Annotated in this window: 53 protein-coding genes (1 of these 53 only partly in view); 18 read left to right on the top strand and 35 right to left on the bottom strand. The window is 61.7% G+C overall.

What is annotated here, in order from left to right; genetic code table 11:
• On the bottom strand, nucleotides 1-913 hold the 5' portion of the coding sequence (locus ACTRWK_RS16650; RefSeq protein ID WP_462844073.1) for a PQQ-like beta-propeller repeat protein. Its footprint begins 467 nt before the window's first position; the window shows 913 of its 1380 coding nt (coding positions 1-913); it begins with the start codon at nucleotides 911-913; its stop codon lies off the left edge, out of view.
• A 54-nt stretch (nucleotides 914-967) separates the two neighbouring features.
• Nucleotides 968-1681 (bottom strand): tetratricopeptide repeat protein, encoded by a 714-nt coding sequence (locus ACTRWK_RS16645; protein WP_037943935.1) that lies wholly within the window; start codon nucleotides 1679-1681, stop codon nucleotides 968-970.
• A gap of 230 nt (nucleotides 1682-1911) precedes the next feature.
• Here ACTRWK_RS16645 and ACTRWK_RS16640 point away from each other — a divergent pair, with 230 nt between their 5' ends.
• Complete coding sequence (locus ACTRWK_RS16640; RefSeq protein ID WP_289082094.1) at nucleotides 1912-3162, top strand: efflux RND transporter periplasmic adaptor subunit; 1251 nt, start codon at nucleotides 1912-1914, stop codon at nucleotides 3160-3162.
• Nucleotides 3159-7001 carry an efflux RND transporter permease subunit gene (locus tag ACTRWK_RS16635; RefSeq protein ID WP_037943932.1) on the top strand — a complete coding sequence of 1281 codons (3843 nt, stop codon included), beginning with the start codon at nucleotides 3159-3161 and terminating at the stop codon, nucleotides 6999-7001. The genes ACTRWK_RS16640 and ACTRWK_RS16635 overlap by 4 nt, the downstream gene beginning before the upstream one ends.
• 3 nt (nucleotides 7002-7004) lie before the next feature.
• Here the strand turns inward: ACTRWK_RS16635 and ACTRWK_RS16630 are convergent, their stop codons facing one another.
• Complete coding sequence (locus tag ACTRWK_RS16630) at nucleotides 7005-8231, bottom strand: multidrug effflux MFS transporter (protein ID WP_005852622.1); 1227 nt, start codon at nucleotides 8229-8231, stop codon at nucleotides 7005-7007.
• Between the two features lie 235 nt (nucleotides 8232-8466).
• Here ACTRWK_RS16630 and ACTRWK_RS16625 point away from each other — a divergent pair, with 235 nt between their 5' ends.
• A complete protein-coding gene (locus tag ACTRWK_RS16625) occupies nucleotides 8467-8925 on the top strand; it encodes a DUF302 domain-containing protein (protein WP_289082095.1) in 459 nt (152 codons plus the stop codon).
• A gap of 32 nt (nucleotides 8926-8957) precedes the next feature.
• Here ACTRWK_RS16625 and ACTRWK_RS16620 read toward each other — a convergent pair whose 3' ends face one another.
• Together ACTRWK_RS16620 and ACTRWK_RS16615 are read right to left on the bottom strand one after the other, a co-directional pair.
• Nucleotides 8958-10757, bottom strand: coding sequence for an ABCB family ABC transporter ATP-binding protein/permease (locus ACTRWK_RS16620; protein ID WP_289082108.1), 1800 nt, complete (start codon nucleotides 10755-10757; stop codon nucleotides 8958-8960).
• A gap of 144 nt (nucleotides 10758-10901) precedes the next feature.
• Nucleotides 10902-12161, bottom strand: a complete 1260-nt coding sequence (locus tag ACTRWK_RS16615; protein WP_462844072.1) for a LysM peptidoglycan-binding domain-containing protein — start codon at nucleotides 12159-12161, stop codon at nucleotides 10902-10904.
• Nucleotides 12162-12272: 111 nt separating this feature from the next.
• On the opposite strand from ACTRWK_RS16615, the gene ACTRWK_RS16610 reads away from it, so the two are divergent.
• Nucleotides 12273-12827: an LOG family protein gene (locus ACTRWK_RS16610; protein ID WP_005852616.1), complete on the top strand. Its 555-nt coding sequence runs from the start codon at nucleotides 12273-12275 to the stop codon at nucleotides 12825-12827.
• A gap of 262 nt (nucleotides 12828-13089) precedes the next feature.
• Here the strand turns inward: ACTRWK_RS16610 and ACTRWK_RS16605 are convergent, their stop codons facing one another.
• The 8 genes from ACTRWK_RS16605 to ACTRWK_RS16570 all read right to left on the bottom strand — a co-directional run bounded on the left by ACTRWK_RS16605 (nucleotide 13090) and on the right by ACTRWK_RS16570 (nucleotide 20372).
• A complete protein-coding gene (locus tag ACTRWK_RS16605; protein WP_037943926.1) occupies nucleotides 13090-13545 on the bottom strand; it encodes a host attachment family protein in 456 nt (151 codons plus the stop codon).
• A complete protein-coding gene (locus ACTRWK_RS16600) occupies nucleotides 13542-13781 on the bottom strand; it encodes a hypothetical protein (protein WP_009826641.1) in 240 nt (79 codons plus the stop codon). The genes ACTRWK_RS16605 and ACTRWK_RS16600 overlap by 4 nt, the downstream gene beginning before the upstream one ends.
• Before the next feature lie 123 nt (nucleotides 13782-13904).
• A complete protein-coding gene (locus tag ACTRWK_RS16595) occupies nucleotides 13905-14504 on the bottom strand; it encodes a superoxide dismutase (protein ID WP_005852611.1) in 600 nt (199 codons plus the stop codon).
• Nucleotides 14505-14699: 195 nt separating this feature from the next.
• Nucleotides 14700-15281, bottom strand: coding sequence for a sarcosine oxidase subunit gamma (locus ACTRWK_RS16590; protein WP_462844071.1), 582 nt, complete (start codon nucleotides 15279-15281; stop codon nucleotides 14700-14702).
• Nucleotides 15274-18291, bottom strand: coding sequence for a sarcosine oxidase subunit alpha family protein (locus ACTRWK_RS16585; protein WP_462844070.1), 3018 nt, complete (start codon nucleotides 18289-18291; stop codon nucleotides 15274-15276). Before ACTRWK_RS16585 ends, ACTRWK_RS16590 begins: the two co-directional genes overlap by 8 nt.
• Nucleotides 18292-18370: 79 nt before the next feature.
• On the bottom strand, nucleotides 18371-18700 hold the full coding sequence (locus ACTRWK_RS16580; RefSeq protein ID WP_009826638.1) for a sarcosine oxidase subunit delta: 330 nt from the start codon (nucleotides 18698-18700) through the stop codon (nucleotides 18371-18373).
• A 93-nt stretch (nucleotides 18701-18793) separates the two neighbouring features.
• Nucleotides 18794-19030: a hypothetical protein gene (locus tag ACTRWK_RS16575; RefSeq protein ID WP_005852605.1), complete on the bottom strand. Its 237-nt coding sequence runs from the start codon at nucleotides 19028-19030 to the stop codon at nucleotides 18794-18796.
• A 97-nt stretch (nucleotides 19031-19127) separates the two neighbouring features.
• A complete protein-coding gene (locus ACTRWK_RS16570) occupies nucleotides 19128-20372 on the bottom strand; it encodes a sarcosine oxidase subunit beta family protein (RefSeq protein WP_037944986.1) in 1245 nt (414 codons plus the stop codon).
• Nucleotides 20373-20606: 234 nt separating this feature from the next.
• Here ACTRWK_RS16570 and ccmI point away from each other — a divergent pair, with 234 nt between their 5' ends.
• The 3 genes from ccmI to ACTRWK_RS16555 are packed head-to-tail and all read left to right on the top strand — an operon-like array spanning nucleotide 20607 to nucleotide 22592.
• Nucleotides 20607-21833 carry a c-type cytochrome biogenesis protein CcmI gene (gene ccmI / locus ACTRWK_RS16565; protein WP_340270606.1) on the top strand — a complete coding sequence of 409 codons (1227 nt, stop codon included), beginning with the start codon at nucleotides 20607-20609 and terminating at the stop codon, nucleotides 21831-21833.
• Nucleotides 21830-22315 carry a Holliday junction resolvase RuvX gene (gene ruvX, locus ACTRWK_RS16560; protein WP_289082100.1) on the top strand — a complete coding sequence of 162 codons (486 nt, stop codon included), beginning with the start codon at nucleotides 21830-21832 and terminating at the stop codon, nucleotides 22313-22315. The genes ccmI and ruvX overlap by 4 nt, the downstream gene beginning before the upstream one ends.
• A 34-nt stretch (nucleotides 22316-22349) precedes the next feature.
• Nucleotides 22350-22592, top strand: a complete 243-nt coding sequence (locus ACTRWK_RS16555; RefSeq protein WP_005852599.1) for a DUF1289 domain-containing protein — start codon at nucleotides 22350-22352, stop codon at nucleotides 22590-22592.
• A 32-nt stretch (nucleotides 22593-22624) separates the two neighbouring features.
• On the opposite strand, the gene ACTRWK_RS16550 is transcribed toward ACTRWK_RS16555, so the two are convergent.
• On the bottom strand, nucleotides 22625-22828 hold the full coding sequence (locus ACTRWK_RS16550; RefSeq protein ID WP_235183771.1) for a hypothetical protein: 204 nt from the start codon (nucleotides 22826-22828) through the stop codon (nucleotides 22625-22627).
• A 301-nt stretch (nucleotides 22829-23129) separates the two neighbouring features.
• Here ACTRWK_RS16550 and dusA point away from each other — a divergent pair, with 301 nt between their 5' ends.
• Together dusA and ACTRWK_RS16540 are read left to right on the top strand one after the other, a co-directional pair.
• Nucleotides 23130-24143, top strand: coding sequence for a tRNA dihydrouridine(20/20a) synthase DusA (gene dusA, locus ACTRWK_RS16545; protein ID WP_009826633.1), 1014 nt, complete (start codon nucleotides 23130-23132; stop codon nucleotides 24141-24143).
• Between the two features lie 37 nt (nucleotides 24144-24180).
• The gene (locus ACTRWK_RS16540; protein ID WP_037962922.1) at nucleotides 24181-25002 is read left to right on the top strand and encodes a sulfite exporter TauE/SafE family protein; all 822 of its coding nucleotides are present in this window, start codon (nucleotides 24181-24183) and stop codon (nucleotides 25000-25002) included.
• A gap of 16 nt (nucleotides 25003-25018) precedes the next feature.
• Here the strand turns inward: ACTRWK_RS16540 and ACTRWK_RS16535 are convergent, their stop codons facing one another.
• The 10 genes from ACTRWK_RS16535 to glpD all read right to left on the bottom strand — a co-directional run bounded on the left by ACTRWK_RS16535 (nucleotide 25019) and on the right by glpD (nucleotide 36455).
• A complete protein-coding gene (locus tag ACTRWK_RS16535) occupies nucleotides 25019-26152 on the bottom strand; it encodes an iron-containing alcohol dehydrogenase (RefSeq protein WP_289082109.1) in 1134 nt (377 codons plus the stop codon).
• Between the two features lie 4 nt (nucleotides 26153-26156).
• Complete coding sequence (locus tag ACTRWK_RS16530) at nucleotides 26157-27140, bottom strand: class 1 fructose-bisphosphatase (RefSeq protein WP_289082101.1); 984 nt, start codon at nucleotides 27138-27140, stop codon at nucleotides 26157-26159.
• Between the two features lie 10 nt (nucleotides 27141-27150).
• Nucleotides 27151-28638 (bottom strand): glycerol kinase GlpK, encoded by a 1488-nt coding sequence (gene glpK, locus ACTRWK_RS16525; RefSeq protein ID WP_462844069.1) that lies wholly within the window; start codon nucleotides 28636-28638, stop codon nucleotides 27151-27153.
• A 153-nt stretch (nucleotides 28639-28791) separates the two neighbouring features.
• Entirely contained in the window at nucleotides 28792-30513 is a 1722-nt protein-coding gene (locus ACTRWK_RS16520; RefSeq protein WP_037943910.1) for an ABC transporter substrate-binding protein, read from the bottom strand.
• Nucleotides 30514-30584: 71 nt separating this feature from the next.
• Nucleotides 30585-30857 carry a DUF2160 domain-containing protein gene (locus ACTRWK_RS16515; protein WP_005852584.1) on the bottom strand — a complete coding sequence of 91 codons (273 nt, stop codon included), beginning with the start codon at nucleotides 30855-30857 and terminating at the stop codon, nucleotides 30585-30587.
• A 24-nt stretch (nucleotides 30858-30881) separates the two neighbouring features.
• Complete coding sequence (locus tag ACTRWK_RS16510; protein WP_009826627.1) at nucleotides 30882-31721, bottom strand: carbohydrate ABC transporter permease; 840 nt, start codon at nucleotides 31719-31721, stop codon at nucleotides 30882-30884.
• Complete coding sequence (locus ACTRWK_RS16505; protein WP_037943909.1) at nucleotides 31721-32593, bottom strand: carbohydrate ABC transporter permease; 873 nt, start codon at nucleotides 32591-32593, stop codon at nucleotides 31721-31723. The genes ACTRWK_RS16510 and ACTRWK_RS16505 overlap by 1 nt, the downstream gene beginning before the upstream one ends.
• Nucleotides 32594-32644: 51 nt before the next feature.
• Nucleotides 32645-33724: an ABC transporter ATP-binding protein gene (locus ACTRWK_RS16500; RefSeq protein WP_064216008.1), complete on the bottom strand. Its 1080-nt coding sequence runs from the start codon at nucleotides 33722-33724 to the stop codon at nucleotides 32645-32647.
• A 15-nt stretch (nucleotides 33725-33739) separates the two neighbouring features.
• On the bottom strand, nucleotides 33740-34828 hold the full coding sequence (locus ACTRWK_RS16495) for an ABC transporter ATP-binding protein (protein ID WP_005852576.1): 1089 nt from the start codon (nucleotides 34826-34828) through the stop codon (nucleotides 33740-33742).
• Between the two features lie 13 nt (nucleotides 34829-34841).
• Nucleotides 34842-36455, bottom strand: a complete 1614-nt coding sequence (gene glpD, locus ACTRWK_RS16490) for a glycerol-3-phosphate dehydrogenase (RefSeq protein ID WP_037943907.1) — start codon at nucleotides 36453-36455, stop codon at nucleotides 34842-34844.
• A 286-nt stretch (nucleotides 36456-36741) separates the two neighbouring features.
• On the opposite strand from glpD, the gene ACTRWK_RS16485 reads away from it, so the two are divergent.
• From ACTRWK_RS16485 to ACTRWK_RS16475, 3 genes are read left to right on the top strand one after another with little or no spacing between them, the layout of a single operon-like run.
• Nucleotides 36742-37497, top strand: a complete 756-nt coding sequence (locus ACTRWK_RS16485; RefSeq protein ID WP_037943905.1) for a DeoR/GlpR family DNA-binding transcription regulator — start codon at nucleotides 36742-36744, stop codon at nucleotides 37495-37497.
• 21 nt (nucleotides 37498-37518) lie between these two features.
• Entirely contained in the window at nucleotides 37519-38391 is an 873-nt protein-coding gene (locus ACTRWK_RS16480; protein WP_037943904.1) for a carbohydrate ABC transporter permease, read from the top strand.
• Nucleotides 38391-39197 (top strand): carbohydrate ABC transporter permease, encoded by an 807-nt coding sequence (locus ACTRWK_RS16475; protein ID WP_051843949.1) that lies wholly within the window; start codon nucleotides 38391-38393, stop codon nucleotides 39195-39197. The genes ACTRWK_RS16480 and ACTRWK_RS16475 overlap by 1 nt, the downstream gene beginning before the upstream one ends.
• A 21-nt stretch (nucleotides 39198-39218) precedes the next feature.
• Here the strand turns inward: ACTRWK_RS16475 and ACTRWK_RS16470 are convergent, their stop codons facing one another.
• Genes ACTRWK_RS16470 through ACTRWK_RS16455 form a run of 4 tightly spaced genes read right to left on the bottom strand, consistent with a single transcriptional unit; the run spans nucleotide 39219 to nucleotide 42744 of the window.
• Nucleotides 39219-40061 (bottom strand): metal ABC transporter permease, encoded by an 843-nt coding sequence (locus ACTRWK_RS16470; RefSeq protein ID WP_037943903.1) that lies wholly within the window; start codon nucleotides 40059-40061, stop codon nucleotides 39219-39221.
• Nucleotides 40058-40933, bottom strand: a complete 876-nt coding sequence (locus tag ACTRWK_RS16465; protein WP_005852566.1) for a metal ABC transporter permease — start codon at nucleotides 40931-40933, stop codon at nucleotides 40058-40060. Before ACTRWK_RS16465 ends, ACTRWK_RS16470 begins: the two co-directional genes overlap by 4 nt.
• A complete protein-coding gene (locus tag ACTRWK_RS16460; RefSeq protein ID WP_289082110.1) occupies nucleotides 40930-41826 on the bottom strand; it encodes a manganese/iron ABC transporter ATP-binding protein in 897 nt (298 codons plus the stop codon). Before ACTRWK_RS16460 ends, ACTRWK_RS16465 begins: the two co-directional genes overlap by 4 nt.
• Before the next feature lie 12 nt (nucleotides 41827-41838).
• Nucleotides 41839-42744, bottom strand: coding sequence for a metal ABC transporter substrate-binding protein (locus ACTRWK_RS16455; RefSeq protein ID WP_414717693.1), 906 nt, complete (start codon nucleotides 42742-42744; stop codon nucleotides 41839-41841).
• Nucleotides 42745-42890: 146 nt separating this feature from the next.
• On the opposite strand from ACTRWK_RS16455, the gene ACTRWK_RS16450 reads away from it, so the two are divergent.
• Nucleotides 42891-43301: a Fur family transcriptional regulator gene (locus ACTRWK_RS16450; protein ID WP_289082103.1), complete on the top strand. Its 411-nt coding sequence runs from the start codon at nucleotides 42891-42893 to the stop codon at nucleotides 43299-43301.
• On the opposite strand, the gene ACTRWK_RS16445 is transcribed toward ACTRWK_RS16450, so the two are convergent.
• The 6 genes from ACTRWK_RS16445 to rpiA all read right to left on the bottom strand — a co-directional run bounded on the left by ACTRWK_RS16445 (nucleotide 43298) and on the right by rpiA (nucleotide 50355).
• Nucleotides 43298-43984, bottom strand: coding sequence for a TetR/AcrR family transcriptional regulator (locus ACTRWK_RS16445; protein WP_235183770.1), 687 nt, complete (start codon nucleotides 43982-43984; stop codon nucleotides 43298-43300). The two genes, ACTRWK_RS16450 and ACTRWK_RS16445, sit on opposite strands and share 4 nt — an antisense overlap.
• A 141-nt stretch (nucleotides 43985-44125) precedes the next feature.
• Nucleotides 44126-45610, bottom strand: coding sequence for a DegQ family serine endoprotease (locus ACTRWK_RS16440; protein ID WP_037943900.1), 1485 nt, complete (start codon nucleotides 45608-45610; stop codon nucleotides 44126-44128).
• A 240-nt stretch (nucleotides 45611-45850) separates the two neighbouring features.
• Nucleotides 45851-46762: a protease modulator HflC gene (gene hflC, locus ACTRWK_RS16435; RefSeq protein ID WP_009826613.1), complete on the bottom strand. Its 912-nt coding sequence runs from the start codon at nucleotides 46760-46762 to the stop codon at nucleotides 45851-45853.
• Complete coding sequence (gene hflK, locus ACTRWK_RS16430) at nucleotides 46762-47985, bottom strand: FtsH protease activity modulator HflK (protein ID WP_243251728.1); 1224 nt, start codon at nucleotides 47983-47985, stop codon at nucleotides 46762-46764. Before hflK ends, hflC begins: the two co-directional genes overlap by 1 nt.
• 93 nt (nucleotides 47986-48078) lie before the next feature.
• Nucleotides 48079-49545 (bottom strand): FAD-dependent oxidoreductase, encoded by a 1467-nt coding sequence (locus tag ACTRWK_RS16425; protein WP_132996826.1) that lies wholly within the window; start codon nucleotides 49543-49545, stop codon nucleotides 48079-48081.
• A 21-nt stretch (nucleotides 49546-49566) separates the two neighbouring features.
• Entirely contained in the window at nucleotides 49567-50355 is a 789-nt protein-coding gene (gene rpiA, locus ACTRWK_RS16420; protein ID WP_005852551.1) for a ribose-5-phosphate isomerase RpiA, read from the bottom strand.
• A gap of 228 nt (nucleotides 50356-50583) precedes the next feature.
• Here rpiA and ACTRWK_RS16415 point away from each other — a divergent pair, with 228 nt between their 5' ends.
• From ACTRWK_RS16415 to ACTRWK_RS16405, 3 genes are all read left to right on the top strand, one after another.
• Nucleotides 50584-51270, top strand: coding sequence for a glutathione S-transferase family protein (locus ACTRWK_RS16415; RefSeq protein ID WP_289082111.1), 687 nt, complete (start codon nucleotides 50584-50586; stop codon nucleotides 51268-51270).
• Nucleotides 51270-52643, top strand: a complete 1374-nt coding sequence (locus ACTRWK_RS16410; protein ID WP_462844068.1) for an L-serine ammonia-lyase — start codon at nucleotides 51270-51272, stop codon at nucleotides 52641-52643. Before ACTRWK_RS16415 ends, ACTRWK_RS16410 begins: the two co-directional genes overlap by 1 nt.
• Before the next feature lie 93 nt (nucleotides 52644-52736).
• Entirely contained in the window at nucleotides 52737-53417 is a 681-nt protein-coding gene (locus ACTRWK_RS16405) for a nitroreductase (RefSeq protein ID WP_037943891.1), read from the top strand.
• Nucleotides 53418-53465: 48 nt separating this feature from the next.
• Here ACTRWK_RS16405 and ACTRWK_RS16400 read toward each other — a convergent pair whose 3' ends face one another.
• The gene (locus ACTRWK_RS16400) at nucleotides 53466-54053 is read right to left on the bottom strand and encodes a TetR/AcrR family transcriptional regulator (protein ID WP_037943890.1); all 588 of its coding nucleotides are present in this window, start codon (nucleotides 54051-54053) and stop codon (nucleotides 53466-53468) included.
• Between the two features lie 79 nt (nucleotides 54054-54132).
• Here ACTRWK_RS16400 and ACTRWK_RS16395 point away from each other — a divergent pair, with 79 nt between their 5' ends.
• On the top strand, nucleotides 54133-54429 hold the full coding sequence (locus tag ACTRWK_RS16395; protein WP_037943887.1) for a hypothetical protein: 297 nt from the start codon (nucleotides 54133-54135) through the stop codon (nucleotides 54427-54429).
• Between the two features lie 106 nt (nucleotides 54430-54535).
• On the top strand, nucleotides 54536-55785 hold a 1250-nt coding region (locus tag ACTRWK_RS16390; RefSeq protein ID WP_462844067.1), incomplete at its 3' end, for a homoserine dehydrogenase.

Raw genomic sequence — 55785 nt, 5'->3', positions numbered from 1 at the left:
CGTCAGAGATATTGGCCAGCGCGCGCCCCGGGCGTTTGCCCACGACCGACGTGTTCCAACGATCCAGCCCGCCCTGACGGAAGAGCCCTTGCACCTCGCCCGAGCCAAAGGCCAGCACGGCGATCTGCGATCCCACGGCGGGGGCCGGTGCGCCAAGCACATTGTTGATGCTGCTGGTCGATCCGGTCTGCCATTGCACGCGGCCGTTGGATTTGTTCAGCGCCCAACCGGTATCGTCACCGGAGGTGAAATAGACCATATCGCCAAAGACTGTCGGGGCCCCCGATCCGGTGCCGTCGATATCCTGCGTCCAGCGCGTGCCGCCACTGTCGACATCCAGCGCCGTGACCGACCCGAAGCCAAGCGAGACATAGACTGTATTGCCATCGACGGCCAAGCCGCCGCCCGTCGCATCCCCCTGCCCGTCGCTTTGCGGCGTCAGGTCACGGGTCCATAGTGTCGCCCCCGATGTGGCAGAGGTCGCGGTGATCGTCGCGCCGGAATCGATGGTGAACACACGTCCGCCCGACACGACAGGCGTCGCGGTGATGCGTTGCTTGCGGCTGTCGCCCTTCCCGATAGAGGCGGACCACGCAAGCTGCGGTGCTGCACCAAGCGCGGGGTGGCTGACGCGGGTGCTTGGCGTGCCCGGGCTTTGCGACCAGCTCGCGTTTGCAGTCGCCGCGGGCAGCGAAATCGCGCGTGTTGTATTGGCTGGCACCGGCGCATCGGCGGGGGCTGCAAAGCCGTCGCTGCCTTGCAGGACCGATCGCACATCCTCGCGCACGCCGGGCAGGATCACCTCTGGTTCGGCGCAGGCCGACAGCAGCAGCGATGCCACCACCGCCCCCATCCCAAGTGAGGCACGGCGCGTCGACGTGGGTTTCAAGGAGATGCTGTGGAGAATGGTCATGGCCCTGCTCGCTTTGCTCTTTAAGTCCGTGTCACCTGAAGGGTTCAGGCAGGATTAGTTATTGTCTGCATCCAGCGCCGGCACGGTGTCCGTTTGCGGCGCGGGGGCTGCGGTACCCATTTGCGGATCCCCCCCCAAGGCGACAATCACCTGAAGGGCGCGTTGTTGCAAGTCCGAGGTCACATCCGCGTCGTTCAGGATCCCCTGATACCGTTCGATCGCCGCCTCGGGGGCGTCTTCTTCGATGTCGATCATGGCCAGTTGTTCTTGCGCCAGCAAGCGCAGGCTGCTGCCCGGCTGCGCCAGATTTTCCAACGCCAGACGGCGTTCATTGGCGGGCATATCCGATCCTTGCAGGGTAATCGCCTTGAACTGGGCGATTTCGCGGTAGATCGCGGGCACATCCGCATCCAGCCCGATGCCGTTCAAGGTGGCGACGGCGGCGTCGGTTTCGCCTGCTTCGGCTTGTTCGGCGGCGGTCAGCAAGCCCAGCATGGCACCGGCGCGGGGGTTTGTGGCCTCGATTTTTTCAAAGGCGGCAGCGCGGGCGGCTGTGTCTTCAGCGGAAAGCGCTGCAAACATCGCGTCGCCAAGGGTTTCCGCCTCTGCGCGGGCCTGCGCTTTCTGGTATTCGTTCCACGCGGCCCCACCGACCAGCAGGATCACGGCCAGCACCGCAATCCAGCCATAGCGCTTGAGCATAAAGTAGAACCGGTCGCGGCGGACCTCTTCGTTTACTTCGTCGATGAAACTGTCTGTATCGCTCATGTGGTACCCGTCCCGCCTGATTTAACGCCCCTCTTAACCTGCGGCTGCGGGGCTGCCAAGGGCTTGGCTGCACAGCAAGTGACCCACGCGTTGTTCACAAGGTCGCATGTGGCAAGTTTTTTTCAATAGTGAACTATGCAGTTCAGTTTTATTCGCTTAAGCATTTGGCCCTATAGCATACGACATACTGCGGTGCCGCAAAGCCCGCGTTTCACTGAACCGAGGCCCGAATGCGCATCTTCCCCCTTCTGGCGGCCATCGCCGTTTCCGCTCTGATGTATATGGCAATTTTCGAACGTGACGCCCTGTTGGGGCTGGCACAGGGGGCCGCGCAACCTCCGGCGCCTGCGGTGGATGCCGACAGCACCGATACCGCGTCACCCTCAGATGTGGCAGAGCCCGCGCGCGTGAAGGTCGTCGTGCAGCGCAGCGCGGCGGCACCGCTCGCCTCTGCGGTGATCGTGCGCGGTCAGACCACGGCGGCGCGGCAGGTGGCGGTCAAGGCGGAAACCTCTGCCGTTGTGGTATCGGCCCCGCTGCGCAAGGGCGCGACCGTGAACGCGGGCGATGTGCTGTGCGAGCTGGACCCCGGCACCCGTGGCGCGCAACAGGCAGAGGCGCAGGCCCGCCGCAACGAAGCACAATCCCGCGTCCCGGAGGCACAGGCCCGCGTGGCCGAGGCGCAGGCCCGTCTGGATGAAACCCTGATCAAGCTGAACGCAGCACAAAAACTGGGCGAAGGCGGGTTTTCGTCGCAGACCACGCTGGCCACCGCCGAAGCTGCTGTCGCCGCCGCGCGCGCCGCACTCAGCTCTGCCGAGGCGGGGCTGAATGCAGCACATTCCGGCATTGAGGCTGCGGAGGCCGCCGTCGCCAGCACCCAGGCCGAGATTGACCGGCTGACCCTCACCGCGCCGTTCGAAGGGCTGCTGGAAAGCGACACCGCAGAGCTAGGCAGCCTGCTGCAAACCGGATCGCTTTGTGCGCAGGTGATCCAGCTTGATCCGATCAAGCTGGTGGGCTTTGTGCCAGAGACCGAGGTTGACCGCGTCAGCCTTGGCGCGCAGGCGCAGGCGCGGCTGGCCGCGGGCGACCGTCAGATCGCAGGCACCGTCACCTTTATCTCGCGCGCCTCCGATCCGACGACGCGCACCTTTCAGGTGGAAATCGAGGTGCCCAACCCCGATCTGAGCATCCGCGACGGCCAGACCGCCGAAATCGCCATCGCCTCGGCCGGGGTCGAGGCGCATCTGCTGCCGCAATCGGCCCTGACGCTGAATGATGACGGCACCCTTGGCGTGCGTCTGATCGACGCCGAGAATACTGTTGATTTCGCCGCAGTCACACTTGTGCGCGACACGCCCGAAGGCATCTGGGTCACCGGCCTGCCTGAACAGGCAGATGTCATCGTTCTGGGACAGGAATATGTCACCGCTGGCGTGACCGTGACCCCGACCTTCCGCAACGAGGCCCCGGAATGAGCGGCATGGTCGATTGGGCCGCGGGCCGTGCCCGTATGGTCATGGCGTTTATCCTGCTGAGCCTCGTGGTGGGGGGCTACGCCTATTCCACCCTGCCCAAAGAGGGCGAGCCCGACATCGAGATCCCCGCGCTTTTCGTCTCGGTCCAGTTTCCGGGCATCTCTGCCGCGGATAGCGAAACCCTGCTGGTCAAACCGATGGAGACGGAGCTTTCCGATCTGGACGGCCTGAAGACCATGACCGGCACCGCCGCCGAAAACTACGCCGGTGTCGCGCTGGAATTCGAATTCGGCTGGGACAAGTCCAAGATCATGGCCGACGTGCGCGACGCGATGAGCACGGCGGAATCCAAATTCCCCGAAGGCTACGAGAAATATTCGATCACAGAGATCAACTTTTCCGAATTCCCCATCATCATCGTCAACCTGACCGGCCCCGTGCCCGAACGCACCATGGCCCGCGTCGCGCGTGATCTGCAGGACGCGCTGGAAGGCGTGGATGCGGTGCTTGAAGCAGGGTTGGCGGGCGACCGTGACGAGATGCTTGAGGTGCTGATCGATCCCTTGCGGCTGGAAGCCTATGACGTGACCGCGGGCGAGCTGATCAATGTGGTGCAGAATAACAACCAGCTGATTGCCGCGGGCGAAGTGCAGTCGGATCAGGGCAGTTTCTCGGTCAAGATCCCGTCCTCCTTTGATGAACCGCGCGATGTCTATGCGCTGCCGGTCAAGACCAACGGCGACCGCGTGGTGACACTGGGCGATCTGGCGACCATCAACCTGACCTTTGAAGACCGCGAAGGCACCGCACGGTTCAACGGGGAAAAGACGCTGGCGCTGCAGGTGGTCAAACGCAAGGGCTATAACCTGATCGACACCTCCACCCAGGTGAAAGAGATCGTCGCCGCCCAAAGCGCCGCCTGGCCAGAGGGGCTGAAAGCCGCTGTCACGCTTGGCACCTCGAACGACCAAAGCCGCATCGTCGACAGTATGGTGCAGCAGCTTCTGGGGTCGGTCTTTACCGCGATTGCGCTGGTGATGATCGTGGTGCTTGCCGCCCTGGGGATCCGTGCGGCCCTGCTGGTGGGCTTTGCGATTCCCACGTCGTTCCTGCTGTGTTTTGCCTTTCTCGCGCTGATGGGGATCTCCATCTCGAACATCGTGATGTTCGGGCTGATCCTTGCGGTGGGGATGCTGGTGGATGGCGCGATTGTTGTGGTGGAATATGCCGACGCGCGCCAGCAACAGGGCGAAGGCCCCATGGCCGCCTATGTCGAGGCCGCCAAACGCATGTTCTGGCCCATCATCTCGTCCACCGCGACCACCCTTTGCGCGTTCCTGCCCATGCTGTTCTGGCCCGGCGTCCCGGGGGAGTTCATGGGCATGTTGCCGGTCACGCTGATCTTTGTGCTCTCCGCCTCGCTTGTGGTGGCGCTGATCTATCTACCCGTCATGGGCGGCGTCACCGGACGGCTGGAACGCTGGATGGCGCAGAATATGACTGCCATCGCCAAGCTGCGGTTCTATCTGCATCTGCTGCTGTTTCCCATTGTCGCCGCGATGATCGCCCTGCCGCTGGCGCTGATGCAGCCGCTGTTTGCCGTGATCTCGGCGCAGTTCGCGGGCATGGACGGGCTGGATATCCTTGGCTCGGTCATTCCGGTCTTTGCTGTGGTCTTTATCTGCATCGCGGTGCTCTGCGCGCTGGTGGCGGTGGCGATATCGGGCGTGCTTTTGGGGCTGACCAGCTTTTTCGCGTTGTTCACCCGCATGGGCCGCGGGGGCCGCTGGGTCACATCGCGGCTGTTCCGCAAAGAGCCCACCGTGATCAAGGCCGGCTACCGTCGATCTGGCTTCGGGCGGCTCATTGCCTTTATCGCGGGCAATCCGGTGATGCCGCTGGTGGTCGCGGGGGTCGTCTTTGTCTTTGTCGGCACCACAATGATCTTCTTTGGCAACAACAGCAAAGGCGTGGAATTCTTTGTCGAATCCGAACCCGAGCAAGCGATTGTCTATGTGCTGGCAAGGGGCAACCTGTCGCTGGCGGAAAAAGACGCGATCATGCAGCAGGCGGAGGCGATTGTGCTGGCGCATCCCGGTGTCTCTACCGCCTTTGCCTTTGCTGGTGAGGGCGGGCTCGACAGCAATACCGGCGGGGCGCAGGCCCCCAAGGACAGCATCGGTCAGGTGCAGCTTGAAACCATCCCGTGGGAAGACCGCGCCCTGCGCCCGGAACTGGACGGCGACATCGTGATCGCAGAGCTCACGGAAGCGCTGAGCGCGATCCCCGGCATCAAGATCGAAATCCTTGCACAGGCGCGCGGCCCTGCGTCGGGCAAGCCGGTGCATCTGCGTCTGAAATCCGACAGTTTCACTGACCTGATCGCCGCGACGGCACAGGCCCGTGACACCTTCGAGAAAACCCCCGGCTTGACCCTGATCGAAGACACCCGTCCCCTGCCCGGCATCGACTGGCAGATCGACGTGGATGTCGCCAAGGCGGGGCAATACGGGGCTGATGTGGTCACCGTCGGCGCGATGGTACAGCTGGTCACCCGCGGGCTGCTGCTGGACACGATGCGGGTCGACAGTTCGGACGAAGAGATCGAGATCAGGGTGCGCCTGCCGCAAGAAGACCGTGTGCTCAGCACGCTGGACACGCTGAAGGTGCGCACGGCGGATGGGCTGGTGCCGCTGTCGAACTTTATCACCCGCACCCCCGTGCCCAAGCTGGCAGAGATCAACCGGATCGACCAGAAACGCTATCTTGATGTGAAGGCCGATGTCTTCCCCGGGCTGGTCAAGCTGGTGCGCACGGTGGATGCCTCCCAAGGTGCCGCGAAAGCGGGCACAGAACAGGCGGGCACAGGACAGACGGGCGAGACGACAATCACCCTCGCTACGATGCGCCCTGCGGGGGACGCGGGCGATATCACGGGGCCCGAGGGCGCGGCCTTCAAGATCACCAACCGGACCAATGCCGCCCAAGGCGTCGATCTGCAACAAGAGCTGGACAATGGCACCCTGCGCATGATCCCGATCAATGCCAACGAACGGATTGCGGAGCTGACCAAATGGCTGGAAACCCGGCCCCTGCCCGCGGGCGTCAGCTATGAATGGACCGGCGACCAAGAGGATCAGGCCGAAAGTCAGGCGTTCTTGTCCTCGGCCTTTACCGCGGCACTGGGGTTGATGTTCATCATCCTGCTGGCGCAGTTCAACAGCATCTACAACTCGGTGCTGGTGCTGCTGGCGGTGGTGCTATCGACCACGGGCGTGCTGATTGGCATGTTGGTGATGGATCAGACGTTTTCGATCATCATGACGGGCACGGGGATCGTGGCGCTGGCGGGGATTGTGGTGAACAATAACATCATCCTGATCGATACCTATCAGGAGTTCAGCCAGTACATGCCGCGGATCGAGGCGATCATTCGCACGGCGCAGGCCCGTATCCGCCCCGTACTGCTGACCACCATCACCACAATGGCAGGGCTTGCGCCGATGATGTTCGGGCTTAGCCTCGACTTTGCCAATGGCGGCTACACCATCGACAGCCCCACAGCGCTGTGGTGGAAACAGCTGGCAACGGCGGTGGTCTTTGGTCTGGGCATCGCGACGGTGCTGACGCTGCTGGTCACCCCGTCACTGTTGGCGATCCGCGTGTGGGCCACCACCTACGCCCGCTGGATCGCGCGGCTGCTGGCCAAGATGTCGCTGGGGCGCGCCAGCAAATCCGCGCAGGACTGGGCGCTGGCCCGAGACGCACGCAGGCTGCAAACAACCGTGATCCAGTGGGAGGACACCGGACCGCCGGCCCATACCCCACCGGCGGAGTGACCCTTAGGCCGCGGCGGGCATCTGGTCGGCCGCCGCGGCCTCCTGCTGCTGGCGCAGCTTGGGCATGGTAAAGATCACCAGCGCCAATGCCGCCACACCACACAGCGCGATGCTCACCACCATGGGCACAGCGGTGCCGTCAAAGAACGGCGTCGTCGCAGCGATGCAAAAGGCCCCCGTCAGCATTGTCAGGCTTCCGCTGAGCGAGGACGCCATACCCGCGCGCCGCCCGTGGGCATCAAGTGCCGCGACCATCGCCGAAGGCACAACGACCCCCAGAAAGGAATAGGCCAGAAACAGCCCGATCAACAGCACCGGCAGCGTGCCGAAACCGGCCAGCACAACGCCCGTCAACAGCGCAGAGCAGACGGCAAAGCCGGTGACACCGCGCCCGATCAGCGTGGCAAGCCCCCACATATCCGCCAGACGCCCCGCCGCCTGTGTCGCGATAAAGAACCCCACCGCGTTAAAGGCGAAGGCCAGCGAGAACTCGGTCGGGGTCAGCCCGAATTGACCGGTGTAGACGAAGGACGCGCTGGAGATGAACAAGAAGAAGCTCGCCATGCCGAAACCCGCGATGAAGGTCAGGCCGACGAACACCGGATCGCGGAAAAGGATACCACAGCTACGCGACAGCTCGCGCAGATTGACCTTGCGGCGCTTGTCTGCGGTCAGCGTCTCGGGCAGCGCGATCTGCGCCATCGTCAACGTCGCCGCCGCAAGGATCGCGAGGGCGAGGAAAATCTCGCGCCAGCTGCCGAAACTCACCACCGCGCTGCCCGCCAAGGGGGCCAGCATGGGCGAGACCGAGATCACCAGCATGATCGACGACATCAACCGCGTCGCCTGCGCACCGGTGTACATATCGCGCACGATGGCACGGGGAATAACCATCACCGTCGCCCCGCCGATGCCCTGCACCAAACGCCCCAAGACCAGCGTCTCGATGTCGGGGGCGACAGCACAGATCACCGCGCCGACGCAGAAAATACTCATCCCGATGGCAAGGGTCTTTTTGCGCCCGATCTGGTCGGACAGCGGCCCATAGACCAGCTGCGACACGCCATAGGCGAGGAAATAGGCGACCAGCGTGATCTGGGCCGCCGAGACAGAGACATCCAGCGCCTCTTCGATCGCGGGCAAGGCAGGCAGATACATGTCGATGGCAAAAGGACCTGTCACACAGATAGAGCCAAGAATAAGGGCGGTACGGAACATTCCGGCAGGCATGGGTAGTCCTTCAAATTTATGGGCAGGGCTGTGGGGGTGCCACGCGTCGTGGCGCTCGGCCAGCGCTGAGCTAGCACATATGCACCCGACGGCAAGAATGCACCATGTTGTTTGTATGCATATACCGGCAATTCACTGCTTGTTGATCGAATTTTGCTCGTTCATGGGGCAAGGCGTACTAGGTTCCATAGGGAAGCCGTGGCCTACGGGCCGCGCAAACCGAAGGAGAGACCACATGATCCGCAAGACACTCGCCGCGACAACGCTCGCCCTCACGGCGCTGGCCGCCCTACCAGCCGCCGCCGACATCGTCACCAAGATGAGCCCCCATTCCGTCCCCGACACAATCGACCGTCTGGAAGCTGCCGTGACCGAAGCCGGTGCCACGGTCTTTGCCCGCGTGGACCACGCCGAAGGGGCGACCAAAGTGGATATGGAGCTGCGCCCGACCACGCTGCTGATCTTTGGCAACCCCAAGCTGGGCACGCCTGCGATGCTGGATGGTCAGACCGCCGGTCTGGACCTGCCCATGCGCGTGCTGGCCTATGCCGATGACAGCGGCATGGTGCATGTCAGCTACCACGACCCCGCCACTTTGGCCGCAGACCACGGGTTGCCCGATGACGCGGAATATCTGACCAAAATGACCGGCGCGCTGGACAAGCTCACCGACAAGGCCATCGCGGAGGAATAACCCCCGCGCCGACCGAACCTTTGTGGTGCCAGCTATTCGCCCTCGGATTGCTGGCGTTGCCACAGTTGCGCGTAACGCCCGTTGCGTGCCAGCAGATCGTCATGGGTGCCCTGCTCGACCACCTCGCCTTGCTCCAGCACGACGATACGGTCGGCCTCGGCCACGGTGGACAGGCGGTGCGCGATGGTTAGCACCGTGCGCCCCTTGCCCGCCTGACGCAGGGCATCCTGAATCTCGTGCTCCGTCTCGCTATCCAGCGCGCTTGTTGCTTCGTCGAGCAGCAGGATCGGCGGGTTTTTCAGCAGGGTTCGCGCGATACCGACACGTTGCTTTTCCCCCCCCGACAGTTTCAGCCCGCGTTCACCCACAGCGGTTTCATACCCGTGGGGCAAACGCTGGATAAAGTCGTGGATCTGCGCCGATTTCGCCGCGGCTTCGATGTCTTCTTGCGTGGCGTTATCGCGGCCATAGGCGATGTTATAGCCGATGGTATCGTTGAACAGCACGGTATCCTGAGGCACCACGCCAATCGCGCGGTGCAGACTGTCTTGGGTCACATCGCGGACATCTTGCCCGTCCACACGCACGGCCCCGCCCTGCACATCGTAGAACCGGAACAGCAAACGCCCGACGGTGGATTTCCCCGATCCGGTAGAGCCGACAATCGCCACCATCTCTCCCGGGGCGGCTTCGATCGACACGCCCTTGAGGATCTCTCGGTCGTCGTCATAGCCAAAGCGCACGTTGTCCAGCGTGACACGCCCGCCGGAAACTTGCAGCGCAGGGGCGTCAGGCTTGTCCGAGATTTCGGCCGGTTGATCAAGCAGCGTGAACATCTGCCCCATATCGACCAGCGCCTGACGGATTTCGCGATAGACGGTGCCAAGGAAGTTCAGCGGCACGGTCAACTGCACCATATAGGCGTTGACCATGACGAAATCCCCCACGGTAAGATCACCGTTCTGCACCCCGATGGCGGCCAGGATCATCACGCCGACCAACCCGCAGGTGATCAGCAACGACTGGCCGAAGTTCAGGAAGGCAAGCGAGTAGTTCGTCTTGATCGCCGCCTCTTCATAGCCCGCCATCGCCGCGTCATAACGCTGCGCCTCGCGCTGTTCGGCGACGAAATACTTGACGGTTTCATAGTTCAGCAGGCTGTCGATGGCCTTTTGGTTGGCGTCTGTGTCGCGGTCGTTCATCTGGCGGCGCAGCTTCACGCGCCACTCGGTCACCGCGAAGGTAAACCAGACGTAAAGCCCGATGGTGACTGTCACGATCAGCAGATACCATGCGTCAAACAGCACGGTCAGGATGATGCCGACCAGCAGCAGCTCCAGAATCAGCGGCCCGATCGAGAAGAGCAAGAAGCGCAGCAGGAATTCCACACCCTTGACCCCACGTTCGATGATCCGGCTCAGCCCGCCGGTCTTGCGCGTGATGTGATAGCGCATCGACAGCTTGTGGATATGCTCGAACGTCTCCAGCGCAAGCATCCGCAGGGCGCGCTGGCCGACACGGGCAAAGACCGCGTCACGCAGCTGTTGAAAGCCCACGTTCATCGCGCGGGCCATACCATAGGCAATCGTCAGCCCCACCGCGCCAAGCGCCAGAAACGGCACGCCCTCATTCGCGAGAGCATCCACCGCGTCTTTGTAAAGCACAGGAATAACAACAGAAATCAGCTTGGACACCACCAAGAAGATCAGCGCCCAGACCACGCGTTTCTTGACCCAGGGCATATCGTCGGGCCAGAGGTAGGGTGCCACCTTGCGCAAGACAAGCAGGTTCGACTGCCGCTCTGCAGCTTGGGCGATCTCCTCTTCGGTCATGGGATATTGGGTGGCGGGTTTGGGCTGGCTGGCAGTGCGCGGGCTATCGGCTGACATGAACGATCCTGTGTGGTTGCCCCTTACATAGGGCCGTCAGCCGGATCATGCCAGTGCAGCAGTTTCATCTGTCTGCATAGCCGCTCGTCAATCGGGCAGATCAAAGACCTGACCGGGGTAGATCAGATCGGGGTCGCGGATTGATGAGCGGTTGGCGGCAAAGACGCGCACATAGAGCGTCGGGTCGCCATAGCGTTCGCGGGCGATGGCCCAAAGCGTGGCCCCTTCCTGCACGGTCACCGCCCTGATCGGGCCGTCGTTGTCTGCGGTGGCACGGGCCAGCACCTCGGGGGATTCACGTTTAAAGGGGGTTTCCACGCGGCTGATCACGTCGCCGCCCTGATCCAGCTCATCCACGCGCAGGGTGTAGATGCCGGTCTTGATATCCTCGATATCGCCGCGCCAACGGCCTTGGGGGTCCACCTCAAGCGCGCCGACGCTGCGGTTGTCCAGATAGACCCGCACGGAAGACGCCTGCGCCTGTGCGCGCCCCGCCAGCCGGACCTCGCCCTCATCGGAATAGGTGATCGTGTCAAGCGCGATACGGTCGGTCACCTCGGGCGCGGTGCCGGGCAGTAATTCCACACCGTCGGCGTCGGATTTCAACAGGGCGACGGGGGTATCAGCAGACGGGCGCGCGGGATCGGGCTGCGGCGTCACGGCGGCGACCTCGGTCATCTCGGGGGCGCTGTTCTCGGGTGCTTCCCCCAGCGGTTCCGCGACCGGAGCGGAGGCTGCTTCAGGGGCCGTGTCGTCTGGCGCGGCCTCTGATGTGACCTCTGATGTGGTGTCTATGGATACGTCTGCTGGTTCCGCCAGCGCCACCTGCGCCACGGCAGGCGCGGTGATCGGGGCCAAGATAACTTCCTCAACCGAGGCGACAGGGCCTGTTTCGGCATCCGCGCTCAGGCTCAGGATCTTGCCGCTGCCATCGGGCGGCAAAATGGCAAGTGTGGCGAATTTGCCAGAGCGGTCGGCCTGCGCGCTGGCGACCTCTGCCCCGTTGCTGATGACGCTGACGCGGGCCCCTGGTGCTGCGCGGCCTGCGATCACGGTCATCCCGTCCCCCTCGCGGCGCACCTCGTCAAAGCTCGGGGTCGCGGGCGATGCGGCAGGGTCAGGCGTCTGCGGCGCAGGGGGAACGGTGGCGCCGGCCTTGGTGTCTTGGGGTGCAGTGGCGGTCTGAGGGGAGGGCTGGGCCGCGGGTTTTGGCTGGGCGGCGGTGTCTTTCGCCGTATCCGGCACGACGGGACCCGCATCTTGCGACCAGATATATCCCGCAACGGCAACCGCCACGACCAGCGCGGCGCCCGCAAACTGAGCACCCCGCGTTTGAAACACCGACATCCCGTTCATCCCTTTGAACTTCCCCACATTGAGGACTTGTACCAAGCAGGCTATCACGGGTCAAAATGCAGCTGCATGCCATGTGCATATTCGCAAAAAAGACCCCCGTTTATGATCCAGAAATCCGTATGTGTTTACTGCGGCTCGCGCCCCGGTGATGACCCCGAATATACCGCACAAGCCGACGCTTTGGGACGCGCTTTGGCGCAGAACGACTGGCGGCTGGTCTATGGCGCGGGGGACGTGGGGCTAATGGGCACCGTTGCACGCGCAGCACAAACGGCGGGCGGCACGACCTTTGGCGTGATCCCCGATCATCTGGTGAAATGGGAGGTCGGAAAGACCGATCTGACCACCTATGTCGTGACCGAAACCATGCATGAACGCAAAAAGGTGATGTTCATGAACTGCGATGCCGTGGTGGTCCTGCCCGGCGGTGCCGGATCACTTGACGAGCTCTTCGAAGTGCTGACCTGGCGCCAGTTGGGGCTACATCAGAAACCGGTAATTCTATTGAATACAAATGGTTACTGGGATCCTCTCACAGCGCTTCTGGATCATGTCGTCGCCCGCGGCTTTGCCGAAGAAAGCCTGCTTGGCTATGTGGATACGGTCGATGACGTTGACGGCGCGCTGGACGTTCTGCGCCGCAGCCTGACCGCATAGAGGTACGCATGGCACCTCGCGCGGTAGTGCAGAAAGCGCCTGCGCGGCATCGGGTTGATCGGCGGCGAAGCAGGATCAGGAGTGCTATAGGCGGTAGGTTAAAGCGGCCGATGCCATACTCCCCGTTCGCCGCTAGCACGCGCGATACAGCAAAGGGCACCCACGGTTGGATGCCCGTTCAAATCACCGCCCTGCGGCAACCCGAATACCCATAGATCCGGCCGCATAGCCAGAGTTCGACTGTTGCTATGCGGCCACATCCTCACGCTGTTTCAAGCGTCGATTTCACGATATTCTCGATCTCTTCGATGGGGTGGTTCGTCAGCGTCTTGGGGATTTCGCCCACGACTTTGTCTGCGACCTCTTTGTGCATCTCGTGACGCAACTCGCCCAGAGTGTTCGGCGGTGCGACCAGAATGATCTTATCGAACCTGCCCTTATGCGCCTGTTTGTACAGGATATCCGCCAGCTCGCTGGCAAAGCGGTCCTTGGACAGCTGGTGCCAGTCGGTGTCGTCCACAGCCGAGCGGTGCACGGACGGGCCATCGTTGAAGCGTCCACGACGATTGGCGGCCTGATCGCGGTTGGGCGGGTTGTCCTGCTCTTCCTCGCGGAAGACCTGCAGGAACGGATCCTCTCCGTCGGTTTCATTCACCATGAACAGCGCTTTTTCACCGTCTGCGATCAGCACCCAAGTGCCATTTTCAATCTTGGTCATGCGTCTTCTCCGTGGTTGCGTTTGTCTTCGCCAGTGACGCGGGTGTCAGCGCCGGGTTTGTCGACCACCTGTTTCTCTTCGTCTTGTGTGCCGACATCGCGTTGCAGCCCCCCGCCCGAGCGGCCCTGATGGTCAATATCATCGGCTTCGCTGATGTATTTGTCGGTTTCCTTGACGCCGTCCTTCGATCTGTGACGCTCTGCCATCGTGGTCTCCTTCTCATCTTGTGGGTTCATGGGTAAAACGCCCCAATCACGCCCGCGGTTCCACAAGAAAAGGCCCCACAGCGGAATGCTGCAGGGCCTTTCACATAAATATTTCAACAGGTTGGCGCGATGCCTTAACCCATCATATCGCGATTACATGCGCGACGCGACATTGTCCCAGTTGACCAGATTGTCGAGGAAGTTCGACAGGTAGTCGGGGCGCGCGTTGCGGAAATCGATGTAGTAGGAGTGCTCCCAAACGTCGCAGCCCAGCAGTGCGGTCTGACCGAAACAGACAGGGTTCACGCCGTTTTCGGTCTTGGTCACTTTCAGGCCACCGTCGGTGTCCTTGACCAGCCACGCCCAACCGGAGCCGAACTGACCGCCGCCCGCTGCCTTGAATTCATCCTTGAACTTATCGACAGAGCCAAAGCTTTCGGTGATCGCTTTTTCCAGCTCGGACGGCATTTTGCTGTCTTCGGGGGACATCATTTCCCAGAACTGGTTGTGGTTCCACAGCTGGCTGATGTTGTTGAAGATACCGCTTTGCGCAACCGCGTCAGGGTTGTAGGTGCCCTTGATGATTTCCTCGAGGGTCTTGCCTTCCCACTCGGTGCCTTCAATGGCTTTATTGCCGTTGGTCACATAGGCGTTGTGGTGCTTATCGTGGTGATATTCCAGCGTTTCCTTGGACATACCTTTGGATGCAAGCGCATCGTGGGCATAGGGAAGATCAGGAAGAGTAAAAGCCATGAGAAAAGCCTCCGTTATTGAATTGCGTCTGGGTCACATGAAGCCCGTCCCGTCATAAGGTCAAGTGCTGATCGACCCGCAAGGGGGAAACCGGCACAGCTGACGGGGCGCTTCTTTCGTCACCCGCTTAAGGGTAAAACGGCTGGCTGGGGCGAATGTTCCCGTCAGTCTGCCGCCCTGCCCCTGACCAGCGGCTTACCGCGCGGTGCTATAATATTCGGGGGCGGACCCGGGCTGTGCCGCGGTTTTAAGCAGATCAAACACATATTGCGCGACCGAGCGGAAGCAGACCAAACGGAAGCTGTCGCCGTCCTCGATCCAGAACGCCGCCGGCACCTGCGCCAGCCGCGTGCGGCGGATCATGCCGGGGGTGAAACTGTCTGGCGACAGATCCACCGGGGCGAGCTTGGCCAGCACATCACGGCTGTGCGTCCCGCTGATGCGAAACACCGCCCGCGCATCGGATACATTGACCGCCAACGTGTGATTGCTACCAAAGCATTTGGTCAGCATGTCGATGGTGTCGCTGACCTGATCGTAGGGGCAGAGCAACAACAGCTCGTCCGGTGACATCCACGCGACACCGCGATCCCCGTTGATCTGGACGCTGCGGGTGTCGGGAAGGCCCAGGCCGACGGCCTTTTTCAGCGCCTTCTTCATATAGCCCGCCCCCAGATCCCCGCGGACAGAGATCATGCCAATCGGATCCATCAGGGTCACCTCGGCAATGCCGCCGGTGAATTCCGCCGCTTTCAATGCGCTTACCGCCTCAGACATTTTGCTTGGCCCCTTCTTTGTCATAGAATACCGGATCGACGATTTTCGCCTGATAGGTCTTGCCGTCGGTCCCGGGGAAATCGATCACCTCGCCCATGCGGTCCGGCCCGTTCAGGACCAGCCCCATCGCGATCCCCTTGCCCAACGTCGGCGAATGATAGGTCGAGGTAACGCGCCCGATCATATTGCGCTGGCCGTTCTCGTTCTCGCCCTCGCCTACGGCATAGGCCCCGTCCGGCAGGGTGCTGCCGTCGGTTGTTTCCAGCCCCACCAGTTTCCAGCGCGTCGGGTCCACCATATGGGACCGCTGCTGCGCGCGCTTGCCCAGATAGTCATCCTTCTTTTTCGAGATCGCCCAGTTCAACCCCAGATCCTGCGGGATCACAGTACCGTCGGTTTCGTCGCCGATCATGATAAAGCCCTTTTCGGCGCGCAGGATGTGCAGACATTCGGTCCCATAGGGCATCACGCCCAGATCATTGCCCGCCACCATCAGCGCATCCCAGAAGGCCTGTCCCTGCCCCGCATCCACCGCGATCTCGTAGCTCAGCTCGCCCGAGAAAGAGATACGGTAAACGCGGCACTTGAAGCCCCCCAGCGTGCCGTCCGCCCACTCCATAAAGGCCAGCGCGTCCTTGCTGACATCCATGCCGCCCAGCTTTTCCAGACATTTGCGTGCATTGGGGCCGACCACGGCGATCTGCGCATATTGCTCGGTGACATTGGCAACATAGACGTTGAAATCCCACCACTCGGTCTGCAGCCATTCTTCCATATGCTGGTGGATGCTTTCCGCGCCGCCCGTCGTTGTATGGCACAGGAAGGTGTCGTCATCGATCCGCGCAACGACACCATCGTCGATCAGGAACCCGTTTTCCGAACACATCAGGCCATAGCGGCATTTACCCGGTTTCAGCGTGCTCATCATATTGGTGTATAGCATGTCGAGGAAGCGCCCCGCGTCCGGTCCCTTGACGATGATCTTGCCAAGGGTGGAGGCATCAAGCATCCCCAGTTTGCTGCGCGTGTTGCTGACCTCGCGCATCACCGCGTCATGGGTGGTTTCGCCCTTGCGCGGATAGGCATAGGGGCGTCGCCACTGGCCGACGGGCTCCCATTCGGCGCCGTTCGCGTCGTGCCAGTCATGCAGCGGGGTACGGCGGATCGGCTGGAACACATCGCCACGCGCCTCGCCCGCGATCGCGCCCATCGAAATCGGGTGGTACGGCGGGCGGAAAGTGGTGGTCCCAACGGCGGGAATATCCGCGTCCATCGCGCCCGCCAGTGTTGCCAGTCCGTTGATATTGCTGAGCTTCCCCTGATCCGTCGCCATGCCAAGCGTGGTATAGCGTTTGGCGTGTTCGACGCTGACAAAGCCTTCTTGCGCGGCAAGCCGCACGTCTGACACTTTGACATCGTTCTGATAATCCAGCCACGTCTTCTCGCGCAGCTTCACATTTGCGCCTTGCGGCATCATCCACACGGGGGCGAGCGGCGCTTCCTCTTGCCGGTCGGCATTCGGCGAGACGGCATCGGCGGGCAGCTTGAACCCCAGCGTCGTGACCACCCCATCCGCGGCGGCATGGGCGTCGTGCAAGATATCATCCAGCGCAAAGAACCCACCCGCGGCACCGGCAGCGGTGACAAAACCATGCCCGTCCGCCCCCAGCGGCGGATTGTTCACATCGGGGCGGAACATGGCCCCCGCGGTATCCCAGGTCAGCTTGCCGCCGCAATGGGACCACAGATGCACCACCGGCGACCAGCCGCCGGACATGGCCACGGCGTCACAGGGGAAGGTTTCAAGCACCGCACCCTCGCCCGCTTGGCTGCACACCTCTACGCCTGTGACGCGTTTGCCGCCCGTCACCCGCGCCACGGCATGACCCATCATCACCCGAATGCCCAGATCTTTGGCGCGCGTCATCAGCGCGGAATCCTGCGGCAGCACGCGGGCATCCAAAATGGCGGGCACGGTCAGACCGGCCTCGGTCAAGGCGATGGCGGTGCGGTAGGCGTCGTCGTTATTGGTGACCACCACCGTGCGATCCCCGACCGACACGCCATAGTTCACCAGATAATCCCGCACAGATGCGGCCAGCATCACGCCGGGGATGTCATTGCCAGCAAAGGACAAAGGCCGTTCAATCGCGCCGGTGGCGGTCACGATATGACCTGCGCGAATGCGCCAGAGCCGGTGGCGCGGCCCGGCAGTCTCGGGCGCGTGGTCCGTCAGACGTTCATAGCCCAGCACATAGCCGTGGTCATAGACGCCCGCCCCCATGACACGGGTGCGCAGGGTGACGTTTTCCATCCCCGACAGCTCTGCCACCAGCGCGTCAATGAAATCGGCGACAGGCGTGCCATCGACCGTGCCGCCATCCACGGGCGCGCGGCCGCCCCAATGGGCGGTCTGTTCCAGCACGATGACCTTGGCACCGGACAGGGCCGCGGTGCGCGCGGCCTCTAGCCCTGCGACACCGCCGCCGATGATCAGCACATCGCAAAAGGCGTGGAAATGCTCATAGGTATCGCCATCGGTCTCCTTGGGCGCTTTGCCCAGACCGGCAGAGTGGCGGATGATCGGCTCGTAGACATGCTTCCAGAAGGGGCGCGGGTGGATGAACATCTTGTAGTAGAAGCCCGCGGGCAGAAAGCGGCTCAGGTGTTTGTTGATCGCGCCAACGTCGAATTCGAGGCTGGGCCAGTGGTTCTGGCTTTCCGCCTTGAGCCCGTCGAAAAGATCGGTGGTCGTGGCGCGTTGGTTGGGCTCGAACCGGTCGCCCTGCCCGAGGTTCACCAGCGCGTTGGGTTCTTCCGGGCCCGCCGCCACGATGCCGCGCGGACGGTGGTATTTGAACGACCGCCCCACCAGCATCTGGTCATTCGCCAGCAAGGCCGAGGCCAGGGTATCGCCCTCGAAGCCGCGCAGCTGCTTTCCGTTGAACGAAAAACTGACAGCATTTGATTTGTTCAGCAGGCGGCCGCCTGTGGCAATTCTGGTGCTCATGAAGTCAAACCTTGGTGTGGGGCGAAAGCGCGGGCGCCTCCGGCGGGAGTTTTCTTGGCAAAATGAAGAACGGCGGCGGTCATGGGGCGGCGGAGGCCTGCCAATCGGGGCGACGGTCCTGTATCTTGTCGATGATCTCTTGCGGGACCGTGCTGGTCTGGGCGGTATAGGTGCCGAAGACTTCGAGCGTCATGGTATCGCGCGCGGCGTGGAACCATTTGCCACAGCCATAGACATGCCGCCAGCGTTCAAAATGCACGCCCTTGGGGTTTTCCCGCATGAACAGGTATTTTTCGAAGTCGCTATCCGAGGACCCCGGACCAAAACGTTTCAGATGCGCCTCGCCGCCCGCGTGGAATTCGGTTTCCTCGGCGGTGATGCCGCAGTTGGGGCATGTCAGGGTCAGCATGGGGCGCTCCTTTCTAGGGTCGGTTGAAACGCAAAAAGGCCAGCCCCCGTGCGAGGGCCAGCCTTGATCATATTGGATAGAGTGGAAAGCGGCTTAGTTGCCGGTTGCTTCCTCGGCCGCGCCTTCAACGGCATCGGCAGCACCATCAGCCGCGCCTTCGACATTGACGTTGATGTCGCCAGAGTCGTCCATCGGGTTGCCACCGGCGAAGAAGTAAAAGCCGAAGCCAAGGACCAGAACGACGAGAACGCCGATGACGATCCCCGATCCGGTGCCGCTGGTTTTGTTGACGGTGGTGTGTGGCGCTTGGTTGTTGTCAGGCGTAGCCATGGAAATGGTCCTTCATAAACTTGATATGAAGTGCAAACCCCGTTCACGGGCAAAAAGTTCCACAGCCCCATAGGGCGGGCAGGTTTCCGCGCGCCGATCAATGCGCCACCCCGGCGGCCACGGATTCGTCGATGAACCGCCCTTCTTGGAACCGGTTCAGGCCGAAGGCATCCGTCAGCGGCGACCGTCCCTTGGCCATCAGCTCGGCCATGGCCCAGCCCGAGCCGGGGATCGCCTTGAACCCGCCGGTGCCCCAGCCACAGTTGACGAAGACGCCCTCGACCGGCGTTTTGGACAGGATCGGAGAGCGGTCCCCCGTCACATCCACAATGCCGCCCCATTGGCGCAACATCTTGAGACGGGACACCATCGGGAAGGTCTCGACCAGGGCGCGGACCGTTTCCTCGATATGGTGGAAAGAGCCGCGTTGGGTGTAGTTGTTATAGCCATCCGTCCCGCCGCCGATCACCATCTCGCCCTTGTCGGACTGGCTCATGTAGCCATGCACCGTATTGGCCATGACCACGACATCCATGCAGGGTTTGATCGGCTCTGACACCAGCGCTTGCAGGGCGACAGATTCGATCGGCAGACGGAAGCCTGCCATATCAGCCAGATGACCAGAGTGGCCGGCGACCACCATGCCCAGCTTGTCACAGTCGATATCGCCACGGTTGGTCGACACGCCCGTCACCTTGCCGTTTTCCTGACGGATGCCGATGACCTCGCATTTCTGGATCACGTCCATGCCCATGTCGGAACAGGCCCGCGCATAGCCCCAGGCCACCGCATCATGGCGTGCCGTGCCGCCACGGCGCTGCCAGAGCCCGCCCAGAACCGGATAACGTGGCCCGTCGATATTGATGATCGGCACCAGTTCCTTGACCTTTTCGGGCCCGATGAATTCGGTCTGCACCCCCTGCAGCGCGTTGGCATGGGCCGTGCGCTGATAGCCGCGCACTTCGTGATGGGTCTGCGCCAGCATGATCACGCCGCGCGGGCTGAACATGACGTTATAGTTCAGATCCTGGCTCATCGTCTCGTAAAGCGACCGCGCCTTTTCATAGATCGCGGCGGAGGGGTCTTGCAGGTAGTTGGACCGGATGATGGTGGTGTTGCGGCCCGTGTTGCCGCCCCCGAGCCAGCCTTTTTCCAGAATGGCGACATTGGTGATGCCGAAGTTTTTACCCAGGTAATAGGCCGTCGCCAGACCATGCCCCCCGGCCCCGACGATGATCACGTCATAGCGTTTCTTCGGCTGTGCATCGCGCCAGGCCCGCTGCCAGCCGGTATGATGGCGCAGGGCTTCGCGGGCGACGGCAAAGGCTGAGTATTTCTTCATGAAAGCGGTCTCCGGCAAAGATTCGTACGCCGTGGCGTAGGCTTGGCTTCTTTCTGGGTCTTCGGGCGAAAAAGAGGATACCCGGCGCGGCATTCCTTAACAGTTTTACGACATCCGCCGCAATCTGGCAAAAACCAAGCCGCCACCGCGACAAGGTGCAGCAATATGGCCTCTTTTGTCACGCCGCCGCAGCGGTTAGGTGTGCAGCAGCTATAATTACTGGACCGCATCTTTATGAGTTTCTGGATCATCGCCGCCGCCGGAGCCGCCCTTGTGACCGTGTTGCTGGCGCGTGCCCTGACCCGTGGGGCCAGCGCGCCAGCCGAGACCGGTGCCGCCCATGATGTGCAGGTCTATCGCGACCAGCTGGCCGAGGTTGAACGCGATGTCGCGCGCGGGGTGTTGCCCGAAGCCGACGCCATCCGCGTGCGCACCGAAATCTCGCGCCGTATTCTGGCCGCGGATGCTGCCGGACAAAATATTCCCGCCGCAAGTGGCACGCCGTCGCCTGTCGTCATCGTGGTGATCGCGCTGGTCTTGCTGGGCGGGAGCCTTGGGCTCTACTGGCAGTTGGGTGCGCCCGGCTATGGGGATCTGGCGTTGCAGGACCGTATCGCGCGGGCCGAAGACATGCGCCGGAACCGACCCGATCAGGCCACCGCCGAGGCAGAGCTACCCGACGCCGATTTGCCGCCCGAGCTCAGCCCCGAATATGAAGCGCTGCTGACCCGCCTGCGCGAAACGGTTGCCGCGCGGCCCGATGATGTGCAGGGCCATGTCCTGCTGGCCCAGAACGAGGCGCGCGTTGGCAACTATGCCGCCGCCGCCGCCGCGCAGGGCAAGGTTGTGCGCCTCAAGGGGGCGGAGGCCTCGATTGACGATGTGTCGGGCTATGCGGAGCTGCTGGTGATGGCGGCGGGGGGCTATGTCTCGCCCGAAGCAGAAGCGGTGTTGCGCGCGGTGCTGACCCGTGATGTCGAAAACGGCACGGCGCGGTATTATTGGGGGCTGATGCTGGTGCAAACCGGGCGCCCTGATCTGGCGTTCCGCATGTGGGACGGGTTGCTGCGCCGCGGCCCCGAAGATGCTCCGTGGATCGCGCCTATTCTGGCGCAGATCACCCCTATCGCCACGATGGCCGGTGTGGACTATACCGTGCCCGAAATTGGTAGCGGCGCGCTGCGCGGCCCCTCGGCCGAAGATATCGACGCGGCGCAGGATATGACCCCTGCCGAACGGATGGAGATGATCGGCGGCATGGTCGAAAGCCTGTCGTCGCGGCTTGCCAGCCAGGGCGGGCCGGTCGAGGATTGGGCGCGGTTGATCACATCGCTTGGCGTTCTTGGGGAAACGGCAAGGGCGCGGGCGATTTACGAGAATGCGGTAGAGGTCTTTGCCGATGACCCCGCCGCGATGGATGATATTCAACGCGCGGGCGAACGCGCCGGGGTGACCGAATGATCTATGACGACATATCAGGTTTTGCCGCCGCCCTGCCCCCGATGCAGGCGTTGATCGGGCTGGACCTTGGGGAAAAGACCATCGGCGTTGCGGTCAGCGACAGTTTTCTGTCGATTGCCACCCCGCTGGAAACCGTGCGCCGCAAGAAATTCGGGGTTGATGCCGCCCGCCTGTCAGAGATCATTGCCGCCCGCGGGATCGGCGGGGTCGTGCTGGGCCTGCCGCGCAATATGGACGGATCGGAAGGGGCGCGCTGTCAGTCGACACGGGCCTTTGCGCGGAACTTTGACCGGCTGGGAGATATTCCCATCGGGTTCTGGGATGAACGGCTGAGCACGGTCGCCGCGGAACGTGCGCTGCTGGAGGCCGATACATCGCGTCGCCGCCGCGCCGAGGTGATCGACCACGTGGCCGCGGGCTATATTCTGCAAGGCGTGCTGGACCGTTTGCGTGTGATCAAGGCGCAGGGCGCGTCGGCCTGAAGCCACATAAGCGCGACAGCGCGAGGATAAAGCGATGAGTGACGAGATCTGGAAGCGGAACGAAGTCGAAAGCCCCTGCGTGAAACTTTGCGTGGTGCATCCCGAGACGCGCCTGTGCACAGGATGTTACCGATCCATTGACGAGATCGGCGCGTGGTCGCGTATGACGCCCGAAGAGCGCCGCAGCATCATGGCAGAGCTGCCATCGCGGGCGGGTGCGTTAACGAAACGGCGGGGGGGCCGTTCTGCGCGGCTCAAGCGCGACAGCACGGGCTGATCTGGCGAACTGTCCGGACCGTTGAAGATGATTCAGCGGGCCACGCGGTACAGGAAATCAAGCATTTCGCTGCTGGTCTGGGCCCCTTCGTGATCTTGCGGGGCGTAATTGTCATTCGCCGCTGGCACCACGGGGGTCGCCCCAAAATGCTGCGCCACGGTCACGCATTGCCATGTTGCTGCTGCGGGCACGAAGCGAAGGATATTGGTCTGCGGGTCTTGCGCTGTATCTGTCATGTCCATCTCTGCCATCTCTCGGGTCGTTCAATTTGTGCGCCGGTCGATTCGATTCTCGGTCGCCTGTCGGTAGTTTGGCTCCGACAGTGTGATATAAGTGTTAAGATATGGCAGTATTTGGGCAAAATCAGGGTAATAAACGTATCAGGCCCTGCACATTCCGGCCCAATGTCGCGGATTTAGGCAAACAACGGGCGCGTGATATCGGCCCCCTGCCCCTTGCCATGCCCGCCCCGCTATAGCATTGACCCTCCCGAACCCCCATATTTCCAGCTCGATAGACGATAAGGCTTAGACCATCATGGGACATAGATCCGATCTCACCCGCGCCGCACGGCTTTCGGTCGCCCCTATGATGGACTGGACCGACCGGCATTGTCGCTACATGCACCGGCTGTTTTCAAAGCAGACGTTGCTGTATACCGAAATGGTCACCTCGCCTGCCTTGGTACGCGGCGGCGCGTTGCATTTGCTGGATCACGATACCTCGGAACATCCCGTGGCCTTGCAGCTTGGCGGGTCTGACCCGGACGAGCTGGCAGAGGCGGCGCGGATCGGGGCGCAGGCGGGGTATGACGAGATCAACCTGAATGTCGGCTGCCCGTCGGATCGCGTGCAATCGGGCTGTTTTGGCGCGGTGCTGATGGAGCAACCGGCGCTGGTGGCGAAATCCGTCGCGGCGATGCGCCGCGCGGTGGATGTGGACGTGACCGTCAAATGCCGGATCGGCGTGGATGACCAGAACCCCGCCGAGGTGCTGCCCGAGTTTCTGGCGCAGATCGTCGGCGCGGGTTGTGAACGGGTGACAATCCACGCGCGCAAGGCGTGGCTGCAGGGGCTCAGCCCCAAGGAAAACCGCGACATTCCCCCCTTGGACTACGAACTGGTGCACCGGATGAAAGGGCTGTTCCCAAACCTGCATATCTCGATCAACGGAGGCATCACCTCGCTTGATCAGGCAGAGGCGTTTCTGGACGCCGGTTTGGATGGCGTGATGATCGGGCGCAGCGCCTATCATAACCCGACCGATATTCTGGCGCAGGCGGATCGCCGCATTTACGGCACCGGCGCAGACACCACGCCCGAGGATGTCGTGGCGCAGATGCTGCCCTATATCGACGCGCATATCGACGGCGGCGGCAAGCTGAACCAGATCACCCGCCATATGATGGGGCTCTTTGCCGGTCGCACCGGCGCACGGGTCTGGCGGCGCACCCTGTCCGAGCAAGCCTCCCGCCCCGGTGCCGACCGTCAGGTGCTGCTAGAGGCGCTGGACGCGATGCAAACACTGGCCGAGGCGCAAGAAGCGGTATAGCAACAGGGGCAACCCTACGACATTCAGGATCGCCCCCATGCAAGACCCCACCCTCCTTCTGCAGATTGTCCTTATGATCATGGCCATCGGTGCCTTTGCCGGTGTGCTGGCGGGGCTGCTGGGTGTCGGTGGCGGCATCGTCTTGGTGCCCGCGTTTTTCTATGCGTTTCAAGCGCTTGGCTATGACAGCCCGCAGCTCATGCAGATGTGCCTGGCGACCTCGCTGGCGACGATCATCGTGACCTCGCTGCGGTCGGTGCACAGCCACAATAAAAAGGGCGCGGTCGATTGGGCGATCCTCAAGACATGGGCACCGGGGATCGTGATCGGGGCCATCATCGGGATGCTGGTGGTGGCACAGCTGCGCACGAGCGTCTTGCAGGGCATCTTTGGCGGGCTGGCGCTGGTCGTCGGGCTTTATATGGCTTTTGGACGGGCGCATTGGCGCTTGGGACAGGCGATGCCCCGTGGGGCCGCGCGCGCGGCGCTGTCACCCTCTGTCGGGTTTCTATCGGTGCTGATGGGGATCGGCGGGGGCAGTTTCGGCGTGCCGCTGATGAGCCTGTTCAACGTGCCGATCCACCGTGCCGTGGCGACGGCTGCGGGGTTTGGCGTGCTGATCGCCGTGCCCTCTGTCATCGGGTTCCTGCTGGTGGATGCCGCGCCCAACAGCCCGCCGCTGACGGTGGGGGCGGTGAACCTGCCCACCTTTGCCATTGTCATCGCCATGACGCTGATCACCGCGCCGCTGGGGGTTAAACTGGCCCATGCGATGGACCCGAAACCGTTGAAACGGGTGTTCGCGGTCTTCCTGATCCTCGTGGCGCTGAACATGCTGCGCAAATCGCTGGGGCTGTAACCCGCCCCGACAGGCGTCAGGCGCGCAGGATGGCGATCAGTTCGTCCTGCGTCAGCGCGAAGGGCGTACCCTTCATTGAGGATGCACCGGCGGAGAGGCGTGCCACCTCTGCGTGATCCTCGGGGTTCAGTCCCATTTCCGCCAGCCTCCGCAGCCCCATCTGACGGGACCAATCGCGCAGGGCGGCGATCCCTGCCCCGTCTTGAACGTCGAATGTCGCATCGATCAGCCCAAGCACCCACATCAACCGCGTGTGAACCTGCGTGCCGGCCTCTGCCTTGTCGAAGTGAGACGCCAGCACCGCGGGCAGAAGCGCGCCGCAAATCTCTCCGTGTGGCGCGCCGGTCTGGCCGCCGAGCACACCGGCAAAACCATGCACCGCCCCCAGCCCCGCATTCGCCAAGGCCAAGCCACCGCAGGTGCTGACCCAGGCCATATCGTCCCACGCTTCCGCTGCGTCTTGTTCAACCACGGCGCGCAGGGCGGCCAGCCCCTTGGGGATCGCCGCCTGACACAGCGCATCCGTCATCGGCGTCGCTTTGACCGACAGATAAGGTTCGATCACCTGCGTGACCGCATCCAGCCCCGCCGCAAGGGTGACGCGGCGCGGTGCGCCCTGCATCAGCCCGGCATCCACGATGGCGATATCGGGAATCATCCGCGCGTCGCGCAGGCTGACCTTGACCCCGTGTTCCGGCACGGCAATCACCGCGTTCTTGGTGACCTCTGCCCCCGTGCCCGCCGTGGTCGGCAGCGCGATCATCGGCAAAGGTGCGCGGTCGAGCGGTTTACCGCCCCCTACCCCTTCGAGGTAGTCCAGCGGTGCCCCCGCGCAGGGGATCAGCGCCGCGAGTGCCTTGGCAAAGTCGATCACCGATCCGCCGCCAAGTGCGACAACCACATCCGGCCGATCTGCGGACACACGGGCGAGTGCGGCCTCCAACGCTGGCAGGCTTGGCTCGGACCCGCAGCTTTGTGTGGTGACCGACAGACCCGCCGCGCGGCAATCCTCGACCAACCAAGCCGCGCGCGCTGCATTGGCCCCGTGCACGATCAGCACACGCGCCCCAAAGCCAGCAGCCAGCGTGGCCGTCTGCGCGGCCTGTCCACGCCCGAAATACAGCGCTTGCGGAGAGAAGAACGAGAACATCGGCTTAGCTGTCAGCGGCGTCTTTGTGGTAGCTGTCAAGCACGGCAACCTCGTCGCGCGAGCCAAGGATCACCGGAACGCGCTGGTGCGGTGCCGTGGGGGCGACATCCATAATCGCGCCCTGCCCCGTCGACGCAGCACCGCCTGCCGCTTCAATCACCATCGCCATCGGGTTCGCCTCGTACATCAGACGCAGCTTGCCGCCGGTTTTCTGGTTGTTGCTGTCAGCGGGGTACAGAAAGACGCCGCCACGCGTGAGGATACGGTGCACATCCGCGACCATGGACGCGGTCCAGCGCATGTTGAACGACCGGCCACGGGGGCCTTCCTTGCCGGCGACAGCCTCGTCCACATAGCGGCTGACGGGGGCATACCAATAGCGTGCGCGTGACGTGTTGATCGCATATTCCGACGTCTCGGCGGGCACGGTCATCTTGGGGTGCGTCAGGCTGAATTCGCCCGTGTCCGGATCGCTGCTGAAGCCTGCAACCTCGTTGCCTTTGGTCACCACAAACATGGTCGAGGGGCCGTAGATCGCATAGCCAGCGCAAATCTGGTTACGGCCGTTGTGCAGCACGTTGCGGTCACCATCGGCCTGCACCTGCATGACCGAGAAGATCGACCCCACCGACAGGTTCACATCAAGGTTCGACGACCCGTCCAGCGGATCGAAATACAGCAGGTAGTCGCCCTTTTGCGGCTCTTTCAGCCAAGTAACCTCTTCCACCTCTTCCGACACAAGTGCGGCGACACGCGCGCTGTTGGCACACTCACGCTCGAACACGTCATTGGCCATGATATCCAGCGTCTTTTGCGCTTCGCCCTGCACGTTGATCTCTCCGGCGGCACCAAGGTTGCCCTCGAATGCACCACGACGCACGAGACCGGCGATCAGTCGCGACGCCGATGCGATGTCTTCCAGCAGAAACACCAGATCGGGGTCAAAGCTGTTTTGGGTCAGATACCGGCGAAGCGTTGGGGCTGTCATGGGGAGTTCCTTAAAAATTCAGGGTCGCGTCAACGGCCTTTTTCCAGAGCGCATATTTCGCGTCGCGCTGGTCATCGTCCATTTTCGGCGTGAATTGGGTTTCCTGTGTCCACGATTTCGCGAACTGTTCCTGATCAGGATAAACGCCCGCGTGCATCCCCGCAAGCCACGCGACCCCGAGGGCGGTGGTTTCATGCACGGTGGGCCGGTCAACGGGAGCGGCGATGATGTCGGACAGGAATTGCATGGTCCAGTCGCTGGCAGACATGCCGCCATCGACGCGCAAGGTGGGCTGCACGCCATCTGCTTTCCAGTCGGCAGACATCGCTTCAAGCAGGTCGCGCGTCTGGTAGCCGACGCTTTCCAGCGCCGCGCGGGCCATTTCGGCGGGCCCCGTGCCACGGGTCAGCCCGAAGACCGCGCCGCGACAATCGGGGTTCCAATAGGGCGCACCCAGCCCGACAAAGGCCGGCACCAATACCACGTTCTGATGCGGATCCGCCTGTTCGGCCAGCCCTTGCGTCTCGGCCGAATCCTGAATGATCTGCAAACCGTCGCGCAGCCATTGCACCACGGCCCCCGCGACAAAGATCGATCCTTCGAGCGCGTAGGTCGGCTTGCCGTCGAATTGATAGGCAATGGTGGTGAGCAGCCGGTTTTCCGACCGCACCGGCGTGTCGCCCGTGTTCATCAGCGCGAAACAGCCCGTACCGTAGGTGGATTTCAGCATCCCCGGCTCGAAACACGCCTGCCCCACCGTGGCCGCCTGCTGGTCGCCCGCGACCCCGTGGATCGGCACGGCAGCGCCCAGAACATCGGGATCGGTATGGCCGAAATCATCGGCACAGTTCTTGACCTCTGGCAACATCTCCATCGGGATTTCGAGCAGGTCACAGATCGACCGGCTCCACCGGCCTTTGCGGATGTCATAAAGCATGGTGCGCGCGGCGTTGGTGGCATCGGTCGCATGGGACGCCCCGCCGGTCAGCTTCCAGATCAAGAAGCAATCGACGGTGCCGAACAGCAGCTCGCCCTTGGCGGCACGGTCGCGCGCGCCTTCGACATTGTCCAGTATCCACGCGAGTTTTGTGCCCGAGAAATACGGGTCCAGCAGCAGGCCGGTGCGGTCGGTGAACATCTCTTCGTGGCCCGCGTCGCGCAGGGTACGGCACTGGCTCGCGGTGCGGCGGTCCTGCCAGACGATGGCGTTATAGATCGGGCGGCCGGTCTGCTTGTCCCAGACCACAACGGTCTCGCGCTGGTTGGTGATGCCGATGGCGGCGATATCGCCTGCCGTGATCCCTGCCTTGTCGATCGCCCCGCGGCAGGTCGCCTGCGTGGTGCGCCACAGATCATCGGGATCATGTTCAACCCAGCCGGACTGGGGGAAATGCTGGGGGAATTCTTCCTGGGCGTTGGCAATCGACGTCATCGTGTCATCGTAAACGATGGCCCGTGTGGAGGTGGTGCCTTGGTCAATGGCAAGGATATACGTCATGCGCGTCCCTTTGGAAGTGTAGCAACCGTCAGATGGTGCCGTATCCTAGCAAGGGTCGGCAGGCCCGACCAGATGTCAGGGCAATGACGGATGTCGGCGTTGTTGGAAAATCAAAGGTTCCGGGGCCAGCGAACCGGCCCCGGAAAGAGTGGCTTACTGCCAGGATTTGATCAGCTCATCATAGGCGATGGTCTGTGGCTCTTCGTCTTCGCTTTCCAGTTTCGCTTTGGGCGAACCGGGCTGGGACAGCCAGTACTCTGGGTCACGCTCTTCGTTCATCTTGGGGCCAATGTCCCCTTGAACGCCGGCACGCTCCAGACGGATCAGGACTTTTTCCTGATCGGCGCACAGGGCATCCAGCGCTTCCTGAGGTGTCTTCGCACCGGACATGGCGTCGCCGATGTTCTGCCACCACAGCTGCGCCAGCTTTGGATAGTCAGGCACGTTGGTACCGGTTGGCGACCACTGAACGCGCGCGGGCGAACGGTAGAATTCAACCAGACCACCCAGTTTCGGTGCACGCTCTGTAAAGCTTTCGTGCTGGATCGACGATTCACGGATGAAGGTCAGGCCAACGTGGCTTTTCTTGACGTCCACAGTCTTGGAGGTGACGAACTGCGCATAGAGCCATGCGGCCTGTGCACGGTCGACCGGCGTGGATTTCATCAGCGTCCACGACCCGGCATCCTGATACCCGATCTTGGTGCCTTCGGTCCAATATGCACCGTGGGGCGAAGGTGCCATGCGCCATTTCGGCGTGCCATCTTCGTTCATCACGGGCAGGTCAGGCTCTACCGACGCGGCGGTAAAGGCGGTGTACCAGAACATCTGCTGGGCCACGTTGCCCTGCGCCGGAATTGGGCCCGCCTCAGAGAAGGTCATGCCCGCAGCCGCCGGAGGCGAATACTTCTGCAGCCATTCGATCGCTTTGGTCACAGCATAGACCGCTGCTGGCCCGTTTGTGGCACCGCCACGCGCAACGCAAGACCCCACAGGCTGCGAGTTTTCGTTGACGCGGATACCCCATTCGTCGACGGGCAGACCGTTTGGCTCGCCTACGTCACCGGCACCGGCCATCGACAGCCACGCATCGGTGTAGCGCCAGCCAAGCGACGGGTCTTTCTTGCCGTAGTCCATGTTGCCAAAGACTTCGCCTTCGACGCCAAGACGCGACAGGTCGCGACCGGTGAAGAATTCGGCGATGTCCTCATATGCGGACCAGTTGACCGGAACACCCAGATCGTAGCCATATTTCTCTTTGAAATCAGCCTTGTTCTGTTCGTCGTTGAACCAATCGTAGCGGAACCAATACAGGTTCGCGAACTGCTGGTCGGGCAGCTGGTAGATCTTGCCATCGGGACCGGTCGTGAACGACAGGCCGATGAAATCTTCGAGGTCGAGACCGGGGTTGGTCACGGCCTTGCCTTCGCCTTCCATCCAGTCGGACAGGTTGCGGGCTTGCTGATAGCGCCAGTGCGTCCCAATCAGGTCGGAATCGTTGATATAGGCGTCATAGATGTTCTCGCCCGACTGCATTTGCGTTTGCAGCTTTTCGACAACGTCACCTTCGCCGATCAGGTCATGGGTGACCTTGATGCCGGTGATCGCTTCGAAAGCGGGGGCCAGAACGGTGGATTCGTAGGTGTGCGTGCCGATTGTCTCGGACACGACGTTGATCGACATGCCTTCAAACGGTTTTGCAGCGTCGATAAAGAACTGCAGTTCGGCTTCTTGGTCTTCCCGCGACAGCGCGGAGAGATCGCCGATTTCCTTATCAAGGAAAGCCTTTGCGGCCTCCATGTCGGCGAACGCAGGTGCGGCAAACATGCAAGCCGCAAGCCCGATCGCAGTCGTTCCCTTTAAGCGCAAGTTCATGATGTTCCTCCCTAGAATTGAACATTTGAGAGGTCCGGTTCTTGCAGGCCGGCCCCCCTTATTTTCCTTTCCTAGACCCAGCGGAAAACCGCGATGGCATAGAAAAGGCAGACAACCAATGCCCCCCATTGGGGCGCACTGAGCAGCCCGAGCCAAGCCAGATTGATAAAGGCCGAGCCCAGAAGCGTGATGAACAACCGGTCACCGCGCGTCGTTTCCATCCCCAGTATACCGGCGCGCGGCACTTCGGGGAATTTGATTGCAAGGATCGTAAAGGTGATCAGCGTCACCGCGATGATCCCAAAGAAAGCGGCGGTGGGCCAAGTCCAAGCCATCCAGTCCATAATGTTTCCTCCGGTCTTTCTTTGTTAAACGCGGCCCAAGGCAAAGCCTTTGGCGATGTAGTTGCGCACGAAATAGATCACCAGGGCACCGGGCACGATGGTCAGCACCCCTGCCGCGGCCAGCACGCCCCAGTCGATCCCGGCGGCACCCACGGTACGGGTCATGGTGGCGGCAATCGGCTTGGCGTCCACGCTGGTCAACGTCCGGCTCAGTAGCAGCTCAACCCAGCTGAACATGAACAGGAAGAAGGCCGTGACCCCGATCCCCGAGGCGACCAGCGGCGTGAAGATACGGATGAAAAAGCGCGGGAAGCTGTAGCCGTCGATATAGGCCGTCTCGTCGATCTCTTTCGGGACGCCGCGCATGAACCCTTCGAGGATCCACACCGCCAGCGGCACGTTGAACAGACAATGCGCCAGCGCCACAGCAATATGCGTGTCGAACAAGCCGACGGAGCTATAAAGCTGGAAGAATGGCAGCGCGAAAACCGCGGGCGGGGCCATCCGGTTGGTCAGCAGCCAGAAGAACAGGTGCTTGTCGCCCATGAAACTGTAGCGCGAGAAGGCATAGGCCGCCGGCAGCGCCACCGCGAGCGAGATCACCATGTTCATCACCACATAAGCCATCGAGTTCAGATAGCCCGTGTACCATGACGCATCCGTCAGGATCGTCATATAGTTGTCGAAGGTCAGATCACGCGGCCACAGCGTAAAGCTGTTGAGGATCTCTGTGTTGGTCTTGAGGCTCATGTTCAGCAGCCAATAGATCGGCAGCAGCAAGAACAGCAGATAGAGCGCCATGACAATCGCATTGCCCTTGATCTTGGGCAAGGCAAACCCTCTTTTTTGTGCAAGATCAGACATCAGTGGCCATCCCTTTTATCAAGGTTCGTCATCACGGTGTAGAACACATAGGAGATCAGCAGGATCACCAGATAATACATGATCGAGAACGCCGCCGCAGGACCAAGGTCAAACTGTCCGAGCGCCATCTTGACCAGATCGATCGACAGGAAGGTGGTAGAGTTACCAGGCCCCCCGCCCGTCACGACGAACGGTTCGGTGTAAATCATGAAGCTGTCCATAAACCGCAGCAGGATCGCGATCATCAGAACGCCCATCATCTTGGGCAGCTCGATGTAGCGGAAGACTTTCCAGCGGCTCGCCTGGTCAATCTTGGCCGCCTGATAATAGGCGTCGGGGATGGATTGCAGGCCGGCATAGGCCAGCAGCGCCACCAGTGACGTCCAGTGCCAGACATCCATTACGATCACAGTGATCCATGCGGCATAGAAATCCTGAGTGTAGTTATAGTCGATGCCCAAGGCCGACAGCGTGTAGCCCAACAGGCCAATGTCCACGCGGCCAAAGATTTGCCAGATGGTGCCCACAACGTTCCACGGGATCAGCAGCGGCAGCGACATCAGGACCAGACACAGCGAGGCCCAGAACCCTTTCTTGGGCATGTTCAGCGCCACAAAGATCCCCAGCGGGATTTCAATCGCCAGAATGATCACCGAAAACGCGATCTGGCGGCCCAAGGCGTTCCACATCCGCTCGGATTCAATCATCTCGCGGAACCAGTCGAGGCCAGCCCAGAAGAACTGGTTGTTCCCGAAGGTATCCTGCACCGAATAGTTCACCACGGTCATCAGCGGGATCACGGCAGAGAAAGCCACCAGCAGCAGCACAGGCAACACAAGGAACCAGGCCTTTTGATTGACGGTCTTGTTCATGACGCGGTCCTTTCAGCGAGGGTCAGCGGGAAAGCGGCGGATTGGATCATCTTAGGCCCCCTGCGGCGCAACGCGCCAGCTGTTGGCATAGACATTCACCCCGGCAGGGTCGAAAACAATGCGGTTCATATCCGGAGAAATCTCGGCACCTTCTTCGGCGATCACGTTGATTTCATTGCCATTAAAGTCAGCACGCACGATCTTGTGGCGGCCCACGTCCTCGATCCGCTTGATCGTGACAGGCAGCCCCGCCTCGCCCGTGGCAAGCCGTGTGAATTCGGGGCGCACGCCCAGTTCGACCTTGCCGTCCAGCGGCGCAAAGCCGTGGCCCAAGTCGATCTCGTGGCCGCCAATGACGGCCTTGTCGCCGGTCACCGTCGCGTCCAGCACATTCATACCGGGCGAGCCGATGAAATAGCCCACAAACGTGTGCTGTGGTGTCTCGAACAGCTCTTGCGGGGTGCCCATCTGGACAACGCGGCCGTCATACATAACGACAACCTTATCCGCAAAGGTCAGCGCCTCTGTCTGGTCGTGGGTCACATAAATCATCGTGTGACCGAATTCATGGTGCAGTGATTTCAACTGCGTGCGCAGTTCCCACTTCATATGGGGGTCGATCACGGTCAGCGGCTCGTCAAACAGCAGCGCGTTCACGTCCTCGCGCACCATCCCCCGCCCGAGCGAGATTTTCTGCTTCGCATCCGCCGTCAACCCGCGCGCCTTGCGGTTCAGCATGTCTTCCATGCCGATCATCCCCGCGATCTGCTGCACGCGCTGCGCGACATAGGCCGCATCCGCACCCCGGTTACGCAAGGGAAATGCCAGATTGTCGCGCACGGTCATCGTGTCATAGACCACCGGAAACTGGAAAACCTGCGCGATGTTGCGCTTGGTCGTGGGGTCGTTGGTCACGTCACGGTCGTTGAACAGGATGCGGCCCTGACTGGGGTGCAGCAGGCCCGAGATGATGTTCAGCAACGTGGATTTCCCGCAGCCCGACGCGCCCAAAAGCGCATAGGCTTCGCCGTCCACCCAGTCGTGGTTCAGCTCTTTCAGCGCGAAATCATCTTCGCTGGTGGGGTTGGGCAAATAGGAATGCGCCAGGTTATCAAGGGTGATTTTTGCCATTGGTCCGGTCCTCCCTCAGGCCGCTGCCGCATAAGATGCGGGGGCCACGGATGTGCCGTCTTCGGCAAAGATGTAAACATGTGTCGGGTCAAGATAGACGTTCAGCGGAGCCCCGATCTTGAGGTCTTTGACCCCGTGCACCAGACCGACCCAGTTTTCACCGTGGTGATCAAGGTGGATAAAGGTTTCCGACCCCGTGATCTCGGTCACGTTGAGCTTGCCCGCAAACTCCAGCGCGTCGTCAGACTGCTTGGACAGTTCAAGGTGATTGGGGCGGAAGCCCGCAACATAGCTGCCATCGGCCACGGTCTTGAAGTTCCCGAAGGTCGCGACCTTGTTGCCATCGCCAAAGGTCAGCGTGTCGCCTGCCTTGGTGATGTTGAGGAAGTTCATCGGCGGGTCAGAGAAGACGCGCGCGGTCGTGGCATCGACGGGCTGGCGGTAGACCACGGGGGTCAGGCCGAACTGTGTGATGCGCCCTTCCCACAATGTGGCGGTGTGCCCGCCCAGCAAAAGCGCCTCTTCCGGTTCGGTCGTGGCATAGACGAAGATCGACCCTGCTTCTTCAAAGATCTTCGGAATCTCGGCCCGCAGCTCTTCGCGCAGTTTGTAATCGAGGTTCGCAAGTGGTTCGTCCAGCAACACCAGCCCCGCGTCCTTGACCAAAGCCCGTGCAAGCGCGCAGCGTTGCTGTTGCCCGCCCGACAGTTCCAGCGGCTTGCGGTCCAGCATCGGCGTCAACTGCATCAGATCGGCGGCCTTGCGCACGGCGCTGTCGATCTCGTCCTTGGATTTGCCCAGCAACCGCATGGGGCTGGCGATGTTATTGTAGACGGTCATCGACGGGTAGTTGATGAACTGCTGATACACCATCGCCACACCGCGATCCTGAACGCGCATGCCGGTGACATCCTCGCCGTTCCAGATCACCTTGCCGGTGTTGGGCACATCCAGCCCCGCCATCAATCGCATCAGGGAAGTCTTGCCCGCGGATGTCGGCCCCAGCAGCACGTTCATGGTGCCGGACTGCAGCTCAAGATCTGTCGGATGAATATGCGTCTGGCCGTTTACGACCTTGGACACGCCTTGCAAAACGAGCGACATGTTCCTCTCCCCTTCACGCGCCAGTGGCGGCTGTAGTGTTGTCGGCGGGCGTGGCGGTGGTTTCCACCATCCATGCTTCCAACGTGTTCAATTCATCCGCGTCAAGCCGCAGGCCCAGTTTGGACCGGCGCCAGATGATGTCGTCAGCGGTGCGGGCAAATTCCTTGTCGATCAGCCACTTGGCCTCACGCTCGGTCAGGGTCGCACCGAAATCACGCCCCAGATCTGCCGCGGTTTGCGCGTCGCCCAAGACATCAAATGCCTCGCGCCCGTAGGCTTTGACCAGACGATCCGCCCAACGTTGGGTCAAAAAGCCGTAGCGGTCCTGCAACTCTTGTTTCAACGCCGCCACGCCGTCTACCGGAAAATCGCCGCCAGGCAAGGCGACACCCGCCGTCCAGGGTTTGGCGTCATTGGCAAAATAGGGCTGGATCTTCTCTAGCGCGCTTTCGGCCAGACGGCGGTAGGTGGTGATCTTGCCGCCAAAGACGTTCAGCACCGGCGCACCGGCGGATGTGTCGACCTTCAGCACATAGTCCCGCGTCGCCGCCGTGGCAGAGCTCGCCCCGTCGTTATACAGCGGGCGCACGCCGGAGTAGGTCCAGACGATATCGTCGGTGGTGATCTGCTTTTTCAGGTATTTGGACGCAAAACGTACGAGGTAGTCCTGCTCCTCGGGGGTGCAGACCGGCTTTTCGGACACATCCGTGTGGTCGGCATCTGTGGTGCCGATCAGGGTAAAATCCGTCTCGTAAGGAATGGTAAAGATGATACGCCCGTCTTCGCCTTGGAAGAAGTAGCATTTGTCGTGGTCATACAGCTTGGGCGTCACGATATGGCTGCCCCGCACCAGCCGCACCCCTTCCGAGGAATTGATGCGCACGGTGTTGCGGATCACGTTTTCCACCCAAGGGCCACCGGCGTTGACCAGCATCTTGGCCTGTACCACGCGTTGGGGGCCGCCGTCTTTCGGTTCCAGCGTGACCTGCCACATGCCGTCGACCTGCTCGGCAGAAACAACCTTGGTGCGGGTGTTGATCCGCGCACCACGGGTTTGGGCGTCGCGGGCGTTCAGCACCACCAGACGGCTGTCTTCGATCCAGCAGTCGGAATACTCATAGGCTTTTTCGAACTTGTCCTGCAGCGGTGCCCCCTCGGGGGCCTGCGTCAGATCGACCGCGGTCGTCCCCTTGAGGATCTGCCGCCCGCCCAGATTGTCATACATGAACAGACCCAAGCGGATCAGCCACGCAGGGCGACGCCCCTTCATCCACGGCATGAACACGTTGAGCAGCTTTGAGGTGGGCGTATCCCCCTCGAACCGCATATCCTTATGATAAGGCAGCACAAACCGCATCGGCCAAGAGATATGCGGCATCGCTTTCAGCAGGGTTTCGCGTTCGATCAACGCCTCGCGGACAAGGCGGACCTCCCAGTATTCCAGATAGCGCAGCCCGCCGTGAAACAGCTTGGTCGAGGCCGAGGATGTTGCCGAGGCCAGATCGTTCATCTCTGCCAGCTCGACGCTAAACCCACGGCCCACGGCGTCGCGTGCAATGCCGCAGCCGTTGATCCCTCCGCCGATCACAAAGAGATCGACGCTGTGTTCTGTTTCAAGCTGGCTCAATGAAGCCTCCCCGCATCATTTTCGCGTCTCGCAGCTAGGTTTGCGGGACGTCGTGACAAAAGACACCAAGCCCCTTCGTTTTTCAAGATCGAACGTTCGTTTCTTTTCGTTTTCGACTATAGCCTTGATTTTAGGCGCATTAATCCTTCGCCTGACGCGCATTTCTGCGCCTTACAGACGATATACCACGATTCGCGGCCTTGACGTGCTTCGCTTTCCGTAGATTGTAAGTTTTGGTCGGGCGTGCAGAAACCTTGGGCATCCCCAGCCAAAGACGGGGGGATCTATGTCAAATTTCAGACAGCGCGAGATTTTGGAGCTGGCGCGCAAGGACGGCAAAGTCACCGTCGACGGGCTGGCAGAGGCGTATAATGTTACCGTGCAGACCATCCGCCGCGACCTGTCCGAGCTTGCTGAAAGCGGCAAGCTGGAACGGGTGCATGGCGGCGCGGTGATCCCGTCGGGGGTGGTGAATATCGTCTATGACGAACGCCGTCGCCTGAACGAGGAAGGCAAACGCGCCATCGCCGAACATTGCGCGCAGGCTATACCGCATGGGGCGTCGGTGTTCATGAACATCGGCACCAGTACCGAGGCAGTCGCGCAGGAAATGCTGCATCACGAAAACCTGCTGGTGGTGACGAACAACCTCAACATTGCCAACATTCTTGCCGCCAACCAAAGCTGCGAGATTATCCTGACAGGCGGCGTCTTGCGCCGTGCGGATGGTGGCATGGTGGGCGGGCTGACTGCCGAGATGGTCAAGCAGTTCAAGTTCGATTTCTCGGTTCTGGGCTGTTCTGCCATTGATACGGATGGCGATCTGCTGGATTTCGACGGGCAAGAGGTGCTGGTCAGCCGGTCCGCCATCGGGCGGTCACGCACGGTGATGGTCGTGGCCGACCACCTGAAGTTCCAGCGCAAGGCCCCGCTGACGATCTGTTCGCTGCGCGATGTGAACACGCTGTTCACCGACCACCACCTACCCGATGCGCTCAAGGCGGAATGCGCGGGCTGGGGCACCTCGGTTGTGACCGCCTGACCCAAGCATGGACAGAGCCCCATGAAGCAGCATGACCCGCGCGGCTGGCTTTTTGTCGCCCCCGCCTGCCTTTTGCTGGGGGTGGTCGGGCTGATCCCGCTGGTCACCGTCATCAACTATTCGTTCTTCGAGATTTTCACCCTGCAATCGCGCTTCTGGATCGGGACAGAGTGGTTCCGCGACCTGATCACCGCCCCGCGTTTCTGGGCGAGCTTCGGGCGCAGCGCGCTGTTCTCGACCTTTGTGCTGTGCATCCAGATCCCGCTGGGGATCGCGCTGGCCCTGTGCATCCCGCGCGGACGGATCTGGGCGGGTGCGGCCTTGGCTGTGCTGTCGCTGCCGCTGCTGGTACCGTGGAACATGATCCCTGCGCTCTGGCTGAGCCTGATGGATGGCGACACAGGCATTTTGGGACAGTGGCTGGCGGGCTACGGTTGGCCCGCCGCGTGGAAGAACAGCGCCGTGCTGACCTGGGTGGTGATCTTGGCAATGGACACGTGGCACTGGACCAGCCTTGTGGTCATCCTCGCCTATAGCGCGCTGACCACGATCCCCGATCCGCTTTATCAGGCGGCCGCCATCGATGGGGCGCGTCCGTGGCAGGTGTTTCGCCATATCCAACTGCCGCGGTTGCAGCATGTGCTGCTCATGGCGGTGCTGCTGCGGTTCATGGACAGTTTCATGATCTACACCGAGGCCTTTCCGATCAATGCCGGCGGCCCGGCCGAGGCCAGCCTGTTCCTCGCCGTGGATCTGGGCGAGGAGATCAAGGCGTTCAACTACGGCCCCTCGGCCGCGCGGTCGGTGCTATATTTCCTGATCGTGCTATCGGTCGCATGGGTCTTTACCAAGGTGCAGGCCAAGCTTGACGATCCCAAACCGGGGGTGCCGTGATGATACCGCGTCGGGCATGGCCCGTGATCAAACTGGCGATGCTGGGGGCGTTCATCCTCTTCACCATCCTGCCACTGGTACAGATGACGGTGCTGAGCTTTACCGCGACGCTGGCGCAGGACGGGCTGAGCTTGGGCGAGACGACGCTGCGCAACTATCGCGCCATCTGGGCCGATCCGAGCTTGCGCGCGGCCTTTGGCAATTCAGTCGCCTATGTGCTGATCAATATCGCGATCACCATCCCCGTCGCCCTGCCCGCAGCCTTTGCCTTTGCGCGGCTGTCGTTTCTGGGGGACAAACACCTGTTCTTCAGCTTCATCGCCTTTCGCATCACCCCGCCCGTGGTGCTGACCCTGCCGATCTTCCAGCTTTTCTCGGTGCTTGGCATCGTCAACTCGGTCACTGGCATCGCGCTGGCCCATTGTCTGTTCAACCTGCCGGTGTCGATCTGGATTCTGCAGGGCTTCATCGCCGCCGTCCCGCGAGAAATGGACGAGACGGCGTTCCTTGATGGCTATTCGCGCCCCCGCTATATCTGGAAAATCCTGCTGCCGCAGATCGCGCCCGGCATCGCGGTGACTGCGTTTTTCTGCTTTATGTTCAGCTGGGTAGAAGTCGTCTTTGCCCGCATCCTGACCACCACCAACGGCAAGCCGATCTCTATGGCGCTCAGCGCGATGTTCGGCTTTCAGACGGATATCGGGATGGTCATGGCCTTTACGCTGACCTCTATGCTGCCCGGCGCATTGCTGCTGTTTGCCATGCGCAATCATCTGTCCCGCGGGTTCAAGGTCGGGCGGGTCTAGAGCCCGCCCTCCCCTTCAAGGCTACCCCCGTGCCGCCTGACGCGAGGTGCGGCGCGTCACCAGCAAACGGTTGATGAAGGCGAGGACAAAGATCACCGTCAGGATCAACACGATTGTCGGAGCCGGTGCGCTGTCCAGAAAGAAGCTGGCGTAGACGCCCGCGAACATCGACAACAGGCAGACCAGCACAGATACGATCAGCATCGGGCCAAAGCTGCGCACCACCAGAAAGGCAATCGCCCCCGGTGTGACCAGCAACGCCACCGCAAGGATCAGCCCCGTCGCCGTCAGCGTCGCCACGATGGTCAGCGACAACACCGCCAGCAACCCATAGTGCAAGAACCCCGTGTGCAGCCCGCTGGCCTGCGCCTGCGCGGGGTCAAAGGCGTGCAGCAGCAGATCTTTCCACTTGAGCACCAGAAACGCCGTCACAAAGGCCGAGATCAGCCCCGCCGTCCAAAGATCCTGCGCGCCGACGCCCAGCATATTGCCGAACAGCACGTGATCCAGATGCTGGTTCGTGGTGATCGAGGTGTACATGATGATGCCGATCCCGAACATGCCCGAAAAGACGACCCCCATCACGGTGTCCTGTTTGATCCGGCTGTTATAGCTCAGGTATCCGGTCAGCATCGCGCAGGACATGCCCGCGGCAAAGGCCCCTACAATCAGCGGCAGCCCCGTGATCCAGGCCAGCACGACCCCCGGCAGGACCGCATGGCTGACCGCATCGCCCATCAAGGCCCAGCCCTTGAGCACCAGAAAGCATGACAGCAACGCCGTCGGCGGGGCGACCAGCAGGACGATCCAGAAAGCGTTCTGCATGAAGGGAAACTGAAAGGGAAACAGCAACGTCTCGATCATGGGGCCACCCCGTCTCGCAAGGATTTGAGCGCCGCCGCAGCCTTGCGCCTCGCGGCCAGCACACCGTGTTTGGGCGCAAAGACAAAGGCCAGCAGGAAGATCGCGGTTTGCAGCGTGACGATCACCCCGCCTGTCGCCCCGTCCAGAAAATAGCTGGCATAGGCCCCCAGAAAGCTGGTGATCGTGCCGATCAGCACCGATACGATGATCAGCCGCGGGAAACGGTCACACAGCAGATAGGCCGTCGCCCCCGGCGTCACGACCATTGCGATCACCAGAAAGGCCCCGACGGTCATCATCGCCGCCACCACCGCCGCCGACAGCAGCATGAAGAACACCGCCTTCAACAGCTCGGGCCGCAACCCGATGGAGCGTGCGTGGTTTTCGTCGAAGAAGGTGACCATCAGGTCTTTCCACTTCAGCAGCAGCACGGTCAGACAGACAACCCCGATGATCGCCAACTGCACGATATCCTGCGGCGCGATGGCAAGGATATTGCCCATAATGATGGTCTGGATGCTGACCGACATGGGCGATAGCGACACCATGAACAGGCCCAAGCCGAAAAAAGCGGTAAAGATGATGCCGATGATCACGTCGATCTTCAGCCCCGACCGCCCCGACAGAAACAGCATCGCCCCCGCCGCCATGCCGCCCGCCAGAAACGCGCCAAGCGCAAAGGGCAGCCCCAGCATATAGGCCCCCGCCACACCGGGCACGACAGAATGGCTCAGCGCGTCGCCGATCAGCGACCAGCCCTTGAGCATCAGATAGCACGACAGAAAGGCGCAAACCGCCCCCACCATCGCGGACACCCACATGGCGTTGAACATATAGTCATAGCTGAACGGCTCTAGCAGCAGATCGATCATGTGTCGTCCTCGGAGGTATCGATGCGTTCGCCGTAATGCACGAAGGGGCGTTCATCGTCGGTGATGATCCGCAGCTCGCGCCCGTCGTCGTCATCGTGCAGGTCTTGGCCCCCGAGGGTAAAGTGCCGAAGCACCCCGCCAAAAGCCGTTTCCAGGTTGTCATGGGTAAAGACCGTTTCCGTCGGCCCATAGGCCAGCACCGTGCCCTTGACCAAGACGGTCCGGTCACAGAATTCCGGGACAGAGCCCAAGTTATGCGTCGACACCAGCATCACCCGTCCTTCGTCGCGCAACTCGCGCAGCAGGTCGATGATCTGGTCCTCGGTCTTCACGTCTACGCCGGTAAAGGGTTCGTCCAGCAGGATCACCTGTCCGTTCTGCGCCAAGGCGCGCGCCAGAAAGACCCGCTTGCGCTGCCCGCCGGACAGCTCTCCGATCTGGCGGTGGCGGAAATCGGTCATGTTGACGCGGCGCAGGGCATCGTCCACCGCCGCATGATCGGCGGCTTTGGGACGGCGTAGGACCCCCATGTGCCCATAGCGCCCCATCATTACCACATCCTGCACCAGCACCGGAAAGGCCCAATCGACCTCTTCTGACTGCGGGACATAGGCCACAAGGTTTTCTCGCAACGCCTGTTTGACCGTCTTGCCGAGCAGGGTGATCTGCCCCTGCGCGGCGGGCACAAAGCCCATGATCGCCTTGAACAGCGTGGATTTCCCCGCCCCGTTCACCCCGACCAGCGCCGTGATCGTACCGCGCGGGATCTCGAAACTGGCATCATAAAGCGCGGTGTGGCCGTTGCGATAGGTCACGGTCACATCGGTGGCCTTGATGCCGATCGCGTCGGGCGCAAGCCCGGCATCTGGGGTCGTCGTGGGGGCGGGGTGCATAGGGGTATCCATTTACTTCAGGCCTGCATCCAGCCCGTCCGCGACAGTTTGCGAGGTGACGCGCAGCAAGTCCAGATAGCTTGGCACGGGCCCCTCGGCGGTGCTGAGGCTATCGACATAAAGCACACCACCATAGGCAGCGCCGGTTTCCCGCGCGACCTGCTTTGCAGGCGAGGTATTCACCGTGCTTTCACAGAAAACGACCGGAATATCATTGTCGCGCACGGAATCGATGACTTTGCGCACCTGCTGCGGTGTGCCGGTCTGGTCGGCGTTCATCGGCCAGAGGTAGAGCTCTTTCATCCCGAAATCCCGCGCGAGGTAGCTGAACGCGCCTTCACAGGTCACCAGCCAACGCTGGTCTTCGGGGATTTGCGCAATGCGGTCCCGCAGGGGCGTGATCGTATCGCGGATTTCCTGTTTGTAGCTTTCGGCATTGGCGGCATATGTGGCCGCATTGTCAGGGTCGTGTTCGGCAAAAGCTGCCGCGATATTGTCGACGTAGATCAGCGCGTTATCCAGCCCCATCCAGGCGTGGGGGTTCGGCTTGCCCTCATACTCCCCCTCCCCGATAGAGATCGGCTCCACCCCGTCGGTCAGCGTGGCCGACGGAATATCCCCGAGGTTCGAGATGAACTGCTCGAACCACAGCTCTAGGTTCATGCCGTTCCACAGGATCAGATCGGCATCCACCGCGCCCACGATATCGCGCGGGGTGGGTTCATAGCCGTGGATTTCGGCACCGGGCTTGGTGATCGATACCACCTCTGCCGCATCGCCGCCCACCTGCTGCGCCATATCGGCAAGAACCGTAAAGGTCGTGACGACTTTGAAATCAGCCGCAATCGCAGGCACGCCCGCCATCGCTGCAACACCAAGAACCGGAGCAAAAACCGACGCCAGCACATTCTTTCTCATTCTGTTCCTCCAAGGACCAATGCGTTCGCTAGATGTAAATGCGAATTAGTCGCATATGTCAAACATGCAAATAAGAATAGGTCGCATAAACTTGCGGGCAAGATGAATCTTGCGTAACAAGATGGCAGACGAGAAAGGACATCGGTTTGACCCACAGCGCTGATTACAAGCAATTGCTGCGTGAAGCTGGCCTGCGGGTCACGCCACAGCGCACAACGATCGTATCGCTGCTGTCGGAAACCGACGATCACCCCAATGTCGAAGACCTGTATGAAAAGGCGCGCAGACTTGATGACACTGTGTCAGTCGCCACGGTCTATCGCACGATGTCAGTGCTTGAAAACGCGGGTCTGGTGCGCAAACTGGTACTGGATGATGCCCCTGCCCGCTACGAGATGATGCCCCACACGGACCACGACCATCTGGTCGATGTCGACAGTGGGGATCTGGTGGAAATTCCAGGGACCGAGATCGCGACGCTGCTGGATCGTGTCGCCGCCGATATGGGCTACGAGCTGGTCAGCCACCACACGGTCATTCGCGCCCGCAAGCTTTAGGTCTGCGTCTGATCCGCAAGCGATCTGACCATCGCCGCCGCACCGGCCGAGATCGTGCGCAGGATCACCTCGTCCGGGATGTCACGGATCAGCCAGTCGCGCATCGGGCCAAAGGCTGACAGGAACACCATCAGATTGGCAACGATATCAAGCCGTTGATCGTCGCTGTGCATTCCCAGACGCGGGGCAAGCTGGTCCGCCAGATCCTTCATCACCGCAAACTCGCGCGCGTGCAGGGCGCGGCGGTCTTCGGCCTGCATATGCGGCACGCACCGATAGGCCAGCAGCGTGCCATCCCGTTTCATCGACCAGCTTTCGCGGAAGTATTTCTCGAACGCATCCTCAAGTGACAGGTTTTCATCCAGCAGGATGATCGGCAGCGTCGACACGTCCTCGCGGAACCACAGCTGGTTCAGCAGGCGGCGCAGGATGTCGTTCTTATTCGCGATATAATCATAGATGCTGGCCTGATTGACGCCCGAGCGCGCACAGATGTCGCGGATCGTGGTCGCGGCAAAGCCTTTTTCAAGAAACAGCGACAAGGCCGCCTCGCAAATCTGTTCGCGGCGGCTTTGGATCAGCGACTGGTTCTGCACGCTGGTAATCTCCGCCTCTGCCAGCATTTGGGTGCGCAGCGCAGACAGCCGATCGCTGCGAATGGCCGTCGTGGATGTGTCGTGCATGGGGCTGTCCTTCATTTGACGTAAATCCTATCGGCTTTCGATATGCGAAACAACCGGCAGCGTGCAGACGCGCCCCACGCAAAACCCCCGCCGGTACGGGGACCGACGGGGGCAGTATTTTTCCAGCGATGTGGGGCGGGTTTAGTCGCCCAGACCCAAGGCCACAAAGCGCGGGTCACCTGCGCGGCGCACCAACAGCAACAACGACTTGCGGCCGCCGTCTTTGGCCTCGGTGATCCGGTCCTCCAGATCGGTGATGGACAGGATCGGCTGTTGGCCCGCCTCGGTGATGATGTCCCCTACACGCAGGCCTTTCTCGAAGGCTTCCGACATCTCGTCCACCTCGGTCACGGCCAGACCCTCGACTGAATCATCCGCCCCAAGTTCGGTACGCAGATCATCCGTCAGCGGCGTGATTGTCAGACCAAGCACCGACTTTGACGCAGGCGCTTCGGGCTCTGCCTCATCCTCTGGCTCAGACGCAGACGCCCCTGCCCCTTCGGCATCTTCGCGGCGGCCCAGCTTGACCTTGAGCGTCTGGGATTTCCCCTCGCGCAGGACAGTGACGCGGACCGAGGCCCCGACGGTGCTGTTGCCCACCTGACGGACCAGACCGCGGGTGTCTTCGACCTCGACCCCTGCAAAGCTGAGGATCACATCACCGGTTTTCAGGCCCGCATCCTTGGCAGGGCCGTCCGGTACATCTGTGATCAACGCGCCGGACGCTTTGGCAAGCCCCATCGCGTCAGCCACATCCTGGGTAACGTCCTGAATACGCACACCCAACCAGCCGCGACGGGTTTCGCCGAATTCCTTAAGCTGGTTCACAACACGCGTCACAACATTCGACGCCATCGAGAAACCGATCCCGATGGAGCCGCCGTTGGGCGACAGGATCGCGGTGTTCACGCCGATAACTTCGCCGTCCATATTGAACAACGGCCCGCCGGAGTTGCCGCGGTTAATGGCAGCGTCCGTCTGGATATAGTCATCATAGGTGCCCGACAAAGCACGGTTGCGCGCCGAGACGATACCGGCCGAGACGGAAAACCCCTGCCCCAGCGGGTTCCCCATGGCCAGCACCCAGTCACCAACGCGGGCGGCATTGCTGTCGCCAAAGCTGACGAACGGCAGCGCACTTGGGGCTTCAACCTTAAGCAGGGCAATATCGGTGTTGGGGTCGGTGCCGATGACTTCGGCCTTCAGTTCAAGACCGGTGAAAAATTCGATGGTAATCTCGTCCGCGCCTTCGATCACGTGGTTGTTGGTCACGACGAACCCGTCTTCAGAGATAACAAACCCCGACCCAAGCGCCGATGATTTGCGTGGCGCGGGGGCTTCGCCACCATTGTTGCGGTCGCGGAATTCCTTGAAGAAATCCTCGAAGGGGGAGCCTTCGGGCACGATGCCACGGGGGCCCGTGCGCCCTTCTACGGTGGTGGAAGTGGTGATATTCACGACCGACGGGCTGATTTTTTCCGCAAGCGGCGCAAGGCTTTCGGGTTTGGCCAGGGCGACCACGGCCTGCATCAGGACAAAAGCCAGCGCCAGCATACCCATCATCAACCATTTGATCTGGGGCGATATTGCGTCGGTACGCGACAGGGAAACGGCCTTTGGCTGCATTCGTCAACTCCGGTTTTATAAGGGGCGATACACCCCGTTTATGTGTCCTTGGCAGAGTGCATCTGCAAATCCACTGCTGCAAGGTGAAAGATGGTCATCCTCACGCGCATGTCAACGCGACCCTCGGTTTCTATGCGAAATTGCCGCCCATCATCCCGTTGATCCTGTGGTCATGTCCCCAAACGAAACAGGGGCCGGCATTTCTGCCAGCCCCTGTTTAAAAGTGCACCGTGGATAGGATCAGTTGCCGGTCCCGGTGGTGGTCGCGCGTTGGCTGCGGCTGCCTTCGTCCGACTTGAGATAGTTAAAGAACTCGCTGTCGGGCGACATCACCATGGTAGAATTCTCGCCCTTCAACGCTTGCTCGTAAGCGCTGAGCGAGCGGTAGAATTCAAAGAACTCCGCATCCTTGGAATAGGCTTGCGCAAAGATCTTGTTCCGCTCGGCGTCGGCCTCACCTTCGGTGATACGGGCATCACGACGGGCTTCCGACAGGATTTCCTCGTAGGTACGATCCGCAAGGGCGGTGACACGTTGCGCCGCCTCGCGGCCACGGGCGCGTTCATCGGTCGCTTCGCGGTCACGTTCAGCGATCATCCGCTGCAGGGTCGCGTCAAAGTTCTGCTCTGGCAGGTTGGTCTGGCGCAAACGCACATCGACCACATCCAGACCAAGCGCCTGCGCACGCGCATCAGAACGTTCGCGGATCTGGTCCATCAGTGCAGAGCGTTCGGGCGACAGGATGGTGTTGGATGTCACCCCCTGCGAGCCCAGAACCGCACGGATCTGACCGTCAAGAATACCGTTCAACTGGATTTCAGCCTGACGGCCACCGTCGGTGCCAAGGGCCTGACGGAACTGGCGCACGCTGTTGATGCGGTACAGCACAAAGGCATCCACTTCGAGACGACGGTCATCGGCGGGGGTGACCTCGATCATCGGCGTTTCAAGCGACAGGATACGGTCGTCGTAGCGGACGACCTCGTCCAGCAGCGGGATTTTGAACCCGATGCCCGCGTCTTCACGCACCTGTTTTATCTGGCCGAAACGCAGCACCAGCGCGCGTTCACGTTCGTCCACGATAAAGATCGACGACAGGGCGACAACGGCTGCGATCACAACCACGGGGATGAGGATATTGAGTTTACGCATCAGTTCGATCCTCGGTTGGAGTTGCGGAGTTCATTGAGCGGCAGGTAAGGCACGACCCCCTGCCCGGTCCCGTCAGAGCCGTTTTCGAGGATAATCTTGTCCACGTCTCCCAGTACTTTCTCCATGGTTTCGATGTACAGACGACGACGGGTCACATCGGGTGCTGCTTCATATTCCTGCAATACCGCTTCAAAGCGGCTTGCCTCACCCACGGCGTCGTTGACCACACGTGCGCGGTAACCTTCGGCGGCTTCCAGCAGACGGGCGGATTCACCACGGGCTTCGGCGGTGCGGCGGTTGGCGTAGGCGTCAGCTTGACGTTCGACCCGATCGCGTTCCTGTTCGGCAGCTTGCACGTCGCGGAAGGCGTCGATGACGGATTCTTGCGTCGTGTTGCCATTTGCATCCGTCACGGTGACCGTCTGGCTGGGCGGATCCACCTTGTTGAAGTTGACGCGGATGATGTTGATCCCGGTCTCGCGGTTATCAAGCGTGGTCTGGATCAGCTCGCGCGCGGAGGCTTCGATGGTGGCACGGTCACGGTTGAGGATCGGTGCCAGCTCGGACTGGGCGATGATCTCGCGCATGGCGGATTCAGAGATCGCACGCACTGCCATTTGCGGATCCCGCAGCGAGAACTTGAAGTTCTCGGCGTTCTTTACGTTCCAGACGACCTGAAAGTCGATGTCGACGATGTTTTCATCCGTGGTCAGCATCAGCCCTTCGTTGTCGTCGCCACCGCGTCCTGCGCCAATGGTTTCGGCGCGGTTGGTGGTCACGTCAAAGACTTCGGCGGTGACAAAAGGCCAAGGGGCAAAGTTCAGACCCTCTGTCCCGATACCAGAAAATTCGCCAAGGAAAAGTTCGATCGACTGCTGTTCGGGGCGCACGGTATAAAAGCTTGCCATCCCCCAGACGACAGCGGCCGCCACCAGACCCAGACCCACTGTGCCGCGGGTGAACTTGGGGCCTGCGCCGCCCATATTCCCGCCAGAGCCGCCGGAGTTACGAGTCCCACCTTTGCCGCCCATGAGGACGCGCAGCTGTTCCTGACCCTTTTTCACCAGATCGTCGATCTCGGGCATCTGACCTTTGTCACCACCCGGACCGCGCCCGCCACCACCGGTGGGCCGCTGCCCTCCGGGCCGGTTGCGGTCGCCACCATTGTTCCCACCGCCTGAGTTTCCTCCGCCGCCCCAAGGACCGCCTGTATTTCCAGCCATTAATTCTTCCCTATGTATGGCCGCTACAGCGGCCCTATCCCAACCGCCTACGCGGTTTTATCTTGTGCAGAGTTGGGCATATTCGCCCGAACTTCAAGCAGTGCGTGTCGGACTGCGCATGGTGACCAGCTCTTCGGACATGGTCGGGTGCACGGCGCAGGTCGCGTCGAATTGCTCTTTTGTCAGCCCCGCCTTCACGGCAATGCCCACCAGCTGGATCAGCTCGCCCGCGTTTGGTGCGACGATGTGGCACCCCAGAACGACGCGTGTTTCCTTGCTGACGATCAGCTTCATCATCACACGTTTGTTCTTTTCGGCAAAGGCCGTTTGCATGGGCCGGAACGACGCCGAATAAATCTCGACCGGTTCCTGCTCTGCCGCTTGTTCTTCTGTCAGGCCGACGGTGCCGAATTCGGGCTGTGTGAACACGGCCGACGGGATCAGGTCGTGATCCACGGGTGTCGGGTTGCCGCCAAAGACGGTTTGCACAAAGGCCATGCCTTCGCGGATCGCAACCGGTGTCAGGTTCACGCGGTCGGTGACATCGCCGATGGCATAGATCGACGGGACGCCCGACTGGCTGTATTCGTCGACTTCGACCTCTTGGCGACGGCCCAGCGACACGCCGACCTCTTCCAGCCCCATGCCATCGGTATTCGGTGCGCGCCCTGTGGCGAATAGCACCATATCAAAGACCTTCTCGGCCCCGTTGGAGGCTTTGACCCAGATCGGCCCCTGCGTGCCTGCGCGCGCGTCGCAATTGTTCAGCTCGTTCGATTGTTCAGCCGTGGCCCCCATCGCCGCGTCAGAGTTGCTGGGCATGGTGCCCGCCTCGTGTTCGGATTCCAGCGCCATTTCGACGATGCTGGTGCCGCAGTGGATATCGACGCCTGCATTTGTCATCGATTCAGCGATCAGTCCGCGGGCCTCGTCATCAAAACCGCGCAGGATCTGCGCCGCGCGGTTGTACATCGTCACTTCGACGCCCAAGCCATTCAGGATACAGGCGAATTCACATCCGATATAGCCGCCACCCACAATCAGGATCGACTTGGGCAGGCTTTCGAGATGGAAGATATCGTCCGACACAATCCCAAGCTGGGCGTTCGGCACATCAGGGCGTACCGGACGGCCGCCGGTGGCCAGCAAGATGTGCTTGGCCGTGCGGGTTTCGCCATTGGCCAGCTGCACCGTATGCGCGTCCTTGATTGTGGCGCGCTGGTCAAAGGTATCGACGTCCGAATTGGCCAAGAGCTTGCGATAGACGCCTTCCAGCCGGTCCAGTTCAGTATTCAAACGGGTCTTGAACGCGTGCCAGTCGAAGGTGCCCGGCTTGATGTCCCAGCCAAAGCACTGCGCCTCGTCCACCAGCTCGGCATAGCCCGAGGCAAAAACCATCAGCTTTTTCGGCACACAGCCCCGGATCACGCATGTCCCGCCATAGCGGTCCTCTTCGGCGAGGGCGACTTTGGCCCCGTATTCGCCCGCCGCAACACGCGCGGCGCGCACACCGCCGGAACCGCCACCAATGACAAAAAGGTCGTAATCAAAATCGCTCATCTGGGCCGGGGCCTTTCTTTGTTAATCGCTCAGGTCGGAGAACAGGTTATCCGTCTCGACAAACTCCATCTTATCGCGATCAACAGTGCCTTCGTTGATGTCGCGCACTTCGACGCGGCCATCGCCATAGCCGATCACCACGGCATCACAGATATCAATGAATAGCCCGTTTTCAACTACGCCCGGCATCTGGTTCATGACCAAGGCCATCTGGCGGGTGTTGCCGATCCGCTTGAGATGCAGGTCAAGGATGTAGTTCCCCTCGTCCGTCACGAAGGGGATGTCGCCGTTCATACGCAGCGTGGAATTGCGCCCCAGCACGTCCATTGACACCAAAGTCTCTTCGACAAGCGCTTGTGTGGTCTGCCAGCCAAAGGGAATAACCTCTACCGGAAGGGGAAATGCGCCCAGTGTTTCGACCTCTTTGCCGATGTCGGCAATCACGACCATTTGATCGGAGGCGGTGGCCACGATCTTTTCTTGCAGCAAGGCACCGCCGCCGCCCTTGATCAGGTTCAGCTCTCCGTCGAACTCGTCCGCGCCGTCGATGGTCAGGTCCAGCCACTTGGCTTCATCCAGGCTGATCACCTCAATCCCCACTTCGCGCGCCAGCTGTGCTGTGCGGGTCGATGTGGGCACGCCTTTGATCCGCAAGCCGTCGTCGCGCACCATCTCTCCCAAGCAGCGCACCAGCCACGCGGCGGTAGAGCCGGTGCCCAATCCGACGCGCATTCCGTCTTCTACAAATTGTGCAGCGCGTTTGGCGGCGACAAATTTGGCCTTATCGATGGGTGACAGTTCTCCGGTCATGGCAGCGACTCCTCGTTAATCGACGCCCTTATAGACGCAGCCGCGCCGGCGCGCGACCCTCAAAACCGCATTGTCGTCGCGTCGCGTGGCCTGCGGGCGGTGACACATGGCCTGCGCCACGACGCCACGGGGGTGTTACGCGCCGATAATCTGGATAGAGTACCGCAAACCGCGCAGATCGGTCGTTTTCAATCGCCCGCCTCCGGCGCAATGGGATACCACCGGCCTATGACCGATTACACGCTGCACTACGCCCCCGACAATGCCTCCCTGATCATCCGCCTCGCGCTCGAGGCGCAGGGCGTGGCCTATGACACCTGTCTGGTCGATCGCGCGGCGCAGGGGCAGTCTGCCCCCGCCTATCGGGCGCTGAACCCGCACGGGCTGATCCCCGCGTTGCAGACGCCGGACGGGCCGATGTTTGAAACCGGCGCAATCCTGTTGTGGCTGGCGGACCGTCATGGCGGGCTGGCCCCTGCCGCGATGGACGCCACACGGGCGGATTTCCTCAAGTGGTTGTTTTTCGTTGCCAATACGGTGCACCCTGCCCTGCGTATGCTGTTTTACCCTGATAAATACGTGGGCGTTGACGACACCGCCCAAGACGCGCTGCACACAACCCTAACCCAAGCGTTGCAGACCCACCTGCGCAGGCTGGAGGACCGGGCCGCGGCGGATACGCTGCCCCTCGCGCTTGCGCTTTACCTCGCCCCGCTGTTGCGCTGGTGTGCGCTGTATCCGCGCAACCGTGATCGCGGCTGGTTCGATCTGCGCGCCACCCCGCATCTGCACGCGCTTTGCGCAAGGGTCGAAACGCTCCCCTGCACGGCGGCCGCGCAAACTGCCGAAGGGCTGGGGCCCACGCCGTTTACCGCGCCCCACCTTGCCACCCCACCCATAGGAAGTGCCACCTGATGTTTCTCTCTGTCTTCGATATGTTCAAAGTGGGCATCGGCCCGTCCTCCTCGCACACGATGGGGCCGATGGTGGCGGCGGCACGGTTTCTGGACCTGATGCGCGCCTCCCCGTTCAAATTCGCGGGCCTGCGCGCGTCCCTGCACGGCAGTCTGGCCTTTACCGGCGTGGGGCACGCCACGGACCGCGCGACGATCCTTGGCCTCGCGGGGTTCACGCCGCAAGACTACGACAATGACCGCGCCGAAGAGGTACTGGCCGAGATCAACCGCACGCAGACGATCACCCTGCCCGAGTTTGGCACGCTGAGTTTCGCGCCCAAGTCCGATATGATCTTTGACTATGACACCAAGCTGGACGGCCACGCTAACGGGATGATGCTGATGGCCACCGACGCCCAAGGCGACGTTAGCTTGCGCGAGACCTATTATTCCATCGGCGGCGGTTTCGTGATGACCGAAGCCGAACTGGCGGCGGGCAAAGACACGGACGAAGGCGCGCCGATACCCTTCCCGTTCAAATCCGCAACCGAGATGCTGCAGATGGCGGCAGAGTCCGGCAAGAGCATCGCCCAGATGAAACGCGCCAACGAGGAATCGCGCGGCGGGGCGGCGCAGCTGCGCGACGGCACCAAGCGGCTGTGGCAGGTGATGAACGACTGCATCAACCGCGGGCTCGAAACCGATGGCATCTTGCCCGGCGGGTTGAACGTCAAACGCCGTGCCAAGGCGATCCATGATGCGCTGCTGCAAGAACGCGGCCAGAACCAGCGCGCACCCCACACGATCAACGACTGGATGAGCGTCTACGCTATGGCGGTGAACGAGGAAAACGCCGCCGGTGGGCAAGTCGTCACCGCGCCCACCAACGGCGCGGCGGGTGTGATGCCCGCGACCTTGCGCTATTATCTGGATCACGTCCCCGGCGCATCAGAGGCGCATATCGAGGATTTCTTGCTCACCGCTGCGGCGATCGGCGGGCTGGTCAAATTCAACGCATCGATCTCGGGGGCGGAAGCGGGCTGTCAGGCCGAAGTGGGCAGCGCCGCCGCCATGTCCGCCGCCGGGCTCTGTGCCGTGATGGGCGGCACGCCGCAGCAGATCGAGAACGCCGCCGAAATCGCGCTGGAACATCATCTGGGCATGACCTGCGACCCCGTGCGCGGTCTGGTGCAGGTGCCTTGCATCGAACGCAACGGACTTGGCGCGATCAAGGCGGTCTCCGCCGCGTCGCTTGCGCTGCGCGGCGACGGCACGCATCTGGTGCCGCTGGATGCTTGCATCGAAACCATGCGTCAGACCGGTGCGGATATGTCCGAAAAGTATAAAGAAACCTCGCTTGGGGGGCTGGCGGTCAACGTGCCGAACTGCTGATCTGACGCAGCGGCACGCGGCCCCACCCGCGCTTGACCCCACCGCGGAACTGCAACAGTCTGACAGCCGTCAGGAAATTTGCGGGAGGGCAAGATGGAACTGAAACAGGCAATGCAGGAACGGCGCAGCATCCGGGGCTTCAAGAAAGACCCCGTGCCGCGCGCCCTGCTGGAAGAGGTCATCGCACTGGCCAATCGCGCGCCATCCTCGATGAACACCCAGCCGTGGCATCTGCATGTGCTGACCGGCGAACCGCTTGAGAAAGTCCGTGAAGGGAATTCGACCCGTATGTTGCAAGGCGTGCCGCCGGTGCGTGAAATCAGCGATCACGGGGCCTATGCCGGGGTCCACCGCGACCGGCAGGTCGGCATCGCGAAACAGCTCTTTGCCGCCATGGGGATCGAACGCGACGACAAGGAGCGCCGCCAGGATTGGGTGATGCGCGGCTTCCGCCAGTTCGATGCGCCGGTGTCCATCGTCGTCTGCTTTGACAAGTCGCTGGATGACAATGGCACCATCGCGCATTTCGATCTGGGCGCGGTGACCTACGGCCTTGTCCTCGCCGCGTGGAGCAAAGGTCTGGGCTGCGTGATCAACGGTCAGGGTATCATGCAATCGCCTGTGGTGCGTGAACATGCGCAAATCCCCGACGATCAGGTGATCATGACCTGCGTCGCCATGGGCTGGCCGGACGAGGATTTTTCGGCCAATGCCGTCGTCTCTACCCGCCGCCCCGTCGAAGAGGTCACGCGGTTCGTCGGCTTTGACGATTAACGCCCTGCGCCCCTAAGCGCCGTGAAAACCAGCGTCACGCGCGGGGGCCTAACCCGCCGTGACGGACTTGCGCACCATATCCCAATATTGCGCGATTACCTCGTCCAGCGACAGCCGTCCGCCTGCGCGAAACCACGTATTCACCCCTGTCAGCATCGCAATCACCGCCAAGGTCGCGATCTTGGTATCCGCGATGGCGAAATCCCCCGCCGCCGCCCCGTCGCGCAAAATCGTCTCTAGCCGGTCTTCATACTGGCGGCGCAATGCTTCGACCTCGGCGAAATTCTCGGGCGTGAGGTTGCGCAGCTCCATATAAGAGATGAAAACCTCGTCCGGGCGGTCGGCGTGAAAGCGGATGTGAAAATCGACAAATCGGCGCAAGCGATCCACCGCGCTTTGACTGGGGTCACTGTCACAGGCCGCAAGCAGGTCGTTCATATGGTCCTGCAACAGGCTGAACAACAACGTCTGCTTGTCCGGCGTGTAATTATACAATGCGCCCGCCTGCACCCCGACTTCCGTCGCCAGTGCCCGCATGGATACGGCAGCAAAGCCGTGACGGGCGAAAAGCCGCAACGCTGCCGCGCGGATTTTGGGCCGAGTGATGTCAGAATGTGATCCGGTTGTACGCGCCATGGGTCAAAGGTTAATTGAACGCATGTTCAAAGGCAAACCCCTGCTTGCGCGATTTCCGTCGCTGGTGCATGACTGACCTATGACGCACCGTATCCTTCTTCCGCTCTGCCTTGCCGCGCTGACCCTGCCCGCGGCCTGCACGCAGTTTCCCGCGCTTGACAGCCGTGCCACGCCCGAGCTTCTCGCCTCGGACTATCCCGCGCTTGTTCCGGTCGATCCGCTGCTTGCCAAGGCCGAGGCCGGACAGGTGAACATCCCGCAAACCGAAAACGGGCTGACATCGCGGGTCGAACGGTTGCAGGCGCGCGCGGCGCGCTTGCGCGGATCGGTTCTGTCGGGGCCGGAAAAGCAGCGTTTGTCCCAAGGTTTGCAATAAGCCGCATGCAATGTCGCGTTGCGTGCGCGGTGGGAAAGGGCTACATCGCGGCTAAACCCCCTAAACGCCGCAGCCCGCTGCCGCGCACCACCAAAAGGATTGCACCATGTCACAACCGCTTCGTCTTGGGATTGCCGGATTGGGCACCGTTGGGGTTGGCGTGGTGCGGATCATCCGCAAGCAGGCTGCCTTGATCGAGGCCCGCACCGGTCGCCCCGTCACCATCACCGCCGTCTCTGCCCGCAGCCGCGACAAGGACCGCGGTGTCACATTGTCGGGCTACGCGTGGGAAGATGATCCCGTCGCACTGGCAAAACGTGATGATGTGGATGTCTTTGTCGAACTGATGGGCGGCGACGAAGGCCCCGCCAAGGACGCGACCGAAGCCGCGCTCGCCTCGGGCAAGGATGTGGTCACTGCCAACAAGGCGCTGCTGGCGATCCACGGTCAGGCGCTGGCCGAACAAGCCGAAGCCGCGGGCTGCCTGATCCGCTATGAAGCTGCCGTGGCCGGGGGCATCCCCGTGATCAAGGCGCTGACAGAAAGCCTTGCCGGGAACGTGATCACCCGCGTCATGGGCGTGATGAACGGCACCTGCAACTATATCCTGACCCGCATGGAAGAGACCGGCAACGGCTATAACTCCCTGTTCGAGGAGGCCGAGGCGCTTGGCTATCTTGAAGCGGACCCGAACCTTGATGTCGGCGGGATTGACGCGGCGCATAAGCTGGCGATCCTGTCCTCGATCGCCTTTGGCACACAGGTGGATTTCGACGGGATCGAGATCGAAGGCATCCAGCGCGTCAGCATCGACGACATTCAGGCTGCCGCGAATATGGGATACAAGATCAAGCTTCTCGGCGTCGCGCAAATGACCGGCCGCGGGCTGGAACAGCGCATGCAGCCCTGCCTTGTGCCCGACAGCTCTCCGCTGGGGCAACTCGCGGGCGGGACCAATATGATCGTGCTGGAAGGCGATGCGATCGGGCAGATCGTCCTGCGCGGCCCCGGTGCGGGCGAAGGCCCCACCGCCAGCGCCGTATTGTCGGACATCTGCGATATCGCGCGTGGCTGGCATGGCCCGGTCTTTGGCCAGAAGGCGGCAACGCTCGCCTCGGCCACCGCGGCCCTGTCGCAGCGCCCCGCCGCCTTCTATCTGCGCATGGGGCTGCTGGACAAACCCGGTGCCCTGGCCAAAGTCGCCACCGTTCTGGGCGAGGCCGGCATCAGCATCGACCGCATGCGCCAGACCGAACACCGCAGCGATCAGGCACCCGTCTTGATCGTCACCCATAAATGCAGCCGCACCGCGCTGGACGAGGCTCTGGCCGCGATGGCGAAAACCGGTGTGCTGGC

Source organism: Sulfitobacter sp. G5_S2_6_S6 (genome assembly GCF_054968505.1).
This window is presented reverse-complemented; position numbering and strand designations above follow the sequence as displayed.

Excerpts from the sequence above, each read along its gene's own strand:
- ACTRWK_RS16615 (WP_462844072.1), bottom strand. The coding sequence starts at position 12,161 with ATGTCGGTGTTTCAAACGCGGGGTGCTCAGTTTGCGGGCGCCGCGCTG.
- ACTRWK_RS16400 (WP_037943890.1), bottom strand. The coding sequence starts at position 54,053 with ATGGCGCGTACAACCGGATCACATTCTGACATCACTCGGCCCAAAATC.
- ACTRWK_RS16480 (WP_037943904.1), top strand. The coding sequence starts at position 37,519 with ATGAAGCAGCATGACCCGCGCGGCTGGCTTTTTGTCGCCCCCGCCTGC.
- ruvX (WP_289082100.1), top strand. The coding sequence starts at position 21,830 with ATGATCTATGACGACATATCAGGTTTTGCCGCCGCCCTGCCCCCGATG.
- ACTRWK_RS16410 (WP_462844068.1), top strand. The coding sequence starts at position 51,270 with ATGTTTCTCTCTGTCTTCGATATGTTCAAAGTGGGCATCGGCCCGTCC.
- ACTRWK_RS16465 (WP_005852566.1), bottom strand. The coding sequence starts at position 40,933 with ATGATCGATCTGCTGCTAGAGCCGTTCAGCTATGACTATATGTTCAAC.
- ACTRWK_RS16620 (WP_289082108.1), bottom strand. The coding sequence starts at position 10,757 with ATGACCGAAGAGGAGATCGCCCAAGCTGCAGAGCGGCAGTCGAACCTG.
- ACTRWK_RS16455 (WP_414717693.1), bottom strand. The coding sequence starts at position 42,744 with ATGAGAAAGAATGTGCTGGCGTCGGTTTTTGCTCCGGTTCTTGGTGTT.
- ACTRWK_RS16395 (WP_037943887.1), top strand. The coding sequence starts at position 54,133 with ATGACGCACCGTATCCTTCTTCCGCTCTGCCTTGCCGCGCTGACCCTG.
- ACTRWK_RS16590 (WP_462844071.1), bottom strand. The coding sequence starts at position 15,281 with ATGTCTGAGGCGGTAAGCGCATTGAAAGCGGCGGAATTCACCGGCGGC.
- glpK (WP_462844069.1), bottom strand. The coding sequence starts at position 28,638 with ATGACGTATATCCTTGCCATTGACCAAGGCACCACCTCCACACGGGCC.
- ACTRWK_RS16540 (WP_037962922.1), top strand. The coding sequence starts at position 24,181 with ATGCAAGACCCCACCCTCCTTCTGCAGATTGTCCTTATGATCATGGCC.
- ACTRWK_RS16520 (WP_037943910.1), bottom strand. The coding sequence starts at position 30,513 with ATGAACTTGCGCTTAAAGGGAACGACTGCGATCGGGCTTGCGGCTTGC.
- ACTRWK_RS16600 (WP_009826641.1), bottom strand. The coding sequence starts at position 13,781 with ATGAACCCACAAGATGAGAAGGAGACCACGATGGCAGAGCGTCACAGA.
- ccmI (WP_340270606.1), top strand. The coding sequence starts at position 20,607 with ATGAGTTTCTGGATCATCGCCGCCGCCGGAGCCGCCCTTGTGACCGTG.
- ACTRWK_RS16505 (WP_037943909.1), bottom strand. The coding sequence starts at position 32,593 with ATGAACAAGACCGTCAATCAAAAGGCCTGGTTCCTTGTGTTGCCTGTG.
- ACTRWK_RS16475 (WP_051843949.1), top strand. The coding sequence starts at position 38,391 with ATGATACCGCGTCGGGCATGGCCCGTGATCAAACTGGCGATGCTGGGG.
- ACTRWK_RS16575 (WP_005852605.1), bottom strand. The coding sequence starts at position 19,030 with ATGGCTACGCCTGACAACAACCAAGCGCCACACACCACCGTCAACAAA.
- ACTRWK_RS16550 (WP_235183771.1), bottom strand. The coding sequence starts at position 22,828 with ATGACAGATACAGCGCAAGACCCGCAGACCAATATCCTTCGCTTCGTG.
- ACTRWK_RS16495 (WP_005852576.1), bottom strand. The coding sequence starts at position 34,828 with ATGTCGCTCGTTTTGCAAGGCGTGTCCAAGGTCGTAAACGGCCAGACG.
- ACTRWK_RS16415 (WP_289082111.1), top strand. The coding sequence starts at position 50,584 with ATGACCGATTACACGCTGCACTACGCCCCCGACAATGCCTCCCTGATC.
- ACTRWK_RS16645 (WP_037943935.1), bottom strand. The coding sequence starts at position 1,681 with ATGAGCGATACAGACAGTTTCATCGACGAAGTAAACGAAGAGGTCCGC.
- ACTRWK_RS16625 (WP_289082095.1), top strand. The coding sequence starts at position 8,467 with ATGATCCGCAAGACACTCGCCGCGACAACGCTCGCCCTCACGGCGCTG.
- ACTRWK_RS16640 (WP_289082094.1), top strand. The coding sequence starts at position 1,912 with ATGCGCATCTTCCCCCTTCTGGCGGCCATCGCCGTTTCCGCTCTGATG.
- ACTRWK_RS16635 (WP_037943932.1), top strand. The coding sequence starts at position 3,159 with ATGAGCGGCATGGTCGATTGGGCCGCGGGCCGTGCCCGTATGGTCATG.
- ACTRWK_RS16515 (WP_005852584.1), bottom strand. The coding sequence starts at position 30,857 with ATGGACTGGATGGCTTGGACTTGGCCCACCGCCGCTTTCTTTGGGATC.
- ACTRWK_RS16570 (WP_037944986.1), bottom strand. The coding sequence starts at position 20,372 with ATGAAGAAATACTCAGCCTTTGCCGTCGCCCGCGAAGCCCTGCGCCAT.
- ACTRWK_RS16605 (WP_037943926.1), bottom strand. The coding sequence starts at position 13,545 with ATGACCAAGATTGAAAATGGCACTTGGGTGCTGATCGCAGACGGTGAA.
- dusA (WP_009826633.1), top strand. The coding sequence starts at position 23,130 with ATGGGACATAGATCCGATCTCACCCGCGCCGCACGGCTTTCGGTCGCC.
- ACTRWK_RS16555 (WP_005852599.1), top strand. The coding sequence starts at position 22,350 with ATGAGTGACGAGATCTGGAAGCGGAACGAAGTCGAAAGCCCCTGCGTG.
- rpiA (WP_005852551.1), bottom strand. The coding sequence starts at position 50,355 with ATGACCGGAGAACTGTCACCCATCGATAAGGCCAAATTTGTCGCCGCC.
- ACTRWK_RS16530 (WP_289082101.1), bottom strand. The coding sequence starts at position 27,140 with ATGACAGCCCCAACGCTTCGCCGGTATCTGACCCAAAACAGCTTTGAC.
- ACTRWK_RS16630 (WP_005852622.1), bottom strand. The coding sequence starts at position 8,231 with ATGCCTGCCGGAATGTTCCGTACCGCCCTTATTCTTGGCTCTATCTGT.
- hflK (WP_243251728.1), bottom strand. The coding sequence starts at position 47,985 with ATGGCTGGAAATACAGGCGGTCCTTGGGGCGGCGGAGGAAACTCAGGC.
- ACTRWK_RS16580 (WP_009826638.1), bottom strand. The coding sequence starts at position 18,700 with ATGCTGACCCTGACATGCCCCAACTGCGGCATCACCGCCGAGGAAACC.
- ACTRWK_RS16425 (WP_132996826.1), bottom strand. The coding sequence starts at position 49,545 with ATGAGCGATTTTGATTACGACCTTTTTGTCATTGGTGGCGGTTCCGGC.
- hflC (WP_009826613.1), bottom strand. The coding sequence starts at position 46,762 with ATGCGTAAACTCAATATCCTCATCCCCGTGGTTGTGATCGCAGCCGTT.
- ACTRWK_RS16535 (WP_289082109.1), bottom strand. The coding sequence starts at position 26,152 with ATGTTCTCGTTCTTCTCTCCGCAAGCGCTGTATTTCGGGCGTGGACAG.
- ACTRWK_RS16500 (WP_064216008.1), bottom strand. The coding sequence starts at position 33,724 with ATGGCAAAAATCACCCTTGATAACCTGGCGCATTCCTATTTGCCCAAC.
- ACTRWK_RS16595 (WP_005852611.1), bottom strand. The coding sequence starts at position 14,504 with ATGGCTTTTACTCTTCCTGATCTTCCCTATGCCCACGATGCGCTTGCA.
- ACTRWK_RS16460 (WP_289082110.1), bottom strand. The coding sequence starts at position 41,826 with ATGCACCCCGCCCCCACGACGACCCCAGATGCCGGGCTTGCGCCCGAC.
- ACTRWK_RS16610 (WP_005852616.1), top strand. The coding sequence starts at position 12,273 with ATGATCCAGAAATCCGTATGTGTTTACTGCGGCTCGCGCCCCGGTGAT.
- ACTRWK_RS16405 (WP_037943891.1), top strand. The coding sequence starts at position 52,737 with ATGGAACTGAAACAGGCAATGCAGGAACGGCGCAGCATCCGGGGCTTC.
- ACTRWK_RS16445 (WP_235183770.1), bottom strand. The coding sequence starts at position 43,984 with ATGCACGACACATCCACGACGGCCATTCGCAGCGATCGGCTGTCTGCG.
- ACTRWK_RS16485 (WP_037943905.1), top strand. The coding sequence starts at position 36,742 with ATGTCAAATTTCAGACAGCGCGAGATTTTGGAGCTGGCGCGCAAGGAC.
- ACTRWK_RS16440 (WP_037943900.1), bottom strand. The coding sequence starts at position 45,610 with ATGCAGCCAAAGGCCGTTTCCCTGTCGCGTACCGACGCAATATCGCCC.
- ACTRWK_RS16510 (WP_009826627.1), bottom strand. The coding sequence starts at position 31,721 with ATGTCTGATCTTGCACAAAAAAGAGGGTTTGCCTTGCCCAAGATCAAG.
- ACTRWK_RS16470 (WP_037943903.1), bottom strand. The coding sequence starts at position 40,061 with ATGATCGAGACGTTGCTGTTTCCCTTTCAGTTTCCCTTCATGCAGAAC.
- ACTRWK_RS16585 (WP_462844070.1), bottom strand. The coding sequence starts at position 18,291 with ATGAGCACCAGAATTGCCACAGGCGGCCGCCTGCTGAACAAATCAAAT.